Source organism: Streptomyces sp. NP160 (assembly GCF_006335115.1).
Lineage (GTDB): Bacteria > Actinomycetota > Actinomycetes > Actinomycetales > Quadrisphaeraceae > Quadrisphaera.
This window is the reverse complement of record NZ_VDMJ01000016.1, coordinates 1-57,671: the sequence shown is the minus strand read 5'-3', so window position 1 is coordinate 57,671 and position 57,671 is coordinate 1. Positions and strand designations below refer to the sequence as shown.

At 75.8% G+C, this 57,671-nt stretch carries 45 protein-coding genes and 1 tRNA gene (1 of these 46 running past the window's edge); 16 read left to right on the top strand and 30 right to left on the bottom strand.

Translation table 11 applies throughout. The features are described 5' to 3' along the window. The 3 genes in view from FHN55_RS10400 to FHN55_RS10390 are tightly spaced (at most 9 nt apart) and all read left to right on the top strand, a layout consistent with a single transcriptional unit that may run on beyond the window. Positions 1-1,059: the 3' portion of an MFS transporter gene (locus FHN55_RS10400; protein ID WP_139712248.1), read on the top strand. 315 nt of this gene lie to the left of the window's left edge; 1,059 of the gene's 1,374 nt are visible here — the last part of the coding sequence; its start codon lies off the left edge, out of view; the stop codon is at positions 1,057-1,059. Next, positions 1,056-1,982 (top strand): shikimate dehydrogenase, encoded by a 927-nt coding sequence (locus tag FHN55_RS10395; RefSeq protein WP_180357752.1) that lies wholly within the window; start codon positions 1,056-1,058, stop codon positions 1,980-1,982. Before FHN55_RS10400 ends, FHN55_RS10395 begins: the two co-directional genes overlap by 4 nt. Before the next feature lie 9 nt (positions 1,983-1,991). Then, positions 1,992-3,836 (top strand): sugar phosphate isomerase/epimerase and 4-hydroxyphenylpyruvate domain-containing protein, encoded by a 1,845-nt coding sequence (locus FHN55_RS10390; RefSeq protein WP_139712247.1) that lies wholly within the window; start codon positions 1,992-1,994, stop codon positions 3,834-3,836. 18 nt (positions 3,837-3,854) lie between these two features. On the opposite strand, the gene FHN55_RS10385 is transcribed toward FHN55_RS10390, so the two are convergent. From FHN55_RS10385 to FHN55_RS10365, 5 genes are all read right to left on the bottom strand, one after another. Continuing rightward, positions 3,855-3,931 (bottom strand) — tRNA-Leu (locus tag FHN55_RS10385). Positions 3,932-4,012: 81 nt separating this feature from the next. Next, positions 4,013-5,416, bottom strand: coding sequence for an NAD(P)/FAD-dependent oxidoreductase (locus tag FHN55_RS10380; RefSeq protein ID WP_139712246.1), 1,404 nt, complete (start codon positions 5,414-5,416; stop codon positions 4,013-4,015). 145 nt (positions 5,417-5,561) lie between these two features. Then, positions 5,562-6,314 (bottom strand): uracil-DNA glycosylase, encoded by a 753-nt coding sequence (locus FHN55_RS10375; protein ID WP_373995720.1) that lies wholly within the window; start codon positions 6,312-6,314, stop codon positions 5,562-5,564. Between the two features lie 155 nt (positions 6,315-6,469). Continuing rightward, positions 6,470-7,858 carry a hypothetical protein gene (locus tag FHN55_RS10370; protein WP_139712245.1) on the bottom strand — a complete coding sequence of 463 codons (1,389 nt, stop codon included), beginning with the start codon at positions 7,856-7,858 and terminating at the stop codon, positions 6,470-6,472. A 98-nt stretch (positions 7,859-7,956) separates the two neighbouring features. Beyond that, positions 7,957-8,277 (bottom strand): hypothetical protein, encoded by a 321-nt coding sequence (locus FHN55_RS10365; RefSeq protein ID WP_139712244.1) that lies wholly within the window; start codon positions 8,275-8,277, stop codon positions 7,957-7,959. Between the two features lie 236 nt (positions 8,278-8,513). Between FHN55_RS10365 and FHN55_RS10360 the strand changes: the two genes are divergently transcribed. Next, positions 8,514-8,993 carry a helix-turn-helix transcriptional regulator gene (locus FHN55_RS10360; RefSeq protein ID WP_257570857.1) on the top strand — a complete coding sequence of 160 codons (480 nt, stop codon included), beginning with the start codon at positions 8,514-8,516 and terminating at the stop codon, positions 8,991-8,993. On the opposite strand, the gene FHN55_RS10355 is transcribed toward FHN55_RS10360, so the two are convergent. The 6 genes from FHN55_RS10355 to FHN55_RS10330 form a co-directional block, all read right to left on the bottom strand. Then, positions 8,971-10,161, bottom strand: coding sequence for a LysM domain-containing protein (locus tag FHN55_RS10355; protein ID WP_139712243.1), 1,191 nt, complete (start codon positions 10,159-10,161; stop codon positions 8,971-8,973). The two genes, FHN55_RS10360 and FHN55_RS10355, sit on opposite strands and share 23 nt — an antisense overlap. 106 nt (positions 10,162-10,267) lie before the next feature. Continuing rightward, positions 10,268-11,953 carry a hypothetical protein gene (locus FHN55_RS22630; protein ID WP_180357751.1) on the bottom strand — a complete coding sequence of 562 codons (1,686 nt, stop codon included), beginning with the start codon at positions 11,951-11,953 and terminating at the stop codon, positions 10,268-10,270. Positions 11,954-12,103: 150 nt separating this feature from the next. Next, the gene (locus tag FHN55_RS10345) at positions 12,104-13,261 is read right to left on the bottom strand and encodes an HAAS signaling domain-containing protein (RefSeq protein WP_139712242.1); all 1,158 of its coding nucleotides are present in this window, start codon (positions 13,259-13,261) and stop codon (positions 12,104-12,106) included. Then, positions 13,258-13,590, bottom strand: a complete 333-nt coding sequence (locus FHN55_RS10340; RefSeq protein ID WP_139712241.1) for a PadR family transcriptional regulator — start codon at positions 13,588-13,590, stop codon at positions 13,258-13,260. Before FHN55_RS10340 ends, FHN55_RS10345 begins: the two co-directional genes overlap by 4 nt. A 163-nt stretch (positions 13,591-13,753) precedes the next feature. Further along, positions 13,754-14,614: a CPBP family intramembrane glutamic endopeptidase gene (locus tag FHN55_RS10335; RefSeq protein ID WP_218974541.1), complete on the bottom strand. Its 861-nt coding sequence runs from the start codon at positions 14,612-14,614 to the stop codon at positions 13,754-13,756. Then, positions 14,611-15,612 (bottom strand): exopolyphosphatase, encoded by a 1,002-nt coding sequence (locus FHN55_RS10330; RefSeq protein WP_139712240.1) that lies wholly within the window; start codon positions 15,610-15,612, stop codon positions 14,611-14,613. Before FHN55_RS10330 ends, FHN55_RS10335 begins: the two co-directional genes overlap by 4 nt. A 36-nt stretch (positions 15,613-15,648) precedes the next feature. On the opposite strand from FHN55_RS10330, the gene FHN55_RS10325 reads away from it, so the two are divergent. Further along, positions 15,649-17,196, top strand: coding sequence for an NAD(P)/FAD-dependent oxidoreductase (locus FHN55_RS10325; protein ID WP_139712239.1), 1,548 nt, complete (start codon positions 15,649-15,651; stop codon positions 17,194-17,196). Between the two features lie 57 nt (positions 17,197-17,253). Here FHN55_RS10325 and FHN55_RS10320 read toward each other — a convergent pair whose 3' ends face one another. Genes FHN55_RS10320 through FHN55_RS10305 form a run of 4 tightly spaced genes read right to left on the bottom strand, consistent with a single transcriptional unit; the run spans position 17,254 to position 22,476 of the window. Beyond that, positions 17,254-19,293, bottom strand: coding sequence for an ATP-binding protein (locus FHN55_RS10320; protein WP_139712238.1), 2,040 nt, complete (start codon positions 19,291-19,293; stop codon positions 17,254-17,256). Next, complete coding sequence (locus tag FHN55_RS10315) at positions 19,290-20,888, bottom strand: glycosyltransferase family 2 protein (protein ID WP_218974540.1); 1,599 nt, start codon at positions 20,886-20,888, stop codon at positions 19,290-19,292. Before FHN55_RS10315 ends, FHN55_RS10320 begins: the two co-directional genes overlap by 4 nt. Further along, a complete protein-coding gene (locus FHN55_RS10310; protein ID WP_139712237.1) occupies positions 20,885-22,105 on the bottom strand; it encodes a HEAT repeat domain-containing protein in 1,221 nt (406 codons plus the stop codon). The genes FHN55_RS10315 and FHN55_RS10310 overlap by 4 nt, the downstream gene beginning before the upstream one ends. Next, positions 22,102-22,476 (bottom strand): response regulator transcription factor, encoded by a 375-nt coding sequence (locus FHN55_RS10305; RefSeq protein WP_139712236.1) that lies wholly within the window; start codon positions 22,474-22,476, stop codon positions 22,102-22,104. Before FHN55_RS10305 ends, FHN55_RS10310 begins: the two co-directional genes overlap by 4 nt. A 254-nt stretch (positions 22,477-22,730) precedes the next feature. On the opposite strand from FHN55_RS10305, the gene FHN55_RS10300 reads away from it, so the two are divergent. Further along, on the top strand, positions 22,731-24,368 hold the full coding sequence (locus FHN55_RS10300; protein ID WP_139712235.1) for an ATP-binding protein: 1,638 nt from the start codon (positions 22,731-22,733) through the stop codon (positions 24,366-24,368). Between the two features lie 9 nt (positions 24,369-24,377). Here the strand turns inward: FHN55_RS10300 and FHN55_RS10295 are convergent, their stop codons facing one another. The 3 genes from FHN55_RS10295 to eno form a co-directional block, all read right to left on the bottom strand. Continuing rightward, on the bottom strand, positions 24,378-24,902 hold the full coding sequence (locus tag FHN55_RS10295; RefSeq protein ID WP_139712234.1) for a DUF501 domain-containing protein: 525 nt from the start codon (positions 24,900-24,902) through the stop codon (positions 24,378-24,380). After that, complete coding sequence (locus FHN55_RS10290) at positions 24,899-25,501, bottom strand: septum formation initiator family protein (RefSeq protein ID WP_180357750.1); 603 nt, start codon at positions 25,499-25,501, stop codon at positions 24,899-24,901. The genes FHN55_RS10295 and FHN55_RS10290 overlap by 4 nt, the downstream gene beginning before the upstream one ends. A 137-nt stretch (positions 25,502-25,638) precedes the next feature. Then, a complete protein-coding gene (eno, locus tag FHN55_RS10285; RefSeq protein ID WP_139712233.1) occupies positions 25,639-26,916 on the bottom strand; it encodes a phosphopyruvate hydratase in 1,278 nt (425 codons plus the stop codon). 175 nt (positions 26,917-27,091) lie between these two features. On the opposite strand from eno, the gene FHN55_RS10280 reads away from it, so the two are divergent. Then, entirely contained in the window at positions 27,092-27,490 is a 399-nt protein-coding gene (locus FHN55_RS10280; RefSeq protein ID WP_139712232.1) for a phosphomannose isomerase type II C-terminal cupin domain, read from the top strand. Between the two features lie 91 nt (positions 27,491-27,581). On the opposite strand, the gene FHN55_RS10275 is transcribed toward FHN55_RS10280, so the two are convergent. From FHN55_RS10275 to FHN55_RS10265, 3 genes are all read right to left on the bottom strand, one after another. Next, positions 27,582-28,982, bottom strand: coding sequence for a sugar transferase (locus FHN55_RS10275; protein WP_139712231.1), 1,401 nt, complete (start codon positions 28,980-28,982; stop codon positions 27,582-27,584). Between the two features lie 225 nt (positions 28,983-29,207). Further along, complete coding sequence (locus FHN55_RS10270) at positions 29,208-30,875, bottom strand: hypothetical protein (protein ID WP_180357749.1); 1,668 nt, start codon at positions 30,873-30,875, stop codon at positions 29,208-29,210. 247 nt (positions 30,876-31,122) lie between these two features. Then, the gene (locus FHN55_RS10265) at positions 31,123-32,376 is read right to left on the bottom strand and encodes a glycosyltransferase (RefSeq protein ID WP_180357748.1); all 1,254 of its coding nucleotides are present in this window, start codon (positions 32,374-32,376) and stop codon (positions 31,123-31,125) included. Positions 32,377-32,629: 253 nt separating this feature from the next. Between FHN55_RS10265 and FHN55_RS10260 the strand changes: the two genes are divergently transcribed. Together FHN55_RS10260 and FHN55_RS10255 are read left to right on the top strand one after the other, a co-directional pair. Further along, positions 32,630-35,095: a cell wall-binding repeat-containing protein gene (locus FHN55_RS10260; RefSeq protein WP_139712228.1), complete on the top strand. Its 2,466-nt coding sequence runs from the start codon at positions 32,630-32,632 to the stop codon at positions 35,093-35,095. A 140-nt stretch (positions 35,096-35,235) separates the two neighbouring features. Then, positions 35,236-36,549 (top strand): hypothetical protein, encoded by a 1,314-nt coding sequence (locus tag FHN55_RS10255; RefSeq protein ID WP_139712227.1) that lies wholly within the window; start codon positions 35,236-35,238, stop codon positions 36,547-36,549. A 343-nt stretch (positions 36,550-36,892) separates the two neighbouring features. Here FHN55_RS10255 and FHN55_RS10250 read toward each other — a convergent pair whose 3' ends face one another. Both FHN55_RS10250 and FHN55_RS10245 read right to left on the bottom strand, forming a co-directional pair. Further along, positions 36,893-38,248: a hypothetical protein gene (locus FHN55_RS10250; protein WP_139712226.1), complete on the bottom strand. Its 1,356-nt coding sequence runs from the start codon at positions 38,246-38,248 to the stop codon at positions 36,893-36,895. Then, positions 38,245-39,321 (bottom strand): glycosyltransferase family 2 protein, encoded by a 1,077-nt coding sequence (locus FHN55_RS10245; RefSeq protein WP_180357747.1) that lies wholly within the window; start codon positions 39,319-39,321, stop codon positions 38,245-38,247. Before FHN55_RS10245 ends, FHN55_RS10250 begins: the two co-directional genes overlap by 4 nt. Before the next feature lie 224 nt (positions 39,322-39,545). Here FHN55_RS10245 and FHN55_RS10240 point away from each other — a divergent pair, with 224 nt between their 5' ends. Then, positions 39,546-40,466 (top strand): hypothetical protein, encoded by a 921-nt coding sequence (locus FHN55_RS10240; RefSeq protein ID WP_139712224.1) that lies wholly within the window; start codon positions 39,546-39,548, stop codon positions 40,464-40,466. Positions 40,467-40,547: 81 nt separating this feature from the next. Here FHN55_RS10240 and FHN55_RS10235 read toward each other — a convergent pair whose 3' ends face one another. Then, entirely contained in the window at positions 40,548-41,684 is a 1,137-nt protein-coding gene (locus FHN55_RS10235) for a glycosyl hydrolase (protein WP_139712223.1), read from the bottom strand. 396 nt (positions 41,685-42,080) lie between these two features. Here FHN55_RS10235 and FHN55_RS10230 point away from each other — a divergent pair, with 396 nt between their 5' ends. The 6 genes from FHN55_RS10230 to FHN55_RS10205 all read left to right on the top strand — a co-directional run bounded on the left by FHN55_RS10230 (position 42,081) and on the right by FHN55_RS10205 (position 48,464). Then, the gene (locus FHN55_RS10230) at positions 42,081-43,025 is read left to right on the top strand and encodes a glycosyltransferase (protein WP_139712222.1); all 945 of its coding nucleotides are present in this window, start codon (positions 42,081-42,083) and stop codon (positions 43,023-43,025) included. A gap of 165 nt (positions 43,026-43,190) precedes the next feature. Beyond that, positions 43,191-44,216 carry an NAD(P)-dependent oxidoreductase gene (locus FHN55_RS10225; protein WP_139712221.1) on the top strand — a complete coding sequence of 342 codons (1,026 nt, stop codon included), beginning with the start codon at positions 43,191-43,193 and terminating at the stop codon, positions 44,214-44,216. Beyond that, positions 44,213-44,764, top strand: coding sequence for a dTDP-4-dehydrorhamnose 3,5-epimerase (gene rfbC / locus FHN55_RS10220; RefSeq protein WP_139712220.1), 552 nt, complete (start codon positions 44,213-44,215; stop codon positions 44,762-44,764). The genes FHN55_RS10225 and rfbC overlap by 4 nt, the downstream gene beginning before the upstream one ends. Next, a complete protein-coding gene (locus tag FHN55_RS10215) occupies positions 44,761-46,053 on the top strand; it encodes an NAD(P)H-dependent oxidoreductase (RefSeq protein WP_139712219.1) in 1,293 nt (430 codons plus the stop codon). The genes rfbC and FHN55_RS10215 overlap by 4 nt, the downstream gene beginning before the upstream one ends. Positions 46,054-46,129: 76 nt before the next feature. Continuing rightward, positions 46,130-47,368 (top strand): glycosyltransferase, encoded by a 1,239-nt coding sequence (locus FHN55_RS10210; protein WP_139712218.1) that lies wholly within the window; start codon positions 46,130-46,132, stop codon positions 47,366-47,368. A gap of 7 nt (positions 47,369-47,375) precedes the next feature. Beyond that, positions 47,376-48,464, top strand: coding sequence for a hypothetical protein (locus FHN55_RS10205; RefSeq protein ID WP_139712217.1), 1,089 nt, complete (start codon positions 47,376-47,378; stop codon positions 48,462-48,464). 111 nt (positions 48,465-48,575) lie between these two features. Here the strand turns inward: FHN55_RS10205 and FHN55_RS10200 are convergent, their stop codons facing one another. The 6 genes from FHN55_RS10200 to mfd form a co-directional block, all read right to left on the bottom strand. After that, a complete protein-coding gene (locus tag FHN55_RS10200; protein ID WP_139712216.1) occupies positions 48,576-49,529 on the bottom strand; it encodes a hypothetical protein in 954 nt (317 codons plus the stop codon). Continuing rightward, a complete protein-coding gene (locus tag FHN55_RS10195; protein WP_139712215.1) occupies positions 49,526-50,788 on the bottom strand; it encodes a DegT/DnrJ/EryC1/StrS aminotransferase family protein in 1,263 nt (420 codons plus the stop codon). The genes FHN55_RS10200 and FHN55_RS10195 overlap by 4 nt, the downstream gene beginning before the upstream one ends. Continuing rightward, positions 50,785-51,747 (bottom strand): hypothetical protein, encoded by a 963-nt coding sequence (locus FHN55_RS10190; protein ID WP_139712214.1) that lies wholly within the window; start codon positions 51,745-51,747, stop codon positions 50,785-50,787. Before FHN55_RS10190 ends, FHN55_RS10195 begins: the two co-directional genes overlap by 4 nt. A gap of 199 nt (positions 51,748-51,946) precedes the next feature. After that, entirely contained in the window at positions 51,947-52,813 is an 867-nt protein-coding gene (locus FHN55_RS10185) for a hypothetical protein (RefSeq protein ID WP_139712213.1), read from the bottom strand. Positions 52,814-53,032: 219 nt separating this feature from the next. Then, positions 53,033-53,881, bottom strand: a complete 849-nt coding sequence (locus tag FHN55_RS10180) for a hypothetical protein (protein ID WP_139712212.1) — start codon at positions 53,879-53,881, stop codon at positions 53,033-53,035. 109 nt (positions 53,882-53,990) lie between these two features. Beyond that, positions 53,991-57,593 carry a transcription-repair coupling factor gene (gene mfd, locus FHN55_RS10175; protein WP_139712211.1) on the bottom strand — a complete coding sequence of 1,201 codons (3,603 nt, stop codon included), beginning with the start codon at positions 57,591-57,593 and terminating at the stop codon, positions 53,991-53,993. Positions 57,594-57,671 lie beyond the last annotated feature (78 nt).

The window sequence follows — 57,671 nt, the reverse complement described above, 5'->3', positions numbered from 1 at the left end:
CTCATCGGGTGCCTGCCCACGTACTCCCAGGTGGGCCTCCTGGCGCCGGCCCTGCTGGTGCTGCTGCGCCTGCTCCAGGGCCTGTCGGCGGCCGGCGAGCAGGCCGGCGCCAACGCCATGAGCTTCGAGCACGCCCCCGACCGCCGGCGCGGCTTCTTCACCAGCTTCACCCTCAGCGGCACCCAGGCGGGCCAGGTGCTGGCCCCGGCCGTCTTCCTGCCGGTGGCGGCCCTGATGCCCGAGGAGCAGCTGCTCAGCTGGGGCTGGCGGGTGCCGTTCTGGCTCAGCGCCGTCCTGCTGGTGGTCGGCTTCCTCATCCGCCGCTCCCTGCACGAGACGCCGGAGTTCACCGCCCGGGCCGCCGCGCCCCGCCCGGCGCGCACCCCCCTCGCCGAGCTCTTCCGCGACCACCGCGCGGGCGTGCTCCGCGTCTTCTTCGCCGCCTTCATCGCCATGGTCAACACGACGTTCCAGGTGTTCGCCCTGAACTTCGCCACCTCGGAGGACTACGGCATCGGCATCGACCGCAACACCATGCTGTGGCTGGCGATCGTCTCCAACCTCGTGGCCATCGCGACGATCCCGCTCTGGGCGGCGCTGTCGGACCGCGTCGGGCGCAAGCAGGTCTTCGTCACGGGAGCCCTCGGCAGCGGCGTCCTCACGGCGGCGTTCCTGTGGGCGATCTCCCAGGGCTCCGTGCCGCTCGTCTTCGTGCTCGGCATCGCCCTGGCGGGCGTCGTCTACTCGATGCCCAACGCGGTGTGGCCCGCCACCTACGCCGAGTACTTCCCCACCTCGGTGCGCCTGTCGGGCACCGCCGTGGGGACCCAGTTCGGGTTCGCGCTGGCCGGCTTCACCCCGAGCATCGCCGGGGCGCTCGTCGGCGGCGACGCCAGCGGCTGGTGGCGGGTGGCGCTGTTCGCCCTCGCGGCCTGCCTCGTCTCCAGCATCGCGGTGCTCACCGGCCCCCGGGCCACGCACCTGGTGCCCACCCCCCAGGTCGGCCTGGCCCGCACCCCGGCGCCCACCACCGCCCGCACCACCGCGAGCGCCGCGTGAGCGGGCCGCAGCCGCCCTCTCCGGGACGGCCGGTGGTCCAGCTGGGCCTGGTCGGCCAGGGCATCGGCGCCTCCCTCACCCCTGCGATGCAGGAGCGGGAGGGCCGCTGGAACGGCCTCGACCTGCACTACCGGCTCCTGGACGCCGAGCAGCTCGGCGTCACCGCGGCCGACCTGCCCCAGCTGCTGCTGTGGGCGCGGCGCCTCGGCTACGCCGGCCTCAACGTCACCCACCCCTTCAAGCAGGCCGTGGTGCCGCTGCTCGACGAGGTCTCCCCCGACGCCGCGGACCTGGGTGCGGTCAACACCGTCGTCTTCCGCGACGGTCGCGCGCTGGGCCACAACACCGACTGGTCCGGCTACGGCCGGGCCTTCTCCGCGGCCCTGCCGGACGCGGTGCACGACCGCGCGGTGCTCGTCGGCGCCGGAGGGGCCGGCTCGGCGGTGGGGTACGCGCTGCTGCACGGCGGCTCCGAGCACGTCGCCGTCGTCGACAGCGACCGCGAGCGCGCCGCCGCCTGCGCGGCGCGCCTCGCGGACCGCTTCGGGTCCGGCCGCGTCAGCGCCACCACCGACCTGCGCGGTGCGCTCGCGGGGGCGTCGGGGGTGGTCAACGCCACCCCGCTCGGGATGCACGGCCACCCCGGCGCCTCCGTGCCGGTGGACCTGCTGCGCGAGGACCTGTGGGTCTGCGACGTCGTCTACTTCCCCCTCGAGACCGAGCTGGTGGCCGCGGCCCGCGCCCGCGGCTGCCGGGTGCTGCCCGGCGGCGGCATGGCCGTGCACCAGGCCGTGGGCGCGTTCGAGCTGTTCACCGGGCTCGCTGCCGACGCGGGCCGGGTGGAGCAGCACTTCCTGGAGCTGACGGGCGCCCGCCGTCCCACCTCGACCGCCACGCCGACCGCGGCCCCCGCCGCGTCCTGAGGGAGCCCCGTGCACCAGGGCATCGCCACCGTCTCGCTCAGCGGGCGCCTCGTCGACAAGCTGCCCGCCATCGCCGCGGCGGGCTTCGACGGGCTGGAGCTGTTCGACAACGACCTCGTGGCCTCCGCGCTGACGCCGCGGGAGGTGGCCGCCCGGTGCGCGGACCTGGGGCTGAGCATCGACCTGTTCCAGCCGGTGCGCGACGTCGAGGGCGTCGCCCCGGGGCGCTTCGCGGCGGTGGAGCACCGCTTCCGGGCCAAGCTGGCGGTGATGGCCGAGCTGGGCGCCACCACGGTGCTGTGCTGCTCCAACGCCCTGCCCGACGCCGTCGACGACGTCGACCTGTCCGCCGAGCAGCTCCACCGCCTGGGGGACCTGGCCGCCGAGGCCGGGGTGACCATCGCCTACGAGGCGCTGGCGTGGGGCCGCCACGTGCACCGGGTGGGGCGGGCCTGGGACGTCGTCCGGCGGGCCGACCACCCGGCGGTGACGCTCGCCGTCGACACCTTCCACCTGCTCTCCCGCGGTGACGGGCCCGCAGCGCTCGCCGGGGTGCCGGGTGACCGGATCGGCTTCCTGCAGGTGGCCGACGCCCCGGTGCTCCAGATGGGGCTGCTGGAGTGGAGCCGCCACCACCGGTGCTTCCCGGGGCAGGGCGCGCTCGACGTCGCCGGGGTGGTCGCGGCGGTGCTGGAGGCCGGCTACCGCGGACCGCTGTCGCTGGAGGTCTTCAGCGACCTCGTGCGCGAGGCCGCGCCGTCCGTCACCGCGCGCGACGCGAAGCGCTCCCTGGTCTTCCTCGAGGACCAGCTCGCCGCCCGCCTGCCGGCGTCCTCCCCCGCCCGCGAGGTGGTGGCGGCCTCTCCCCCGGCGGCCGCGAGGGTCGACCCGGCCTTCGTGGAGCTGGCGGCCAGCCCCGGCTCGGACGTCGAGCGCCTGCTGGAGGCGCTCGGCTTCGTCGCGGCCGGCCGCCACCGCAGCAAGCCCGTGGCGCTGTGGCGCAACGGCGGCGCCCACGTGGTGGTCTCGCAGGCCCCCGCCGAGGCGATGGCCACCGGAGGAGCCACCGCTCTGGGCCTGGTCGCTCCCCCGGTGACCGACGTCGCAGCGCGCGCCGCCGCCCTGCTGTGGCCCGCCGTCGACGTCGTGAGGTCCGGGGGCGAGGCGGTCCTGCCGGGCCTGGCCACCCCCTCGGGCCTGCAGGTGCTCCTGTCCGCCGAGCCCGGGCAGGCCGACCACTGGCGCGGCGACTTCGAGGCGCTCCCGGCCGGCTCGACCGGCGGGCTCGAGGCCGGCGGCGCGGCGGGAGCGGGCTGGACCTGCCTGGACCACGTGACCGTGGCCGTGCCGCCGGACCTGCTGCTGCAGGAGGTCTCCTTCCACCGCACGCTCCTCGGGCTCGAGCCGGGGCCGGTGGAGGAGTTCGTGGAGCCGCACGGCCGCATGCGCTCGCGCGCGCTGCGCCCGGCCCGGGGTGACCTGCGCCTGGTCCTCAACGCCCCCGAGACCGCGGCGGGGGCCCCGCGACGGCGCGGAGTGACGCAGCTGGCGTGCGCGGTGCCCGACGTGCGCGCCGAGGCGGTGCGGCTGCGGGAGGCCGGCGTGCCGCTCATGCCGGTGCCCGACAACTACTACGCCGACCTCGGCGCCCGCTTCGCGCTGCCGGACGAGCAGCTGGACGACCTGCGCTCCCACGGCCTGCTCTACGACCGCGACGCCGACGGCGGCGAGCTGCTGCACCTCTACACGGCGGTGCTCTCCACGGGCTTCCACGTCGAGCTGCTCGAGCGGCGCGGCGGGTACGCGGGGTACGGCGGCGCCTCCACGCACGTGCGCCTGGCCGCCCAGGCGTGAGAGCGGGCGGACGGGTGCTGGTGCCCCCGGCGGGGTTCGAACCCGCACTGAGGCGCTTTTAAGGCGCCTGCCTCTGCCGGTTGGGCTACGGGGGCGGGCCGGGCCCGCGCGGTCGGCCGTCACGACGACGGCGGGGCCGGCGCACGTGCACCGGCCCCGCCGTCGTCGTCAGGTCCTCAGCTCTTGGAGGGAGCCGGGTCGCCCACGGGGCGCGGCGCCGGCGGCTTGGCGCCGGCGGCCACGAAGTCCTCGCGGGGACGCGCCTGGCGGCCGATGGCCACCATGTCGCGGGTGACGCCCATGCCGGAGGCCGCCCAGCCGAGGGCGATGCGGACCTTCCGGTCGAGGGTGGGCATCGCGTAGAGGTGGTACGCGCGGTGCATGACCCACGCCGGGAAGCCCTTGACCTTCACGCCGAAGGTGTTGGCGACGCCCTTGCCGATGCCGAACGAGGCGACCGTGCCGATGTACTTGTGGCGGTACTCGGTCAGGCCCTCGCCGCGCAGCGTGGCCACGAGGTTGGCGGCCAGCACCTTGGACTCGCGCACGGCGTGCTGGGCGTTGGGAGCGCAGAACTGGCCCGGCTCCTTGGTGAGGTCCGGCACGGCGCAGGCGTCGCCGGCGCCCCAGGCGCCCTCGACCACGCCGTCCTCGCCGGCCACCCGCAGGTCGGCGCGGACCGTGAGGCGGCCGAGCTTGTCCAGCGGGAGGCCGGTGTTGGCCAGCACCGGGTTGGACTTGATGCCGGCGGTCCACACGACGGTGTCGGTGTCGAACTCGGTGCCGTCCGAGAGCACGGCGTGACCGCCCTCGATGGACTTCAGCTGGGTGTCGAGGCGGATGTCGATGCCGCGCTCGCGGAGCTGGTGCAGCGACCACAGGCTCATCTCGGGGCCGACCTCGGGCAGGATCCGCCCGAGCGCCTCCACGACGATGAACTTGACCTCGTCCTGGCTGATGCCGGAGTGGTCCTTCACGGAGGCGCGGACGAGGTCCTCGAGCTCGGCCATGGCCTCGATGCCGGCGTATCCGCCGCCGACGAAGACGAAGGTCAGCGCGCGCGCCTTGGCGGCGGGGTCGGTCATGACCGCGGCGGCGTCGAGGCGGTCGAGGATGTGGTCGCGGCAGGCCGTGGCCTCCTCGACGGACTTGAAGCCGATCGCCTGCTCCATGAGCCCGGGGATCGGGAAGGTGCGGGAGACCGCGCCGAGGCCGACGACGACCTGGTCGTAGGAGATCTCGACCTGCTCGCCCTCCTGCGGCTGCACGAAGGCGACCTTGCGGGCCGGGTCCATGCCGGTCACGGTGCCCGTGACGACGTCGGCGCCCTTGAGCGCCTGGCGCAGGGAGACCACCACGTGGCGGGACTCGATCGAGCCGCCGGCCACCTCGGGCAGGAACGGCGCGTACGTCATGTAGGGGCGCGGGTCGACGACGACGACCTGCGCCTCGCCGGGCTTGAGCTGCTTGAGCAGGTGGCGCGCCGTGAGCAGGCCCACGAAGCCCCCGCCGAGCAGCAGGATCCGGGGGCGTCCCGCCGCGGCGGGCACAGGGGACTCCAGGGAGGAGGGGGCGGTCATGCCCCAAATCTAGGGTTCGCCCGGGCACGCGTGCTAACGGGGCCGCCAGACTCCGCCGTCAGGAGGCACCCGCGGGGGTGAGCCCGTGATCGTCTCCTCCAGTCGCGTCGCGCGCGACCCGAAGCACACCGCAGGGGGCGCCCGATCACCCGCGCGGCCCAGGGGCCCCCGCACCGGGCAGCCCGGCGAGCGCCGCGGCCAGGGCGACGGCGTCGTCGAGCATCGCCTCCGTGAGCCGGCCGGTGGAGGTGTTCTGCTGGCTGACGTGGTAGCTGCCCACCAGGTGCACGGCTCCGCCGCCGTCCTGCCCCGGGAGGGCCAGGACGGCGCGGGCGCCGTGCCCGAAGCGCGGCGCCGGTCGCGGCACCGCCCACCCGAGGCGGCGGGCGCAGGCCAGCGAGGCGTCCCAGGCGATGCCGCCCAGGGCCAGGAGCACCCGCGGCCGGACCAGCTGCACCTCGCGGTCGAGCCAGGGCGCGCAGGCCGCGCGCTCGTCGGGGGTGGGCAGGTTGTCCGGCGGGGCGCAGCGCACGGCCGCGGCGATGCGGACGCCGGTGAGGTGCTGCCCGTCACCGGCGTGGTCGCTGCGCTCCTGCGCGGCGAGGCCGGCGCGGTGCAGCGCGGCGAAGATCCAGTCACCGGACCTGTCACCGGTGAAGACGCGTCCCGTGCGGTTGCCGCCGTGGGCGGCGGGGGCCAGCCCCACCACCAGCAGCGGGGCGTGCGCGTCCCCCCAGCCGGAGATCGGGCGGCCCCAGTAGGGCTGGTCGCGGTAGGCCCGCCGGCCGGTGGCGGCCACCTCCTCCCGCCAGGCGACGAGGCGGGGACAGGCGCGGCAGACCGAGACCCGCGCGTCGAGCTGCTCGGTGGTCCGCGAGGCCGCCGCGGACCGCACCACCCCCGCCGGCGTCCGCGCGACGCGGGTGCCCGGCTCGGCGGGGTCCTCCGGCCACCCCGACCCGGGCTCGACCGGCGAGCGGTGGAGGTCGCCCGGCAGCGGGTGGCGCAGGAGCTCCGGGCGCGGGGGCGGCACCCCGCCAGTGTGGGCGCTCCTCAGACGACGAGCTGCCCGGAGGCCAGCCACCCGGTGAGCAGCGCGGCGGTGAGCGCCACCGCGGCGGCGACCAGGCAGGTGCGGCGGCGGCGGTGCCCCGCGGACCAGCGCCGCGCCGCCCGGGATGCCGCCCGCAGGACGCGCCCGAGCACGCAGAGGACACCCCCGACCACGAGCAGCAGGAGGCCCGCGTTCAGGGCGGCGGCGGTGCCGGCGGCCGCCTGGCCGGCCTCGAAGGCGCGCGCAGCCGCTCCCGCCTCCGCCAGCCCCGCTCCCCCGAGGGCTGCGACCAGCCGGGGCAGGTGCCACAGCAGCAGCGAGAGGGCCACCACGAGGAAGGGGACGACGACGGCGACCCACCCGGTCACCACCACCCGGACCCAGCGCTTGAGGCCCACCACGCGGGGGTCGCGGCCCGACCCCCGCCCGGCCGCGTGGCGCAGCACAGGGCCGATGCGGGCGAAGAGGTCGGGCACGCCGACGAGGTCGGCCAGCACGTGGTAGCCGTCGTAGCGCACCAGCGGCAGCAGCTGCTCCAGCATGCCCAGCTGGATGACCAGCACCGCGAGCAGCAACCACTCGGCGCCGGTGACCGCGTGGGCCCCGCCGAGGGCCAGCACAGCGAGGGTGTGGAAGTACAGCCCGCCGAGGTCGGTGCGCAGCCGCCCGGCCCGCCCGAGGCGGTAGGCGTCGTTGACGTCGGTGTAGAAGGCCGGGTAGACGAGGTAGAGCCCCAGGCCGACCGCACCGGGCCGCGCGCCGCTGAACCGGCAGCCGGCCGCGTGCCCGCACTCGTGGAAGAGCGCCGCGGCCACCGCCGTGCCGACCACCGCCAGCGCGAGCGCTGGGTCGCGCACCACGGCCCCGAGCGCCCCGCCGAGCCCGTGCACCGCCAGCAGCCACACGTCGAGCAGCGCCAGGGCCGCCACGGCGGCGAGCACCACCGGCAGGCGGAACAGCGGCTGCAGGACCCGCGCCACCGCCCCCACGGCTCGCGGGCCCAGCAGCGGCGTGCGGGCCCGCAGCGCCAGCAGGGGGTCGGCGCGCGGCGGCGGGGTCGACCGCTCGTCGTCGAGCAGGCCGAGCGGCGCCAGCTTCCTCGCCACGAGGAAGCGGACGCCCGCTGCGTCGACCTCGTCGCCGCCGCCCTGCGAGACCTCCGCGGCGACGTCGGCGGACGTGCGGACGCCGTCCAGCGCCGCGAGCACCCGGTAGGCCAGCGGCGTCAGCTGCAGCACCTGCCCGTCGTCGCGGCGCACCAGGCCCGGCGGCCGCTGCGAGCCGGAGCCGCGGAGCTCGCCGAGCAGCTCCAGCCCGGCGGCCCGGGCCGGCGGCCGGCGGGTCGCGGACGGCCCGGCGAGGTCGGGGTGCTCCAGCTGCGCGGTCATGCCGCCTCCTGCTCACTCGTCGTCGTCGACCCCCGACGTGCGGAAGGGCCGCCCCCGGGCACCGGGGGCGGCCCTTCCGACCGCTCAGGCGCGACGGGTCACCACGTGCAGTCGTCGTGCCAGTCGCCGTGGCCGCCGCCCCAGCCGCCGTGGCCGTAGTCGTTGTACGAGTCGTTGGTGGAGCTGTCGGAGTTGTCGACGGAGTTGTCGGAGTTGTCCGTGTACTCGTTGCCGCTGAAGTTGCCGTTGAGGTTGCCGCTGAAGTTGCCGTCGTTGTCGCTCAGCACGTCGTTGCCGCTGAGGACGTCGCCGACGGAGATCAGCGACCCGTGGCCCCCGCTGTACGCGTTGAGCGTCTCGCGGGTCGGGAGCATCTCGACGGACTCGAGAGCCAGGTCGGCTGCAGTGAGAACAGTCATCGCACGTCTCCTTGTGCCTCTGTGGTGCTCCAGGCTCCGGCCGGTCCTTCGAGACACCCCCCCTTGCTGAGCGTCCGACTCGACCGATCGACCGAAACCCTTGAACGAACTGTCCAAGTAACTTGTACAGTAGGCGGCGTTCCTCGGGAGCACAACCCCCGGCACCGCCCCGGGTTGTGGTGGACTTCCGGGATCGGGGGGCGGGCAGCGAGCGGGAGGACGGCGGACCAGTGGTGGTGAGCACGCATCCGGAGCCCCCGACGCAGCCGGCGGCTCGACCCGCCGCCGAGCAGGACGCCGCGTCCCGGGCCGACGGGCCGACGGGCCCCCTCGAGGGACCACCGGGCGCGGTGCAGCGCCTCCTGCAGGAGCGGATGCGCGAGCGCGGCTGGTCCTACGGGGACGTCGCCCGCCGCAGCGGCCTGCCCCGCTCGACGGTCCACCACCTGGCCACCACGCCGATCCAGCGCGCACCACGCCCCAGCCGGCTGGAGGCGCTCGCCGCAGCGCTGGAGCTGCCGCTGTCCGTGCTGCAGGCAGCCGTGGCCGAGGCCACGGGGCTGTCGCGGGGCACGGTCGGCGTCGAGCCGGACACCGCGGTGATCGTCGCCGGCCTGGCTGACCTCAGCCCGGACGACCGCCGTCACGTGGCGGCCCTGGTGGAGTCGCTGCGCGCCGCGAGCGCCCGCCGCGTCACCCCGCCCACCGAGCGCTGACCGGTCCGGGCGCCGGGCGGCGCAGCGGCGTGGGGAGGCGGCGCTCCACGGCTCGGTAGGCGCGCTCGGGCAGCGCGACGCGCGCCACCTGCAGCACGTCGTCCACGCGGTGCTCCTCCGGGAGCAGGAGGAGCACCAGGTCGTCGGCGGGGCTGTAGCTGACCAGGAGGGTCGGGTGCCGCTCCACGTGGACGCACGGGCCGGTCGCCTCCCCCTCCTCGGGCCGGCCGACGTCGTCGACCCGCTGCAGCAGGCTGAGACCGGGCCGCTGGACGGCGCTCGCCGCTGCCGTCGCACCTGCGGGCGCGGCGGCCGCCGTGCGGGCGCTGCGGGCAGCGGTGCGGCGGCGGACCAGCGCCAGGAGCGGGTCGCCGACGAGCACGAGCGCGGCCAGGGCCGCGACCAGACCCATCGGCCACGTCACCCAGGCGGGCACGGCGCTCGACACGGCGCCGTCCGCACCCGCACCGCTGGAGGCCGGAGGTGCCGCTCCGGGTGCGGACCGGGGGGTCTCGGGCGCAGCACCGAGGCGGGTGCCCGCTCCGGCACCGGGAGCGGCCGACGTCCCGGGCGCGGGCCCTGCGGGCGCAGACGCCACCGCGGCGGGCACGACGAGCCGCGCGCCGACGGCGAGGCGGTCGGGGTCGGGCCCGACCGCTGACCGGTTGGCCGCGTAGAGGGCGGGCCACCCGCCGTCGACGCCGAGGCGGGACGCCACTGAGCGCAGCGAGTCGCCCGGGGCGACCTCGTAGGTGGTGACCGCGGCGGGCTGCGCTGACGGCTGCGCGGCCGGCGCGCCCGCGGGGGAGGTCCCGGGCAGGACGAGCACCGTGCCGACGCGGAGGAGGTCCGGTGAGGGGCCGAGCACGTCGCGGTTGGCGGCGAAGAGCTCGGGCCACCCTCCGGGTGTGCCCGTGGCGCGGGCGATGCCGGTGAGCGTGTCGCCGGAGCGCACGACGTAGGGGGCCGCGCCGCTGGGCGGAGCTGCCGGAAGGCCGACCGGGGCGGTCGACGGCGCGGTGGTGGTGGCGGTGGTGCTGGTGGAGGTCGCTGCGGGTGGTGCGGCTGCGGCGGGGACCGGGTGCGCGGTCGCGGGTGGTCCTGGGACCAGGACCACCGTCGACACGAGCAGGGCGGCCAGCGCGCGCAGGCAGGTGCGCACGAGCATGGCGGGGCTTCTCTCTTCCGAGGTTCGACCGGGGCGCGGAGCGGCGAGGTCCGCAGCGGACGCGCTGCTGGGCAGCGGCGGCCGCAGCCGTCGGGAGGGAGAGGGGTCAGGCGGGTCGGACGAGGGGCAGCGACGCGCGCTGCGAGGGCCGCGCGGAGCGGGCCAGGCCGCGGACGGTGAGACCGGCCGCGGCGAGGACGAGGAAGGCCGGCAGGACCGCGCTCGGGCCGTCGTGACCAGCGCTGGAGGCGGTCAGGGACGCGCTGGCGCTGGCGGCGACCGCCGCGCGCGGACCCACCGGTGACGCGGGTGCGCCGTCACCCGGGACGGTGCCGCCCGTGGCCCCGCCGCGGTCGGCGCTGGTGGCCGCGGCGGCGTGGGATGCGGGTGAGGTCCGGGGCGCGGCGGCGTCGCTGGAGGCGGCGGAGGTCAGGGCCAGCGGCGCCGGGGTGGCGGCCGCGGACGGCGCGGGCACCGGGGGGCCGAGGGGCTCGACCACCGCAGGCGCGGAGGACGCCGCTGCCGGCGCAGGGACGGGCGCGTCAGCGGGCGGCCCCACCACGAGCGCTCGGGCCGGCAGCGCGGGGCGCACGAGCGACGGCACCTCCGCCGAGGGGGTGCGGACGACGTCGGCGGTCGCCGGCACCCCGGCCGCAGCCGGGGCCGCTGGGACCGCGGCGAGGACGGGGGCCACCGCGCGGGCGACCACCGGCTCCACCGCGGCAGCGGCGACCGACCTCACGACGGGAGCGGCTGCAGCGCCGACGGCTGGCACCGCGGTGCTGGCGGTCCCGTCGACGGCAGCGCCCGCGGACCGGGCCACGGGTTCGACCACGGGCACCACCACACCGCTCACCACGGGAGCGGCGACCTGGGCGGCGGGCTGGACCACGGGCGCCACCGCGCCGTCCGAGGCAGCGCTGACGACCGCTGCGACCGGGGCTGCGGCAGGGGCTGCGACGTCCTCGACGACCGGGCGGGCGGCGGTCGACGCGGCCTGGACGACGGGCGCGGCGACCTGCTCGGTGAGCGGGGCGGCGACCTCCGCCGCCGGGGCGACGACGGCGGCGGCGACGTCCTCGACCACTGGGCTGACGGCCTCTGCGACAGGAGCGACCGCAGGCACGTCGACGGCCTGCACGACCGGCTCGACGACCGCCTCGACGACCTGCGCGGCGGGCTCCACGGCGCGCGAGACGGGAGCCGCGACCGGCTCGACCACCTCGGAGAGCGCCGGCTCCAGCGCCGGCTCGGCGGCCTCGACGACGGGCTCGGTGACCGGGGCTGCAGACGCGGCGACGGGCTCCGCAGCGGACACGACCGGCTGCGCCGCCTCGGTCACGGGCTCCACCGCCGGCACCGCTTCGTCGACGGCGTCGAGGACGCGCACCACCGGGTCCTCCTGGACGGGCTCCGCGGAGCCGCGGTCGGCTCCGCCGCCCGCAGGACGAGCCTCGTCAGCAGGCTCCGCCTGCTCAGCGGGCTCCGCCTGGTCAGCGGGCTCCGCCTGCTCGGCGGGCTCCACCTGGTCAGCGGGCTCCGCCGGCTGCTCGGCCGCGGGCGCCGGCTCCTCGACCGCTGGGTCGGCGCCGGCCGCGCCGGAGCCGCCACCCGAGAGGCCGCCGACGACGTCGTCCAGGTCCTCCACGGCGCCCGCGACCAGGGACGGAGCAGCGTCGTCACGTCCGGACGCCGAGGCGGTGGGCGCCGCGAGGAGCAGCCACAGGGCGGCGATCGCGCAGGAGAGAAGGGCGGTGGTGACCACCGTGCGCACGACCCTGGTCGCCGTCACCCTCCGCCCCCCGACGCGAGTGCTGGCAGCGGCACCTGTGCCGCTGACGTCCGAGGGCAACGGTACCCCGCCCGAGATCCACCCAAACCGCCACGAGCCGGGCGCCGCCACCCCCAGGACTGGGGACGGGAGCGTTCCCGGCGCCCGGGCTCAGCTGGTCGGCGCAGCCGTCGCGACGACGACGGGCTCCACCGCGGTCTCCCCGTCGGCCGGTGCGGTCCCGGCCGGTGCGGTCCCGGTGGCCGGCAGCGGGGCGGGCGCCCCGCTGGCCGGTGCGGTCGCCGTCGCAGTGGCCGACGGGACGGGGGCGGCGGCGCTCCCCCCGTCGGCGGTGTACCCGACCAGCGGCGGCAGCGTCGGCTCGGGCAGCGGCGGCGTGGTCGGAGCCGCTCCGGCCGCACCCGCCTGGGCGCGCAGCGGGTAGGCGTTCCAGCGCAGGGCGCCGTCGGTCGAGACGGTGGGCACCAGCGGAGACGCCCCACCGCCGGACCAGTCGGCCTTGTCGCCCGTCGACGTGACGAGGGGGCGGCCGTAGTCGTCGAGCAGCTGGACACCGGTCAGGGGCCGGCCCTGCGCGTCGTAGGGGTAGATGTTCGTCACCACCTGCCCGTCGGACCAGACGCCCTGCGACATCTCCAGCGACCCGTCGGGAGTGGTGGAGCTCGGGTACACGTAGACCTCCCTCGGCCCTGCCACCACCGCGGCGAGCGCGAACGGCAGGACGACGACGGCGAGCACGTTCCCCGCCACGAGCAGGTTGCGCTGCCACTCCTCGGTCCACGTCCGGCGTCCCGCTTCCACGCTGGCCGCCACCGCGGCGACCACCACCAGCAGCCCCAGCACGCCGCGCCCGTCCAGGACCGAGGCCAGGAGCCACCCGCCGACGGCTCCGCGCAGCACCCACCACGCGGGGCGCAGCTGCACTCCGCGCTCGACCGCCCCCGGCCACCAGGGCCTGGCGCGCAGGGCCCCGAGCAGCCGCTCGCGGTCCTCGCGCACCGCGTCGGCGGTCCGCTCCCACAGGCCGCGCCGCTCGGGCGCCGGCGCCGCACCGCTGCGGTCCGCCAGCCCTGCGCTGGAGCGCAGCTCGGCGGCGTAGGCGCGGGGGCTGCCGAGCCGGTCCAGCAGCGGCGTGGAGGACTCCGCGGCCAGCTCGGCGAGGTCGGCCTCGAGGCCCCCGGTGAGCTCCTCGACCACCTCGGCGGGCAGGTCGGCCAGCTCCGCGCGCACCGCGGCGGCGTACCCGCGCGCCTCGGCGGCGGGGTCGAGGGAGGGGCCGGGGGCGGGCACGGGCAGCGTGGTGCTCATCGGGGTTCTCCCTCGGGCGCGAGCAGGTGGTCGACGGTCTCGCTGAAGGCGCGCCAGCTCTTGCGCTGGGCCTCGAGCAGCTCCCGTCCGCGGGGGTTGATGCCGTAGTACTTGCGGTGCGGCCCCTCCTCGGAGGGCACCACGTAGCTGCTCAGCGCGCCGGCGGCGTAGAGGCGCCGCAGCGTGCCGTAGACGGAGGCGTCGCCGACGTCCTCCAGACCGGCGCTGCGCAGGCGCCGCACGACGTCGTAGCCGTAGCCGTCGTCGTCCTCGACGACGGCGAGCACGGCCGCGTCGAGCACCCCCTTGAGGAGCTGCGTGGTGTCCACGCACCGCACACTACTGCGCGAAGCGCACTACCTTCCAGAGCGCCACACCGGTGTCCTCCACGGGGGTTCCGCCAGGAGACCGGGTCAGTCCCGGGCCTGACCGCGGTCAGCTGCGGCCGAGGCGCCGGCCGACGTGCTCGGCCGACGTGCCGGCCGGCCCCCGTCAGTAGAGGAACAGCGGGAACCACTCCCGGGTGTGGGCGTGCACCAGCACCATGAAGAGGATCGCGTCGAAGGTCAGGTGCACCGCCACCACGTAGCTCAGCGAGCGGGTCACGGCGAACGTCAGGCCCTGGATGAGGGCGAACGGGAACACCAGCAGAGGCCCCCACTCGCGGAACCCCAGCTCGTGGAGGAACGCCGTGAAGAGCACCGCCTGCAGCAGGTTGGCGAGCCACACCGGGTGGTGGCGGCGCAGCAGCGTGAAGACCGTGCAGATGAAGAAGAGCTCGTCCCAGATGCCCAGGGCGTTCGTCCCCAGGAACAGCCGCCCCAGCTCGTCCGGGGTCCTCGCCGCCGGCCAGTTCTCGTAGACCCCGCTGGTGATGAGGTAGAACGGGAGCGCGGTCCACCCCAGCACGACGACGGCGGCCAGCCACCACCACTCGAAGCGGTTCCACCGCCGGCCCGTCGCCACGGGGAAGGTGATGGCGTGGTCGCGGAAGCCCCAGCGCGACAGCGCGTACGGCAGACCCACCGCGGCCACCATGGCCGCGCCCATGGTGGTCATGTGCGCCCACGAGATGTCCGTGGTGACGGGCACGAGGCTCATGACGCACAGGCCGAGCGCCGCCAGCAGGTGGTCACGCCCGTAGGAGGACCGCTCCCGCCGTCCCACCAGGGCCGCGACGACGACGCCGGCCACGAGCACCGCCCAGCCCTCGGGGCGCGCCTCCAGCGCGAAGAGCAGCACGCCGGAGGCCGCGAGCAGCGCCGACGGCAGCAGCCGCAGCGCGCCGCCCGGCCGCGCCGGGTCGGGCGGCGCGGTCGCGGCGTCGGCTGCGGGGACCGCGGCCGCGCTCACGGGGAGGTCCTCGTGCCCGCGGCCCGGCGCGCCAGGGCGAGGGCTGTGCCGTCGAGGATGTCGTGCTCGCTGGTGCGCACCTCGCCCACGCCGGCGCACTCGGCCACCCGGCGCACCACCTCCCGCCACACGAGGGCTCCCGCGCCGATGACGTCCACGCGCCCGGGGTGCATGAACGGCAGCGCCGCGCGCTGCTCGCGCGTCATCGCCACCAGCTCGTCGCAGGCGGCGACCACGTCGGCGACCGGCAGCACCGCCCCGTGGATGCGCGCCGGGTCGTAGGCGGGCAGGCGCAGCGCGTGCGCGGTCACCGTCGTCACGGTGCCGGCCACGCCCACCAGCGTGCGCGCCTCCTCCAGCGGCACCGCGGCCGCGGCCACCCCGAGCGCCGAGTGCACGTCGCCCACCAGCGCCTCGACCTGCGCCGGCGTCGGCGGGTCGGACAGCGCGTGCCGCTCGGTCAGGCGCACGCAGCCGACGTCCACGGAGCGGGCCGCCCGCACGTCGTGCTCCCCCAGCACCAGCTCGGTGGAGCCGCCGCCCAGGTCGCAGACGAGGTGCGGGCCCGCCACGCCGGCGCCGGACAGCTCTCCGGTGGCACCGAGGAAGCTCAGCGACGCCTCCTCGGCCCCGGTGATGACCTCGGGGGCCACGCCCAGCAGGTCGCGCACCCCGTCGACGAGCAGGTGGGCGTTGCGCGCGTCGCGGCTGGCGGACGTCGCCACGAACCTCACGTGGTCGGCGTCGAGCGGGACGCCCAGCTCCAGGAGCCGGTCCCTCACCCGCAGCGTCTCCGCGAGGGTGCGCTCCAGCGCCTCCGGCGCGAGCTCGCCCGTCCTGTCGACCCCCTGGCCGAGCCGCACCACCTCCATGGTCCGCGCGAGGTCGACCAGCGACCGCGGCGCACCGTCGGCGTCGACCACCGCGTCAGCCGCGAGCAGGCGCAGGGAGTTGGTGCCGCAGTCGATCGCTGCCACGCGGACCCGGGTCTCTTCCACGCGCCCATCCTCCCGGACCTGCCTAGCCTCGAGCAGGTGAGCACCCCACCGGCCCGGCCCAGCAGGACCGACGACGACCTCGACGTCGTCGTCGTCGGAGCCGGGCCGAACGGCCTGTCAGCGGCGGTCGTCCTGGCCAGCGCGGGCCTGCGGGTGCAGGTGCACGAGCAGGCGGCGCAGTCCGGCGGCGGCACCCGGACGGTGGAGAACACGCTGCCGGGCTTCCGGCACGACCACTGCTCCATCGCGCACCCCGCCGGCGCGGTGAGCCCCTTCTTCGACGCCTTCGACCTCGGCGCCTCCGGCGTGGAGTGGCTGCAGCCCGAGGTCCCGTTCGGCCACCCGCTCGACGGGGGCCGCGCCGCGCTGGCCCACCGCGACCTGGAGCGGACGGCGGAGGGCCTGGGCCCCGACGGCCCGGCGTGGCGCTCGCTGCTCGGGCCGCTCGTGGAGCGCACGGCCGAGGTGGTCTCGCTGACCCAGTCCGACCTGCGCACCTTCCCCGGCGTGCCGCGCACGCCGGGCGGCGTCGCGCGCACCGCCACCACGGCGGTGCGGCTGGGGCTGCGGGCCCTGGAGCAGGGCACCCCGGCGTGGGACGCGCGGTTCCGCACCGAGGAGGCTCCCGCGCTGCTCACGGGCGCCTCGGCGCACAACATCGGCGACCCCCGCGACCTGTCCTCCGCGGGCGCGGGGCTCTACCTGGCGGCCATGGCGCACGCCGGCGGCTGGCCGGTGGCGCGCGGCGGCAGCCAGGCCCTGGCCGACGCGATGGTCGCCGAGCTGGAGCGCCTCGGCGGCAGCGTGGTGCTCGGCCACCGCGTGCACGACCTGTCCGAGCTCCCGCGGGCGAGAGCGCTCCTCCTGGACCTCACGCCCAGCGGGCTCCTCGACGTCGCCGGCGACCGGCTGCCCGCCGGCGTCGCGGCCCAGCTGCGGCGCTACCGCTACGGCGGCGCGGTCTGCAAGGTCGACTACGCGCTCTCGGGCCCGGTGCCCTGGACCGCGCCGGGCCTGGAGGCGGCGGGCACGCTGCACCTGGGCGGCACCCGGGCGGAGGTGCGCGCGGCGGAGCGGGAGGTGCGCGCCGGGCGCCACCCGCGCCGGCCCTTCTGCATCGTCGTCCAGCCGGGCGTGGTCGACCCCACCCGCGCGCCCGCCGGGAAGCACACCCTGTGGACCTACGCGCACGCGCCGCGCGGCTCCCGCCGCGACCTCGAGCCGGACGTCACCGCCCAGGTGGAGCGCTTCGCGCCGGGCTTCCGCGACCTGGTGCTGGCCAGCACGACGACGACGGCCGCCGAGCTGGGCGCGGAGAACCCGAGCATCCCCGGCGGCGACGTCGCGGCCGGGGCGGTCACGCCGTGGCAGCTGGTGATGCGCCCGCTCCCCCGCTGGGACCCGTACCGGGTGCCGGGGCTCGACGGCGCCTACCTGTGCGGGGCGGCGACCCCGCCGGGACCCGCCGTGCATGGCATGAACGGCGTGCACGCCGCGCGGCGGGTCCTGCGGCAGCGCTTCGGCGACCACCGCGACCCCCTCGAGCTGGTCCGGACCGCCAGGGCCACCCCCTCCCGTCCGTGATCATGGGCGGTCGGCCACCTCGCGGCGGCCGACCGCCCATGATCACGGTGGAGGAGGTCAGGCGGTGGTGGGGACCGCCTCGGCGGTGGCGGCGCAGGGCAGCAGCACCCGCGCCGTCGTCCCCGTCTCCGGGGCGGACGCGATGACCAGCTGACCCCCGTGGTGCTCCACCAGGGACCGGGCGATGGTCAGGCCCAGGCCCGCGCCGGGCACCGCGAGCGCGGTGGCGTTGCTGGCGCGGAAGAACCGCGTGAAGAGGCCGCCCTGCTCGGCCAGGGGGATGCCGATGCCGGTGTCGACCACCTCCACGAGGCAGTGCGGGCCCTCGCGGAGCGCTCGCACCAGCACGGAGCCGCCGGCCGGGGTGAACTTCACGGCGTTGGAGACCAGGCCGGCCAGGGCGCGCGCCAGCGAGGCGGGGTCCCCGGCCACGCGGAGCGCGCCCAGCAGCTCGGCGTCGAGGTCGACGTCGACGTCGAGGTGCACCCCGGAGGCGGCGGCGGGCCCGCGGTGCTCGTCGACCACCTCGCGGACCACGTCGGCCACCGCGACCGGCTCGTGGACGCCGCGGGGCGCGCCGTCCTCGATGTGGGACAGCGCGAGGAGGTCCTCGATGAGCACCCTGAGGCGCACGGTGTTGCGCTCGACCACGGCGAGCATGCGGTCGACGCCGGCGTCCAGCTCCCCGGCGCCGCCCTCGCGGAGCATCTCCACGTAGCCGGCGATGCTCGTCAGCGGGGTGCGCAGCTCGTGGGAGACGGTGGCGAGGAACGTCGACTTGCGGACGTCCAGCTCGCGCAGCTGCTCCACGAGCGCCTCCGAACCCGCCAGCAGCTGGGTGACCACCACGGCGCGGCCCAGGTCGGCGGCCACCGAGCGCAGCAGGGCCACCTCCTCGTCGGTCCACGCCCGGGGGCCGTCGTGGGTGAAGGCGGTGAGCGCACCGACCGCGGCCTCACCGGCGCCGACCGGCACCACCAGCACCGCCGTGGCGCCGGTGCGCTCGGCGAAGTCGACCGTGGCCGGCTCGGCGGAGCCGGAGGCCACCAGGGAGGGCAGGTCGGCGACGGCGAAGTGCCCGTCCTCCTCCCAGACCCGCTGGAGCCAGTCCGGGAGCCCCTCGGCGGCCTGGCCGACGTCCTCGACCACGGGCGGCGCCCCCTCGCGGGCCCAGCTCCCCTGCAGCGTCGCCACGGGGGTGACGGGCGCCGCGCGGCCGCGGCGGTCCCAGGGGTCGCCGGGGGCGGACCCGACGAGGCGCACCCAGGCCCGGTCCACGCCGAGCCCCTCGCCGAGCACGCGCAGCGCCTGGGCCAGGGAGCGCTGGGGGTCGATCGGGTCGCGAGCCAGGCGGCCCACCTCGCTGGCGAGGCGGCGCAGCTCGGCCGAGCGCTCCGCGGCGGCGCGGGCGCGCGTGCCCTCGTCGGCCAGGGCGTTGACCCAGCGGGCCACCGCGCGCACCTCGGCCGGGCCGCGGCCGGCGTCGGCGCGCCGCGCGTGGTCGCCGGAGGTGAGGGCGCCGAGCACGGAGGCGACCTCGGCCAGCGGCGCCACCAGTCCGCGGCGGACGCGGACGGCCAGCAGCAGCGTGAGGGCGAGGGCCCCGGCGAGGACCAGGCCGACGAGCACGAGGGAGGTGTCCCTGAGGCCGGTCTGCTGCTCGCGCAGGCGGGCCTGCTCGACGGCGACGCCCTCGACCAGCGCCCGGTGCGCCTCCGGGAGGTCGCTCGCCGCCGAGGCGGCGGGCCCGGTCGGCGGCGACGGCGGACCGCGGCGGATCCACGCCTCGGCCGCCAGGACCTCCCGCTCGACGGCGCGCACCTCGGTCTCGGTGCTCGCCAGGGCGCGCAGCCGGCGGGCGAGGTCCGAGACCTCCGCCTCCTGCGCCTGCGCCCCCTGCGCGGCCCCGGCGTCGGACGCCGCCACCACCAGGGCGCTGCTGGTGTGGTTGAGCTCGTCCAGGCGCTCGGCGGCGGTGTGGCGGGCGTCGCCGAGCAGCAGCGCCGCCGCACCCGCCCCCGCGAGCGCCACCAGCAGGACGACGAGCAGCGCCAGCCAGCCGCGCAGGCCCACCGCGAGCGGCTGGGCGCCCCTCACCGGCCGGCTCCGGCGAGCGGGCGGCCGGAGGCGCTGGTGTCCGGCAGCTCGACCACGGCGCGGCCGGCGTCGGTGGGGCCACCGCCGGCGGCCAGGCCCTGGCGGTCCATGGCGCCCCAGACCTGCTGCTGGCCGCGCAGCAGCGACCACAGCCCCTGTACGCGCCACAGGGCGGTGAGCTGGCGGTGCCCCACGTTCTCGAGCACCGCGGCGGCCAGGCCCCGGACGAGGTCGCGCCACCGCTGGGAGCGGTGGAAGGACAGCTCCTCCACGAGCAGCGCCGCCACGGTGACCATGATGGCGTAGCCGTAGCAGAGCGCCATGAGCAGCAGCGCCGCCTTCCACGGCACCAGCCCGAAGGCCACCGCCAGCGGGGTGAGCACCACACCCACCAGCTCGACGACCGGGGCCACCAGCTCGAAGACCACGTAGTAGGGCAGCGCGAGCAGGCCGATGCGCCCGTAGCGGGGGTTGCCGAGCATGCCGCGGTGGCGCCACAGCGTCTCCGCGAGGCCGCGCTGCCAGCGGCGGCGCTGGCGGGCCAGCACGGCGCGGGTGGCGGGCACCTCGGTCCAGCTGGCGGGCTCGGGCACGAAGACCACCCGGTGGTCGCGGCCGGCGTCGCGCAGGTGGCGGTGAAGGCGCACCGTCAGCTCGAAGTCCTCCCCTATGCACGTGGGGTCGAGCCCGCCGACCTCCACGAGGACGTCGCGGCGGTACATGCCGAAGGCCCCGGAGATGAGCACCAGGGACTGCAGCCGGGACCACCCGGCGCGTCCCACGCAGAAGGCCCGCAGGTACTCGACCACCTGGAACCTCGCGATCCAGCCGCGCGGCATCCGCACGTCCGTGACACGGCCACCGACGAGGGTGGAGCCGTTGACAGCGCGCACCGCGCCGCCGGTGGCCACCACGCGCACCGGGTCGTCGGCGAACGGGCGCGAGACGGTGAGCAGCGCGTCGGGGTCGAGGACGGAGTCGGCGTCGGTGATGCAGACGAGCTCGTGGCGGGCGGCGTTGATGCCGGCGTTGACCGCGTCCGCACGACCGCCGTTGTCCTTGCGCACCACCACGAGCGGCGAGCGGCCGCCGCGGGGCACGTGCACGCTGCGGACCGCGCCGCGCACGGGCACGTCCTGCGCGGACCTGCGGGGCACCTCGACGAGGTCGAACGCCTCCTGCAGCAGGGCGAAGGTCGCGTCGGTGGAGCCGTCGTCGACGACGACGACCTCGTGGCGCGGGTGGCGCAGCGCCAGCATGGCGCTCACCGAGCCCACCACGGAGGCCTCCTCGTCGAAGGCCGGCATCACCACGGACACCGACTGCGTCAGCGGCGAGGCGCTGGCGTCCTCCACACCGCGGAACCGCCCGCGCCGCAGGTAGCGGCCCATGTCCGCGCCGGCCAGGCCGATCAGCACGAGGTAGCTGGAGTTGATGGCCAGCACGTAAAGGAGCACCGGCAGCGCGAGCACCTGCACGAGCACCACGACGGTGCCGCGCACCGTGCCGCCGAGCAGCTGGGCGTGGGCGTGCGTCCCCCACGCGCCGACGGCGTCCAGCAGGGCGCCGAGCGCCTCCGGCCAGGCCCCGCTCACGCGCCGGCCCCCACGAGCGCACCCCGCGCGGTGGACGCCGCTGCGGCCCGAGCGGCCTGGGCCGCCCGGACGGACTCGACCTCGGCGAGCGAGGCCTGCGGCAGCACCTCGGCCAGCACGGCGCAGGCGAGCACCTCGTGGGCGCGCGCCACCGCCTCCGGCGACCCGCCCTCGGCGTGGGACGCGACCTGCGCCAGCACCCGCGCCCCGGGCGCCCCCAGGGCGAGCAGGGCGCTGGCGGCGGCGTCGGCGAGGTGGGCGTCGCGGTCGTCGAGCAGGCCCCACAGGCAGCGCAGGGCCGCGGGGTCCCCCACCTCCCCGAGGGCCACCACCGCGGCGCGGCGCACCGCGGGCGCGCTGGAGGGGCTGGTCGCGGCGCGCAGCGCGGAGGCCGCGGTCGGGGCGCCGATGCGGCCGAGCGCCGTGGCCGCGCGGGCGCGCACCGCGTCGGTGGCGTCGCGCAGCACGAGGTCCTCCAGGTCGCGGGTGGCGGAGCTGGCGCCGAGGCGGCCGAGGACCTCGGCCGCGGTCAGGCGCACCAGCGGGGTCGGCGCCGCGAGCGCGGCGCGCAGCGCGCCGGTGGCGGGCGCACCCAGCAGCAGCAGCGAGCGGGCAGCGACGTCCGGCGGCGCGGCGGGGCGCTCGCCCGCCAGGGCCGCCAGCAGCGCCCGGGCGGCGCGTCCGGTGGCGTCGTCGTCCAGCACCCCGACGGCGCCGGGGGCGCCTGCGCGCCCCAGGGCGCGCGCCGCCACCAGGCGCACCTCGGCGTCGCGGTCGTGCAGCAGCGCTGCCAGCTCCGGCACCGCCGGGGCGTACGCGGCCGCCCCCAGCAGCTCGGCGGCGGCGGCGCGGCGCACCGCGCTGCGGGCGTGCAGGCGCGCCCGCTCCCGCGTGATGACGCCGCGCACGGCGAGCAGCTCCACGAGCAGCCGCTGACCGTCACCGCGGACCTTGCCGAGCACGGCGAGGACCGCGGGCTCGACGGTGCGCCACGCGGCGGGGTCCAGCGCGGTGAGGGCGTCCGCGGCGGCGGCGGACTCCTCCCCCTCCCCCACGGCCACCTCGAGGATCAGCGGGCGCAGCGGCTCCGCGACCGCGCGGCGGCGCGCGTCGCGGCGGGCCCTCAGGCCCCGGACGGCGGCGATCGCCAGGGCCAGCGCCAGCACCAGCGCCGAGACGAGCACCAGCCCCGCGACGACGACGGCGAGGAAGGTCACGGCCGCGACCGCCCCAGCACGGCCTGGACGCGGCTGACGAGCTCGCGGGGGCTGAACGGCTTGACCACGTAGTCGTCGGCACCGGCGGCGAAGCCGCTGGCGACGTCCTGGTCCTGCGCGCGGGCGGTCAGCATGATGACCGGCAGCTCGGCGGTGGCGGGCGTGCGGCGCAGCTCGGCGCAGACGTCCAGGCCCGACAGCCCCGGCATCATGAGGTCGAGCACCGCGATGTCCACCCCGCCGGCGCGCGCGGCGTCGAGGGCAGCGGCCCCGTCGGGCACGGAGCGCACCTCGAAGCCGGCCTGCGTGAGCTTGAAGGCGACGAGCTCGCGGATGTCGAGGTCGTCGTCTGCGACGAGGACGGTGGTCATGGTGCCTCCGGTCTGGGGCGGGCCTGCGGGTCGGTCAGCGCGGGGCGCTGCGCGTCTGCTGCGGCATCGGCAGCCCGCACCCGCTCCTTGAGCCGATCGGGTGACGGCGGCGGGCAGGGGCGCTGCGGCGCGCCGCCGGCACGGGGGGACGACCGCGGGAGACGCTCGGTGCCCCGATCGGCTCAAGGACGGCGGACCGCGCGCCGACGCCAGAGGGAGACGGCCGCGCCCGCGGCCCGTGCAGGGAGGTCCGCGTGCCCAGCAGCCCGGTCGAGCCGGAGGTCGCCTCGTCGACCCTCCCGCCCGCACCGCGCGCGGCTGCCGGTGGTCACGACGCCCCCGCCCGCCCCCAGCCCCACGCGGCGCTGCTGCGCCGCGTGCGCGCCGCGACGGGATGGCCGTGGGCATCCCTGGAGCTGGCCGAGCACCTCCTGCCGACGTCGCTCGGCGCGGTCGCCGCCGAGCGCGGCGCCGCCGTGCACCTGGCCGACGCCGCGCAGGCCGGCGCCCTGGCCGGCAACCCCTGGGTGGACGGTCGCATCGCGCGCACGCGGGCCTTCGCCGCGGTGCCCGTGACGGCCGAGGGTGGCGGTCTGCTCGCCGTGCTCGTGGCCCGGGACGAGGTGCCGCACCCCGCCAGCCCGGAGCGGGAGGCGGCCCTGGCGGACCTCGCCGAGCTGGCGGCCGGCTCGGTGCTGGCCGACCGGCGCTCGCGGGCGCTGGGCGGGCTGGCGGCGGCGGTCGCCGCGGCCGACCAGCGCGTGGCGCTCGCGCAGGCGGGTCTCGCCGACCGCCACGACCTGCTCGAGGCAGTGCTGGAGACCGCCGACGTGGGCGTGGTGGCCCTCGACGCCAGCGGCCGGGTCAGCGTGCTGAGCCCCGTCGTGCGCGCCTGGGCGGGGCTGCCCGACCACCTGGACGCCGCCGCCGCGACCAGCGCCGCCACCACCGCCCTGTGCGCGGACGCCGCCGGCACGGTGCTGTCCGCCGTCCGCGGCCCCCTGCTGACCACCCTCGCCGCCGGCGGGGAGGCGGAGTCGGAGGTCGTCTTCGCCAGCGCCACCGGCCGGGTGGTCACGTGCGTGTGCCGGACGCGGGCGCTGGCCACCGCGTCCGGGGCGCTGACGGGCGTGGTCGCCTCCCTCACCGACGTCACGGCGGGGCGGGCTGCCCGCGCCGAGCTCGAGCGCTCCAACGCCGAGCTGGAGGCGTTCGCCGGGATCGCCGCACACGACCTGCGGTCGCCGCTCACCGTGGTGGACGGCTACCTCGAGGTCCTGCAGGACGACGCCGCCGACCGCGGCGACGACCGCGCCGCCGGCTGGGCCTCCACCGCGCGGCGCAGCGCGGGCCGCATGGCGTCCCTGCTGCAGGCGCTGCTGGCCTACGCGACCGCCGGGGCCCCCGACCAGGCACGGCGGCAGCAGGTGCCCCTGCGGCCGCTGCTCGAGGCCGTGCTCGCCGACCTGGCGGTGCCCGCGGACGCCGTCGTCACGCTGCCGCAGGGCTCGACGGCGCTCGTGGGCGACCCCGTGCAGCTGCACCAGCTGCTGACCAACCTCGTGGGCAACGCGCTGAAGTTCACCCGCCCCGGCGCGCCCGCGGACGTCGCGTGCGCGCTGCACGAGCTGCCCGGTGCCTGGGAGCTGGTGGTGGCCGACCACGGGCCGGGGGTGCCTCCCGAGCAGCGCACCGCCGTGTTCAGGGCCTTCGAGCGCGGATCGCACCGCGGCCCGGGCGGTCCCGGCGCCGCGGCGGACGGTCTCGTGGCCGGGCACGGACTGGGGCTGGCGACCGCGCAGCGGATCGTCGACCGCCACGGAGGCCGGATCGCGCTGGACGAGACCCCCGGCGGCGGCCTCACCGTGAGGGTGCGCCTCCCCCGTCCGTGACGACCGCCCTCAGGCGCAGGGCCCCTCGGCCCACCACGGCCCGAGCGCCTCGCGCACCTCGTCGCCGAGGGGGTTGGTGCCCGGCCCGGCCGCCAGGGCGTGGCCCAGCAGGGCGTGCAGGCACTTCACGCGCGCGGGCATCCCGCCGGCGGAGACGCCCGCGATCTCGGGGACCTCTCCCAGCTCGGACTCGAGCTGCGCGCGCCGCGCGAGGTAGTCGTCGTGGGCGGCGCGGTAGGACGCCGCGAGCTCGTCGTCGTCCTCCAGTCGCGCCGCCATCTCCCGCATCAGGCCGGAGGCCTCGAGGGTGCCCACCAGCGACGCCGCCCGCGGGCAGGTCAGGTAGAAGGTGGTGGGGAAGGGCGTGCCGTCCTCCAGCCGGGGCGCGGTGGCGACCACGTCGGGACGCCCGCAGGGGCAGCGGTGGGCGGTGCTCGCGGCGCCGCGCGGAGGCCTGCCGAGCTGGCGCCGCACCGCCTCCCGGTCCTCCTGCGACAGCCCGGGGGGCAGGGCCGTCTCTCGGTCCTCGCTCACGGCGCCACCGAGGTGGCGATGTCGGCGGGCGTGACGGACGGCGTCGGGGCGGCACCGCCGCCGCCCAGCCCCACCCCCGAGCGCACCCTGTCGAGCAGCGACGTGGGCCCCGGGGTGGCGGTGGCGGTCGGGGCCGCGGCCCCCGCGCTCGGTGCGGCCGACGCTGGCGCCGGGGCGCCCAGGACGGTGTAGCCGGTCTCCCCCGGCAGCACGTAGCCGAGGCGGGCGCGGGCCTGCGCGGCGGCGTAGGCCGGGTCGTCCCAGCGGGCGGACTCGGCCTGCAGCGCAGCCACCCGCTCCTGGCGGGCGCTGATGTCGTCCTGCAGGGCGCTCAGCTCCGAGCGCTGCTCGGCGTAGGCGCGCACCGGGCCCAGCAGCGACGCGGCGGCCACCAGGCCCACCGCGAGCAGTGCGGCGCCGCGCGCCGTCAGGCCGCGCGCGCGCCCGGCGGTCTCGGGGTCCGTCGTGCGGGGCCGGGCCGCCGGCGCAGGGCGGCTGCTGACCGGTTCGCCGGGGGCACGACCAGGACGACGGCGCAGCCGGACACCGGGACGCGCGCCGGCGGCCGCGCTCCGTGAGGAGGGTCTCGCAGGGGCCACGCGCCCCAGTCTCTCAGCCGCGCGGGCGTGCCCGCGGCAGGTCGGGGCGTCGGCGCGCGCCGGCCGTGGCCCGCACGGCCAGGGCCCCCGGGCGCGCGGTGCGCTCCCGGGGGCCCTGGCCGTGGTGCTGCTGGGCGTCAGGCGCTGAAGCGCGGGAAGGCGCTGCGCCCGGCGTAGCGCGCGGCGTCGTCCAGCTCCTCCTCGATGCGGAGCAGCTGGTTGTACTTGGCGACGCGCTCCGAACGCGCCGGGGCACCGGTCTTGATCTGGCCGCAGTCGGTGGCGACGGCCAGGTCGGCGATGGTGGTGTCCTCGGTCTCGCCGGAGCGGTGGCTCATCATGCAGCGGTAGCCGTTGCGGTGGGCCAGGGCGACGGCGTCGAGGGTCTCGGTGAGGGTCCCGATCTGGTTGACCTTCACCAGCAGCGCGTTGGCGGCGCCGCTCTCGATGCCGCGCTGCAGGCGGGCCGGGTTGGTGACGAACAGGTCGTCGCCGACCAGCTGCACGCGCGAGCCGAGGGCGGAGGTGATGGCGGTCCACCCCTCCCAGTCGGACTCGTCGAGCGGGTCCTCGATGCTCACCAGCGGGTAGTCCTGGACGAGCTTCGAGTAGAAGTCGATCATCTGCTCGCTGGTGCGGCCCTGCTTCTCGAAGGTGTAGGTGCCGCCCTCGTGGAACTCGGTGGCCGCGACGTCCAGCGCCAGGGCCACGTCGGTGCCCAGGGACAGGCCCGTGGCCTCGACGGCCTGGGCGATGAGGTCGAGCGCGGCCGCGGTGCCCGGCAGGTCGGGGGCGAAGCCGCCCTCGTCACCCAGGCCGGTGGGCAGGCCCTGCTTCTTCAGCACGGACTTCAGGGAGGCGTAGACCTCCGCGCCCTGGCGCAGCGCCTCGCGGAACGTCGGCGCCCCGATCGGGGCGATCATGAACTCCTGCACGTCGACGCCGGTGGTGGCGTGCGCACCGCCGTTGATGATGTTCATCATCGGCACGGGCAGGGTGTGGGCGTTGGGGCCGCCGACGTAGCGGAACAGCGGCAGGGACGCCGACTCGGCAGCGGCGCGGGCGACGGCCAGGGAGACGCCGAGGATGGCGTTCGCGCCGAGCGCGCCCTTGTTGTCGGTGCCGTCCAGGTCGATCATCGCCTGGTCGAGCAGGCGCTGCTCGGAGGCCTCGAACCCGACGACCTCCGGGCCGATGGTGTCGAGGACGGCGGAGACCGCGCCCTCGACGCCCTTGCCGCCGTAGCGGCTGCCGCCGTCGCGCTTCTCGACGGCCTCGAACGCGCCGGTCGAGGCGCCCGAGGGCACCGCGGCGCGGCCGATGGTGCCGTCGTCGAGGGCGACCTCGACCTCGACGGTGGGGTTGCCGCGCGAGTCGAGGATCTCGCGGGCGCCGACGGCCTCGATGCTGGCCACGGGCGTGCCTCCTGAAAGGGGTGGGACGTGCTGCGCTCAGCGCACCGGTCGGCCTGACCCTAGCCGGAACGGGCGACCCCCGATCGGGGCGGATCCTCCGCACGGGGTTCATCCGCCCGGCGCGAGCCTGCACACTTCTGTCCAGGCTCGTCCCCGACCACCAGCAGGAGGCCACATGAGCACGCCCACCGCCGAGTCCCTCGAGGCGGAGCGCCGCGGCGCCGTCTTCACCGCTGAGCGCCCCTGGGGCCAGTTCCAGCAGTTCGTGCTCAACCAGACCTGCACCGTCAAGGTCATCACCGTCGAGCCCGGCCACCGCCTGTCCCTGCAGAAGCACGGCGAGCGCGACGAGATGTGGCAGGTCCTCGACGTCCCCCTCGACGTGCAGGTGGGCGAGAAGTCCTGGACCGCCCAGGTCGGGGAGATCGTCTACACCCCCGCCGGGTCCCTGCACCGCCTGGGCAACTCCGGCACCCAGACCGGCCGCATCCTCGAGATCGCCTTCGGCAGCTTCGACGAGGCCGACATCGAGCGCCTCCACGACGACTACGCCCGTCCCGAGGTCGACGCCTGAGGGCACCCGCCCGCGACGCACAGCGCCCCGCCACCCTCTCGGGTGGCGGGGCGCTGTCGTGCGGCTGCGGCGCTCTGGGGTCCGGTGGGGCTCAGGAGCCCGGGTGGCGGAAGAGCGCACCGACCGTGCGGAGGAGGATCTTCGCGTCGAGCCAGAGGGACCAGTTCTCGATGTAGTGGTTGTCCAGCATGATCCGCTCGGAGATCGACGTGTCCCCGCGCAGGCCGTGCACCGCGGCCAGGCCGGTCAGGCCCGCCGGCACGCGGTGGCGGCCGGTGTAGCGCGGGATGTGCGAGGAGAACTCGTCCACGAAGTGGGGCCGCTCCGGACGCGGGCCCACGATGCTCATGTCGCCGCGCAGCACGTTCCAGATCTGCGGCAGCTCGTCCAGCGAGGTCACCCGCAGGACCTTGCCCACCGGGCCCACGCGCTTGTCGTTGCTGATGTTCCACTGCGTCTGCTGCTCGGCGTCGTTCACCGGCTTCATCGAGCGGAACTTCAGCATCGTGAAGGGGCGGCCGTCGAGGCCGACGCGCACCTGCTTGAACAGGACGCCGGGTCCGCCCTCCCAGCGGACGGCCAGGGCGATGGCGGCCATGACCGGGGCCGAGAGCAGCAGCAGGGCGCTGGAGAAGACGATGTCGAACAGGCGCTTGACCTTCCACGCCGGGGTGCGGAACGCCGCGCGGCGCACGCGGACCAGCGGCATCCCGTGGACCTGCTCCATGTCCCCGTTGACGTGCTGCAGCTCGAAGAGCCGGGGCACGAAGAAGAACTCGCACTCGAGGCGGTCGCAGGTGCGCAGGACCTCCACGAGGTCGGCCTCGCGGACGCTGCTGAACGCGACCACGACCACGTTGATGCGCTGCTCCTCGATGACCGCCGCGAGGTCGTCGACGCTGCCGAGCCAGGTCAGGCCCATGGTCTTGTCGGTGTGGATGGGGAACGGGTCGAGCACCGCGACCGGCAGCAGGCCGGCCTCGGGGTGGTTGTGCAGCCGGTCGAGCAGGGCGGCGCCGACGGTGCCGGCGCCGAGCACCAGCGTGCGGTGGGCGATGATCCGCTTGCGGCGCGCGTAGCGCACGAGCGCCAGGGCGATCGCGCGGAAGACGATGATGGCGAGGGCGAACACCACGGCGCGGCGGAAGACGTCCAGCGCGAGGACGTCGGGCCAGCGCAGCTTCACCACCACGAGGGTGAGCACGAAGGCGCTGGAGCAGGCGACGAGGATCCCGGGCAGCTGGTCGAGCACCGAGGCCGTCAGGTGCGACTGGTAGAGCCGCTGGGCGGCGAGCGAGAGGGCGACCATCAGGGTCATGCAGACCTCGAGGGTGTCGCCGTGGTAGCTGACCATCCACGACAGCGCCCAGGCGGCGACGTCAGCGACCAGGAGGATCGCCGACATCGACAGGAAGACGCCCTGCCAGCCGCGGCGGCGCTCCGGGAGGTCGCTCCGGGAGCCGACGAGGTCCGCCCGGTGGTTGCGGAACACGTCCGCGTCACCCGTCCCGACGTTCCCCGCAGCCGGCTCCCTGCGCCCGCTGATCGTCACTCGTCGCCCCCCATGGTCGATGTGTCTGTCGCGCCAGGCTCCTTCGCCGACCCGCTGTGGCCCTCGGAGAGTCTGGACGCCCGCACCGGCCCGCGTCCAGCCGATCGAGGAGGAACAGGGCCAAGAGGGTGGAACGGGCGAACGGCGCCCGTCCCACCCCGTGGCTCACGACTTGCGCGGCTCGGCGGGTGCCAGGCCGGCGGAGCCGCCAGTTCCCTGCGGCGTCGCAGCGCCCTGGGCGGCCTTCGCCGGGGCCGGCGCGGACGCCGGCCGGGGAGCCGCGGGCAACGGGCGGCCCGCCGCTGGGGCAGGCCCCTCTCCGGCGGGAGCGCCCGCCGCCGAGCTGCTGCCGCCGCCGCTGCGGGGTGCGCGCGCCTTGCGGCCCTTCTGCGTCACCACGACGCCGTCGAGCGTGCGACCGGCCACGGACAGGCGGTCCTGCAGCTCGTCCCAGGACGCGGACAGCTGCGCGGCGGGGCGGTCCGAGCGGACCACGGCCACCGAGGTGGCCGACGCGCCGAGGACGGCGAAGGCGCGGGGGCTGCGGGCCAGCGGTCCAGCCGCCACCACGACGAGGTCGTGCTGGGCGGACAGGCCCGCGAGGACCTCCTCCAGGGAGTCGCCGTGCAGCAGCGCGGCGTCGAGCACGCCCAGCGACGCCCGTCCGGGCAGGTGGGACAGCGCCGGGACCGGGGCGAGCGCGCCCGGGGGCAGCGACCCGCCGGCGGCGCGCGCCGTCAGCGGGGCCGGGGCGACGGGCAGGCCGCTGGCGTGCACCAGGCCGGCCTCGTCCTCGGCCGGAGCCAGGACGAGCACCGAGCGGCCGTCGCGGGCGGCCGCGGCGGCGAGCGCGAGCGAGACCTCCGCGGTCGCGTCCCCGGACTGCAGGCCGGTGACGAGCACCGGGCCCTTCGGGCGGCCGGCGGCTAGGTAGCGCAGGGACACGAGGGGCGCCAGCGCCTCGGCGACCGGCTGGTCGCGGCGGCCCGTGACGGGGACCACGCCCAGCAGCGGCACGCCGGACCCGCGGACCAGGCCCTCGACGTCCTCGCGGGAGCGGCCTCGGCGCCAGATGGCCACGGCGCTGGCGATGAGCGCCGCGAGCACGAAGCCGATGAAGGCGTTGCGCCAGGGCTTGGGCTCGGTCGGGGAGGTGGGGGCCACCGCGGCGTCGACCGAGGTGACGTTGTCGCCGTAGGCGGCGGCGCGGATGGCGATCTGGCCCGCCTGCAGCGCCCCCTCGGAGTTGGCGTTGCGGACGGCGGCGGCGGCGTCGGCGTCGCCCGCGGGAGCGCCGGCGCCGGCGGCCTGCGCGGCGTTGCGCGTGGCGTCCGCGTTGTTCTGGGTGGCGAGGGCGGCCGCGTCGGTCACCCGCCGGAGGACCTCGGCCTGGTAGGCCGCCACCACGGCGTTGGCGCGCGCGGCGGCCTGGGCGCCGGTGGTGCCGGTGGCGGTGACGGTGAAGGCGTCGCTGGCGGTGCTGGGGGCGACCGTGACCGCGTCGCGCAGCTGCTCCTCGGTCGCGCCCACCCCGTCCGCCGCGATGGCGGCGGTCAGCACGTCGGTGGAGGTGGCCACCGCCACCTGGTTGGCCAGGAAGCGCTCCGGGTCGCCGCCGCCCTGCTGGTCGCCCAGCGCGCTGAAGGGCTGCGTGCTCGCGAGCACCACGGTGGACTCGGCCTCGTAGCGCTCCGGGGTGAACAGGCTCACCTCGTAGGCGGCCACCCCCACCACGATCGACGCGACGGCGATCCACATCCACGACCGCCGCAGGGCGGAGAAGACCACGGAACGACCCGCCGGCTCGTCGGCCCTCGGCTCCAGCTCCGACATACCTCTCCTACCCATCGACGACGCGGACATGGCAGCAACGGTGCCGGAGGGGCTTCCGGTGCCACAGGTGCAGTTGATCCAGCAGGGTGAACGGGCCCGCCACGGCCACCCGTGTGCCCGCGGCCGCCCTCCGGCAGCGCAGGTCAGCGGACTGCCCCGACCTGCGAGCCGCCTCCACGCCAGCTGAAGGGCTCCTGCGGGTCCGCAGGGGACGCAGTGACGGGTCGGGAGCGGCTCTGACCCGACCCTACTCCCGCGCGGCGCCCCGACCCAGCGCGTCGACCGCCGCCGTGAGCGGCGCCACGGCCGCCCGCCAGCTGTGGTCGGTGCCCACGGCGCGCGCCCCGGCGGCCCCGAGCGCGGCGGCGCGCTCGGGCTCCTCGAGCAGGTCGGCCACCTCGCGGGCGAGGTCGGCCGGGGCGTCGGCCACCACGACGCCGCGCCCGACGAGGTCCTCCAGGCCCTCGGCCCCGACCGTCGTGGCGACCAGCGGCCGGGCCGCCGCGAGCGCCTCGAGGATCTTCAGCCGCGAGCCGCCGCCGGCGAGCAGCGGCGCGACGGCCACCCGCGTGGCCGCGTACCAGGGCTCCAGGCTGTCGACGGTGCCCGTGACCACCACGGACTCCCCCGCGAGCGCCTGCACCGCCGGGGTGGGGTTGCGCCCCACCAGCTGCAGGCGCGCGGCGGGCACGCGCTGCAGCACCAGCGGCCAGACCTCCCGGGCGAACCAGACCGCGGCCTCGACGTTGGGCGTCCAGCTCATGAGCGCCACGAAGCTCACCACGGGCTCGGCCGACGGCGGCAGCGGCGCGGGCTCGTCCCACGCGTTGGGGACGACGACGACGCGGTCGTGGCGGGCGACGCGGGCGAGCGCCTGCTCGTCCACCGCGCTGGTGACGGCGACGACGTCCGCGTGGCGCCCGGACTCGACGCGGCGCAGCGCCCGCGCCTCGACCGCCCAGACGACCTTCTTCAGGCCGGTCGTCGTCGCTGCGACGCGCTGGGCCAGGACCGACTCGACGTTGTGCATGTCGAGCACGCGCACAGCGCCGCGCAGGCGCTTCGCGAGCGGCAGCAGCTGGACGTGCTCGACCACGAGGAGGTCGGCGGCGGGCAGCGCCAGCGCCAGGCGCTCCAGGGCGCGGTCGTAGAAGCGCGCGGAGCTGAGCGACCCGCTGCGCAGCAGCCCCAGCGCCAGGTCCACCGGGTGGCGCCGCCAGGGAGCGGTGACCACCTCGAAGCCCTGGGCGCGCAGACCCTCGGCGTCCTCGTCGGCGCCGCTGAACGCCACCACGGTGACCGGACCGCGCTCGAGGAGCGCGCGGCAGACGCCGAGGGTGCGGCGCTTGTCACCGCTGTTGGGCGGCCACGGCAGGAACTTGGCGACGACGGTGCTGCGCAGGGTCTCTCCTCGGTCGAGGGCGTGCGGGACCCGCGGGGCCCCGTCCCAGGGTGGCGCACTCCCCCGGGGAGGCGCTCCCCTACACCACGGACGGAGCACGGACGCGGACGGCGCGCCGGGTGGTCGTGACGGATTTCGTGCGCGTTGGTCCGTTTTCACCCGCGAGCACCCTCCGTGCCTCCACGATGGCGGTGCGCCACTGGGTCGGGCTCCACCGTCCGGGTGATCGACGACGTGGTCGCACAAGTGCTGTCGCCGGTCCGCCGACGTCCAGCACGAGACCGGGCAGCTCGGACGGCGCGCCCGGAACGGCCCACGGGCCGCTCCTGCCACCGAAGCACCTGGAGACCGCATGTCCACCCACCGCGCTGATGGAGCAACCGGCCACCGCGCCCGACCCCCGCGCCGTCGCCGGCGCCTCGCGTGGGCCTCCGCGGTGTCGCTGACCGTCGCCACGGCCGTGGTCGCCACCCTGGTCACGCACGGCAGCGGCGACGTCCCCGTGGGCGGCGCCCCGGCCGGCACCGCGGCGGGCTCGGTGAACTCCGACGCCGCCAGCGGCCTGCCCGCCGTCGGGACGCTGGGTGCGACCGAGCAGGTGGCCGTCGTGACCACCGACAACGGCGTCAAGCGCGTGACCGGTGACGACCGCGTGGCCACCGCCATCGCCGTCTCCGGGGACAGGTTCCCCTCCGGCTACCCCAGCGCCGTGCTGGCCAGCGCCGACGACTTCGCCGACGCGCTCGCCGGCTCCGCCCTCGCCGACGCCGTGGGCGCCCCGCTCCTGCTCAGCGGGCGCGGCGGGCTCGACCCGCGGGTCGCCGACGAGCTGCGCGCCCACCTCACCCGGGGCGGCCAGGTCTACGTCCTGGGCGGCCCCCGCGCGCTGGCGCCCTCCACCGACGACGCCGTCACCGCCGCCGGCGGCGAGCCCGTGCGCCTGGCCGGCAAGGACCGCTACGCCACCGCCGCCGTCATCGCCTCCCAGGTGGCCGAGGCGAGCCCCAGCGGGCGGTGCGACGCGCTGCTCGTGACCGGCCAGGGCTTCGCCGACGGCGCCGCCGCCTCCGGCGTGGTCACCGCGCACCGCCCGCTGCTCTACACGGCGGGCGACTCCATGCCGTTCGCGACCCGAGCCGCGCTGGCCGCCTGCACCACCGCCGGCAGCACCGCGACCGCCGTCGGCGGCCCCGCCGCGAAGGCCGCCCAGGCCGCCGACCTGCCCGCGGGCGTGGAGCTGGAGACCGTGGTCGGCAAGGACCGCTACGAGACCTCCGCCAAGCTCATGCAGCTGGCCGTCTCCGGTGAGGAGACCGCGGCCGCGCAGGTCGAGGCGGTGCGCGACGCCGGGACCGGTGACGCCTCGGAGCTCGCCGACGACGGCGGGGCGGACAGCGCTCCGGCGCCCGCCTCCACCGCGTCGCCGTCGTCGTCCTCGTCCCCCTCCGCGTCGGCGTCGGCGTCGGCGTCGGCGTCGGACCCGGGCCAGCAGGACGCGCAGTACGCCCCCTCGGTGCGCTCCGAGGCCAGCTCCGGCCCCGTGGTGCTCGCCAGCGGCTCCGACTACGCGGACGCCCTGGTCGGCGGCACGTACCACCGCCCGGTGCTGCTCACCGAGGCCAGCACGCTGCCCGGCCCGGTGGCCGACGCCATCCACGCCGCCTCCGGCGACGTGCACGGCGTGCTCGTGGTGGGCGGTGAGCGCGCGGTGTCCGACGGCGCCGCCGACGACGCCGCGCAGATCGCCTCCGGCGTCGCGCCGGCCGACGTGAGGGCCAAGCGCCCGTCCGCCGCGCCGTCCGCGAGCGCCAGCGCCTCGGCCAGCGCTCCGGCCACCGCTCCGGCCAGCTCCTCGAGCAGCCCGTCGAAGAGCGCGTCGGCCAGCCCCTCCTCGAGCGCTGCGGCCGCCGGCACCGGTGGCGGCGGTGCGATCACCGGCGCGGGCGCGGGCAAGTGGTTCTCCGGCGCCTCCGGCACCGGCGTCAGCGACGGCAGCTTCGCCAAGTGGCGAGGCAGCGAGCTCGGCATCGTCGGCACCTGGTCGGACAACAACTCCGCGATGGTCGAGGCGTGGGCCATGCAGCCGGGCCAGGAGTTCGGCTCCTGGCAGGGCAACATCGACATCGCCGTCGGCGCCATCGGCGGCGGCGAGAGCTGGCAGGCCGCCTCCACCGGCGCCTACGACGCCCGCTGGCGCCAGTCGCTGACCAAGATGAAGACGCTGTGGGGCAACAAGCCCGGCACCGTGTACATCCGGTTCGCGCACGAGATGAACGGCAACTGGTACGACTGGAGCGTCAACAAGGGCAACAAGGACGCCTTCGTCGCCAGCTGGAAGCGCTACCGCGCGCTGCAGCAGGAGATCTTCCCCAAGTCCAAGCTGGTCTTCTCCGTGAACCGCGAGTCGGTGAACTCCGGCTTCAACTGGACCGAGTCGTTCCCGGGCAAGCAGTACGTCGACGTGATGGGCGTCGACTACTACAACCAGTACCCCACGGCGAACTCCGTGGAGGACTTCCGCGGCGCCCTCGGCGCCAAGGACGGGTACGGCGCCCCGAAGGGCCTGCAGGCGCACTCCGACTTCGCGAAGAGCGTCGGGCTGCCGCTGTCGGTCAACGAGTGGTCGGGCATCTCCGAGAACGCCGACTCCCCCGGCTTCATCCAGGGCATGCACGAGTTCTTCTCCAAGAACGCGGGCTCCGGACCGGGGCAGATCCTCTACGACGTGCAGTTCAACTGCGACATGGGCGGCGGCAAGTTCATGCTCTACAAGGGCAAGATGCCGAAGTCGGCGGACATGTACCAGAAGCTCTTCTGAGCCTCTCGGCCCTGCCGCTGGCCAGCCGCTGAGGAGCGGCTGGGCCGCCCGAGCGACGCCCCCCGACCGGACCACCCGGTCGGGGGGCGTCGCCGTGCGCGGCGCCGCGAGCACCCGGGTGCCGCAGGTACCGTCCTGCGGTGACCTCCCCCACCCCTCCGCTCGTGGTGCCCCCCACGCGCCGACAGCAGGTGGTCAAGCTGCTCGGCCGCGCCGGCTGGACCACCGGCGACCAGGTGCTGGTCAGCCTCACCAACATGGCGCTCAACGTGCTGGTGGCCAACGCGCTCTCGAAGGAGGGGTTCGGCACCTTCGCCGTCGCCTTCGCCGTGTACTCCCTGATCGTCGGCGGCAGCCGGGCGCTGATCAACCAGCCGCTGGTGGTCCGGTACACCGGCGACGGCGACGAGCGGTTCCACGAAGCGGCCCGCTCCAGCACCGGCGCGGGCATCCTGCTGGGCATCGGCGCTGGCCTGGTGACCGCTGTCGTCGGCCTCTTCACCACCGACGGCTCCGGCCCGGCGCTCATCGTCATCGGGCTGCTCATGCCCGGGCTGCTCCTGCAGGACCTGTGGCGCCTGGCGTTCATCGCGGAGGGGAAGCCGCAGCGCGCGGTCACCATCGACGCGATCTGGGCGGTCGGGCAGCTGGTCGCCGTCGCCGCCATCTGGGGCACCGGGCACGCCACCGCCAGCACCCTCCTGCTGGCCTGGGGCCTGGTGGCCCTCGCCTCCGGGCTGGTCGGGGGTCGGCTCTTCGGCGGCGGGCCCCGGCTGCGCTCGGCGTGGCCGTGGGTGCTGCAGCAGCGCGACCTGGTCAAGTACTACCTGGCGAGCTTCCTGTCGGTGCTGGGCGCCAACCAGCTCGCCATCCTCCTCATCGCCGGCATCGGCTCCGCCGTCATCGTCGGCTCCCTGCGGGCCGCCCAGGTGGTGCTGGGGCCTCTGAACCTCATCGGCTACGCCCTGGCCGCCTTCGCCACCCCGGAGATCGCCCGCCGCGGACTGCGCGGGCGCAGGGCGCTGTTGGTCGGGCTGGGCCTGTCGGCGGTGATGGTCGCCGTCCAGCTGGCCTACGGCCTGGTGGTCCTCGCGGTGCCCGACCGCTGGGGTGAGCTCGCCTTCAGCGACTCCTGGGACGGCGCGCGCTCGGTGCTCGGCGCCTCGCTCGTGGGCCTGGTGGCGATCGGCGCCGGCTTCGGCGCCAGCACCCTGCTCATCGCCCTCGGTTTCGCCAAGCAGACCTTCTGGACCAACCTCGTGCTCGGGCCGGCGCTCATCGCCTTCAGCCTGGTGGGCCTGCAGCTGGGCGGCGCCTACGGCGCGGCGCTGGGCCTGTCGCTGGCGCAGTGCGTGGTGACGCCCATCCAGTGGGTCATGGTCGTCCGCCTGATGCGCCGCCACGGCACCGGCGACGACCTCGCCGCCGCCGAGGCCTCCGACCGCACCGCCTGACCGCCGCCGACGTCGGCTGCGGCCAGGCGGCGTCCGCGCCCGGGAGGGGGGTCCGGTCGAGTGCGCGGGAGTCGCCCTCAGCGGCCCAGCGGGGCCCGGGGCGCCTGCCGCGGTCCCGCGTGCTGGACGCACGGACGGAGCCGTCCCGGAGAGCCCGAGCGGGTCCACGGCAGACCGCGGTCACTTTCCGCGCCCCCCACAGGTCGGGCGCCGACGCAGCTGACCGCGGTCACCTGCGGTGCACCGCTGCAGGGCAGACGCCGACACACCCGACCGAGGTCACCTGCGGAGGTGACCGCGGCCAGGTGCGTCTGCGGGCCGGGGCCAGGAGACCCTCAGCGGGTCAGGACGACGACGCCAGCTCGGCCGGTGGGGCGCTGCGGGCCTCCTGGCGCCTCAGCACCACCCGGCGCACCACGTCACCACCGCCGATGCTGGACAGCAGCCACACGAGGTAGGCCGTCTGGGGCTGCAGCAGCGCCCCGGAGAGCACCAGCACCATGAAGAGCATCGCGACGGGCACCACGGGCAGCGGGGCCCTGTCGAGGACCGCGAGCACGAGGAAGAGCAGCACGAGACCACCCGCGACGAGCCCGTACTCGAAGAAGAGCTTGGGGATGACGCCGTAGAGGACGTCGTCACCGCCGCCGTAGCGGTTGGAGGCCAGCAGGCGCTCGGTCATGCCCGCGCCGGCGCCCACGATGTTGCGCTGGGTCTCCTCGGCCAGGCCCTTCAGCACCTCCTGGTAGGGCGAGACGAAGCGCGCGTAGCCGCTGGAGCCGGGCTCCGACAGCTCGCCGCGGCGGCTCAGCAGGGTGTCGGCCACGGGCGTCGCGAAGACCACCAGCACGCCGACCGCTCCGGCCACCAGGTGGCTGGGACGCACGAGCTTGGGGGCGCGCGCCACCACCAGCAGCCCCCCGACGGCCAGCAGCAGCACACCGGTGCCCGAGACCGCGGAGGCCACGCCCGCGAGCAGCACCGCCTGCTTCCAGGCGCGCACGCCGATGACGAGCCCCACGAGCACGGCGAGCGCGGCGTACTGCGACAGGAACGACGGCTCCAGGAGCACGAACGCGTTGGCCTTGCGGACGGGGTTGTCGTACCCGAGCGGGTTGTCGAAGTTGTAGAACGGCACGATCCAGCCGGTGGGCACCCAGTCCGACAGGTAGTCGGTGAAGCTCCAGACGCCCACGACCTGGCTGGTGAACTGCAGCACGCCGACCACGGACAGCACGAGCATCGTGCCGACGAAGGCGCGTCCCGCCGCGACCACCACGTCACGCCCCGCCCGGCCGCCGCTGCTGAGGATCCACGGCAGGTACACCACCACCAGCAGCAGGTACGACGTCATGGAGAAGTCGCGCCCGGAGATGGCGACGTACGCGGTGGTGGCCAGCGTGGCGCCCACGGCCAGCAGGTACAGCTCACCGCGCAGGCGGTCCACGCGCAGCACCCCGCGGTAGAGCATGACGGCGGAGAACGCGTAGGCCAGCGGGATGCCCACGGAGATCGCTGTCTCGCCCGCAGGCACGCCGATGCGGTTGGTCAGGACGAGCAGCACCGTGAAGACGCTGACGATGCGCAGGTCGGTGCGGCTGGGTCGCACCTCGTCGACAGGGTGCAGGTGCGGCACCTCCTCGTGCCGCGCGGCGGGGCCGCGGGCGATGCGCGCCAGGGCCGCTGCGGTGGCGCTCACGCGCCGCGCCGCGCGCCGGAACGGCGCAGCAGGGTGCTGACGCCGCGCCAGAACCCGACCCCCCAGCCGACCTGCATGGCGGCCAGCGCGAGCGGGATCGCTGCCTTGTCGGCGCCGGCCGGCGCAGACCTCCCGATGCGCGACCCGAGCACCGCCACGCCCGCGGCGTACGGGGCGACGGCGGCGAGCGCCAGGCCCGGCCGGCGCAGGCCCAGCACCGCGGCGCCGGCGAGGTAGGCCACGAGCAGCGGCGGCGCGAGGTGGCGCGGCTTCATGCTCCCGGGGTGGCGCAGTGCGACCCCCGGCTTGCCGGTCCCGTAGCGGCGGTACTGCCGGTACAGCGCGCCGACGGTCTCGCGGGAGTCCCAGTCGATGGTCAGCGCCGGGTCGAAGAGGATCTCGCCGCGGCTGCGCAGCCGCTGGTCGAACTCGAAGTCCTCGTTGTTGGCGATCTCGGTGTCCCACCCGCCCAGCTGGCGCACCAGCTCCGTCGGGTAGCAGCCGAAGGGCACGTGGTCGACCACCTGCTCCTCGGTCCCCCAGTGGTAGGTCGAGCCGCCCACCGCGAGCTTGGAGTTGAGGACGGCGGCCACGGCGCGCCCCACCGGCGTGCGGCCCACGGCCGTCTTGCGGCCGCCGACGGCAGCCCACCGGCCCTCGCGCAGGCGCTCCACGGCGTGGGCGAGGTAGCCCTCGCTGATGGTGGAGTGCGCGTCGACGCGGACCAGCCAGCGACCGCGGGCGCGGTCGAGCCCGGCGTTGAGGCTGACGGGGATGGACGGCACCGGCTGGTGCACGACGACCACCCGCGGGTCGCGCTCAGCGATGGCCTCGAGCAGCTCGGTGGTGCCGTCGGTGGAGCCGTTGTCGACGACGACGACCTCGAAGTCGACGCCCCGCTGGGACAGCACCGACCCCAGGCAGCGCTCGATGGAGCCGAGCTCGTTCCGAGCGGGCACCAGCACCGTCACCTCGACGACGGCGGGGGCGGCTGCACCGTGCTCTCGAGTGCCGGCGGCTCGCGCGTCGTGCGCCGGGCTGCCCGGGCGGGCGGCGTCGGTCAGGGCGCTCACGCGCACCTCCTCAGGGAAGACGGGTCTCCCGCGAATCTACGCGGGTGGCGGGCGCGCCGTCTGCGCCCAGCGACCCGGTCGGGTGACGCCCCCCTTCCGCAACGTCAACCTCTCGGCCGAGGGACGGTACCGTCGGCGGTGGGGCACGCAGGGGTGCTCGGACTGACCCGTGGCCGGGTCCACACGCACCGGCCTCACCGAGAAGGCCCGAGGAAGGACTGCACGTGGCACTGAGGGTGGTGTACCGCTCGTGGGGCGGTGAGAACGAGAAGGACAGGCCCGAGGGCTACAGCAAGCTGACCTGCCTGGTCTCCTTCCTGCGCGCCGCGCAGGCCGTCGAGGCCGACGTCGTCTTCCTCAACGACGGCCCGGTGGCGCCGGAGCTGCGGCGCCTGATGGACGGCGCGGGCCGCGTGGTGGAGCTGTCCGGCGCCGGCATGCGCGGCTCCTACTGGGGCGCCATCAGCCTCGCCGTCGACTCCGACTGGTCCGACGACGACGTCGTGTGGTTCAGCGAGGACGACTACCTCTACCACCCGGAGGCCTTCACGGCCCTGGTCGCCGCTGCGGACGGGCCGGAGGCCGTGCCGGCGCAGTACTTCGGGCTGTACGGGTCCACCCCGGACCGCACCGTCCACGGCCCCGACGAGCCGCCGTCGGAGCCGCCGCCGGGCTGGGTGCAGCTGGGGCCGTACCGCTCCGAGGGCCGCGACTGGGTGCGCATCCAGAGCACCACGTCGAGCCTCGGTGTGCGCCTGCGCGCGCTGCGCGAGGACAAGGGGATCTTCCGGCTCTGCATGCTCCCCCACAAGAACATGCTGCGGGACCACGACACGTGCGTGGCCGTGCAGGGCTTCAGCCCGTACCGCCCGTACGACCTGCTGCACCCGCTCTACGAGCGGGGACGCAGCCTCAAGATGAGGGTGCGCGACGCACTGATCCTGCCCTTCCTGCTGGTCACGGTGGCGCGGGCGCTGAGCCGGCGTCCCAGCCGCCGGCGCACGTTCCTGGCGGTGGAGCCGAACCTGGCCACGCACATGGAGCAGATGCGCATCGCCACCGGCACCGACTGGGAGCGCGTCTCGGCCGAGTCCCTGGCCTGGGGCGCGCAGCAGGGCCTGCTCTCCGACGGCGCGAAGGCCTGAGCAGACCGGCCGACGCGCACGAGGGCCCCCGGACCTGCTTGGTCCGGGGGCCCTCGTGTGCGCTGCGCCAGCGGCTGCCGGCTACCAGTCGAGGCTGGTGTACATCGCCTGGGACTCGGGCATCCGCGTGGCCGGGCTGACGAGCAGCCACTGGTCGGGGACCTCCTCGCCCTGCATGATGACGTTGAACTGCACCTCGTAGAGGACCTGACCCGCGCCGGTGCCGCCGTTGCGGGCGAAGAAGTCGTTCATCCGGCGCACGAAGACGGGCATGTCGCCCTCCTCGGCGTTGCCGGACCACTCCGAGACCGCCAGCGGCAGCCCGACGCTCTTCGCGAAGTCGAGGTGCCCCTGCAGGCCCTTGGGCGCGCCCCACTGGTCCACCTGCGTCATCGCGGCGTCCCAGCCCTCGTCGGTCTCCACCGAGGGGAACTGGTTGTAGTAGTCGACGCTCATGACGTCGACCTGGCCCTCGCCCGGGTACAGGGTGCGCCAGTCCAGGCCGGGGTCGCCGGCCTCGGTGTCCCGCACGGACTCGCGGTTCATGCAGAGCACGAGCTTGGCCGCGGGGAAGATCTCCTGCTGCAGCGCGCGGTACCGCCGCCAGGAGGTCTTGAAGTCCTCGACCTCGTCGGAGCGGACGCGCCAGCCGTACCAGTTGCCGTTCAGCTCGTGCGCGAAGCGGATGTACATCGTCGCGGTGCGGGCGCCCCAGGTGTCGCGCAGCAGCGTCAGGGACTCGCGCCAGCGGTCCTCGTAGGCCCCGGTGGCCGCTTCGGCCCACGACTCGCCCTCGTCGTCGTCGATGGCGCCGACGGCCACGTCGAGGGGCTTGGTCCAGTCCGCGTACTCCTCGCCGGGCTGCAGCGTGTAGAGCTTGACCATCGCCTCGTTGTTGTCGAACCACGTGGCGGAGATGTCCAGCTCGCTGCCGCGCGCGGCGGCGTAGGAGCCGTCGCGGACCCCCTCGCCGGCGGCGCCGGACATCCACTCCGCGGGCACGAACGGCGTCTCGGTGGGGGTGGGGGACTCCACGGGAGCGGGGGCCGGGGCCTCCTCGCCGGCGCCGAACACGCGCACGCCGGCCCAGGCGGCCAGGCCGGCCGAGGCCAGGGCGCCGGCGCCGATGCCGATCGCGCGGCGGCGCGAGGGGTGGTGCGGCTCGGGCGGCGTCGGGGCCGCGGGCCTCTCGGACGTGGACGGCGGCGTGGCGGCCATCGGTGCTCTCCCCCTGGTGTGCGCGTGCTGGGCGGCTGGTCTGCAGGTGCTGGGTGCTGGTGCGGCGCTGGGCCGCGGGAGCCCCCGGCCGCGGGTCGGGGCCTGCGGCGGGACGGGCGGTGCGCGAGCCCCTGCGCGCGTGTGCTGCGCTGGGTTCGTCGCGGACCGGCCCCGAGCGTGGTGCCGGACTGCTCCCATGGTCTCGCACCCGGGGGCCGAGCGGGGGACCCGTCGCGGCCGGACGAGGGTGCTGACCGCCCGACTCGCGTAACGTTCCCGCGGGGTGAGGGTTTCCCGCCGAGGCGCGGACGACACCACCGCTCACCCGTTCGGGTGGCGCCCACCACGCAGCGCCCCCGTGAGCTCGCGCAGATCACAGGCCCACCTGGAGGACCGGTGCCCCCTCAAACCCCGCAGCACGCCCTCGAGGACGTCGAGCTGGTGGTGGTCGCCTACCGCAGCCGCGCCCAGGTCGAGCAGATGCTGGCCGGGCTCCCCGGCGACCTGCCCATCGTCGTCGTCGACAACTCCGACGGCTCCGACGGCCTGCGCGGCGTGGTGGAGGCCCGGCCGAACGGGCGCTACCTGGCCGGTGGCGGCGTCGGCTTCGCCCGCGCCGCCACGCGGGGCGCCCTGAGCTCCTGCGCCGAGGTGGTGCTCTTCGTCAACCCCGACGTCCGTCCCACCCCCGCGCACCTGGCAGCCGTCGTGGCGGACGTCCGCCGGCACGAGGACGTCGCAGCCAGCGGCGCGTGCATCGTGGACGCGGACGGCCCCGAGGCGGGGCAGCCGCAGATCGGCTGCGGCGGATGGGAGCCGACGGTGCGCCGCGTCGCCGTGCACGCCGCCGGCCTGCACAAGCGCCTGCCCACCGCGGGTGTGTACGCCAAACCGCGCGCCAACCAGCCGCTGCGCGTCGACTGGGTCAGCGGTGGCTGCATGGCGGTGCGCCGCGAGGTGTTCGAGCGCCTGGGCGGGTTCGACACCGACTTCTACGTCTACAACGAGGACATGGCCTTCGGGCGCGCCGCCCGCGCCGCCGGGCTGCACGAGGTGCTGCGCACCGACGTGCTCGTCCCCGGCTCCAGCGGCGGCTCCGGCGCCCCCAGCCTGGAGATGATGCGCCTGCGCGGGGCGTCCATGGCCCGCTACGTCCGCAAGCACCACGCCCTCCTGCCGGCGCTGGTGATGCGCGCGCTCACGGCGGCCGGCTACGCCGTGCGCGCCGCGGAGCAGGTGGCCAGGGGTGACCGCAGGCGCGCCCGCGAGCACTGGGCCTACGCGGTCGGTGCGGCGACGACGACGGCGACGGTCGGCGGGCGCGTCGTCACCCGCGGCTGACCCGCAGGTCACGGACGCCGGGCGCTCCGGCAGACGTGTGACGGGCCGCGGGCGCCTCACCCGTCCGCCGGACGCGAGAGGCGGAGCTCCCGTCACGGCCCGTTAGCGTGGGCGCCGATTCCTTGCACGGGCCGAGAAACGACGACAGGCGGGGGCCGCTCCACCATGAAGATCCTTGTGACGGGCACCGAGGGCTACCTGGGCTGCCTCCTGGCACCCCTGCTGGTCGAGGACGGCCACGACGTGACGGGCCTGGACACCGGCTACTACAAGCACGGCTGGCTCTACAACGGCGTGACGAGCACGGTCGCCACGATCGCCAAGGACATCCGCGACGTGCAGGTCGAGGACCTGCGCGGCTTCGACGCGGTGGTCCACATGGCCGAGCTGAGCAACGACCCCCTGGGCGACCTGCTGGGCGAGGTCACCTACGACGTCAACCACAAGGGCTCGGTGCGCCTGGCCACGGTGGCCAAGGAGGCCGGCGTCGGCCGCTTCGTCTACATGTCGAGCTGCTCGGTGTACGGCGTCGCCGAGGGCACCGTCGACGAGACCAGCCCGGTCAACCCGCAGACCGCCTACGCGATCTGCAAGGCCCGCGTCGAGCGCGACGTCGCCCCGCTGGCCGACGAGACCTTCGCGCCGACGTTCCTGCGCAACGCCACCGCCTTCGGGGCCAGCCCGCGCATGCGCTTCGACATCGTGCTGAACAACCTGGCCGGCCTGGCGTGGACCACCGGCAAGATCGCCATGAACAGCGACGGCACCCCGTGGCGCCCGCTGGTGCACGGCCTCGACATCGCCCAGGCGATCCGCCGGGTGCTCACCGCCCCGGTCGAGGCCGTCCGCGGCGAGGTGCTCAACGTGGGCTCGGAGGAGCAGAACTACCAGGTGCGCGACATCGCCGAGAAGGTCGCCGCGGCCTTCCCGGGCTGCGAGCTGAGCTTCGGGCCGCCGAGCGCCGACAACCGCTCGTACAAGGTGAACTTCGACAAGATCAAGAAGGTCCTGCCGGACTTCGAGTGCCAGTGGGACGCCGCCCGCGGCGCCCAGCAGCTGCACGACGTCTTCGAGGCGATCCAGCTCGACGAGGCCACCTTCAACGGCCGCGGCCACACCCGCCTCAAGCAGCTCGAGCACCTGCTGAGCACCGGACAGATCGACGCAGAGCTGTTCTGGACCAGCAAGTGAGGATAGAAACGACGCCCATCGACGGCGTCGCCATCGTGCGCATCGAGCCGCACACCGACGAGCGCGGGTTCTTCGCCAGGTCCTTCGACAAGGCGGCGTTCGCCGAGGCCGGGCTCGACACGGAGCTCGTGCAGGCGAACATCTCCTACAACAGGAGGGCCGGGACGCTGCGCGGCATGCACTACCAGCTGCCCGTGGCCCCGGAGGCCAAGCTGGTCCGCTGCACCCGCGGCGCCCTGCTGGACCAGATCGTGGACGTCCGCCCGGACTCCCCCACGTACCTGCAGCACGTGTCCGTCGAGCTGACGGCGGACAACCACGTGGCGCTGTACGTGCCCCCGATGTTCGCGCACGGGTTCATCACCCTGGTCGACGACACCGAGGCCACCTACAACGTCTCCGCGCCCTACACCCCGGGCGTGGAGCGCGGCCTGCGCCACGACGACCCCGACCTCGGCCTGTCCTGGCCGGTGCCGGTGGCCGTCATCTCCGACAAGGACGCCTCCTGGCCGCTGCTGGCCGAGAACGGCGGAAAGGCCCCCTCGTGATCATCACTGACAGCGCCCTGGCGAAGCGGCAGCGCGAGGGACGGCCCATCCGGGTCGGCATGGTCGGCGCCGGCTTCCAGGGGCGCGGTCTGGCCAACCAGATCATCAACAGCACCCCCGGCATGGAGCTGGTGGCGATCGCCAACCGCACCGAGGCCAAGGGCCTGCGCGCCTACGAGGAGGCCGGCACCGCGGCGAAGGTCGTCGACTCCCGCGCCGATCTCGAGCGCAGCATCCGCGAGGGCACCCCGGCGGTCGTCGCCGACGCCCTCGAGCTGGTCGCTGCCGACGGCGTGGACTGCGTGGTGGACGTGACCGGCGCTGTCGAGCACGGCGCCCGGGTGACGATGGCCGCGCTGGAGGCCGGCACGCCCGTCGTGACGATGAACGCCGAGCTCGACGCGACCGTCGGACCCGAGATCGCCCGCCGCTTCGCCGCGGCCGGCGTCATGTTCACCGGCGCCGACGGCGACCAGCCCGGCGTGACGGTCAACCTGCTGCGCTTCGTGCGCGGCATCGGCCTGACCCCGCTGGTGGCGGGCAACATCAAGGGCCTGCAGGACCCGTACCGCACCCCCACCACGCAGCAGGGCTTCGCCGAGAAGTGGGGCCAGGACCCGTGGATGGTCACGAGCTTCGCCGACGGCACGAAGATCTCCTTCGAGCAGGCGATCGTGGCCAACGCGTGGGGCATGACCGTGCCGCAGCGCGGCATGAACGGCTGGGACCACCGCGGCCACGTCGACGAGCTCACGAGCCGCTACGACGTGGAGGAGCTCAAGGCCAAGGGCGGTGTCGTCGACTACGTCGTCGGCTCCAAGCCGGGTCCGGGCGTCTACGTGCTGGCCACCCACGACGACCCGAAGCAGCAGCACTACCTCAACCTCTACAAGCTGGGCGAGGGGCCGCTGTACTCCTTCTACACGCCGTACCACCTGTGCCACTTCGAGGTGCCCACCACGGTGGTCCGCGCCGTCGACTTCGACGACGCCGCCCTCGTGGCCGCCGGCGACCTGAAGGTCGAGGTGCTCACCACCGCCAAGACGGACCTGGCGGCGGGCACCACGATCGACGGCCTCGGCGGGTACCACGTCTACGGCCAGGCCGAGGACGCCGGCACCGCCCGCGCGCAGCGCCTGCTGCCGCTGGGCCTCGCGCCGGGCTGCACGCTCACGGTCGACGTCCCGAAGGACGCGGTCATCACCTACGACATGGTCGAGGTGCCCTCCGGGCGCCTGGTGGACGAGCTGCGCGCGGCTCAGGACGCCCGCCTCGCCCCCCTCTCCTGAAGATCGTCCTCCCTCCGGCCCCCTGACCGCACCCCGGTGCGGCCAGGGGGCCGCGGCGTGCGCCACAGTCGACCTCGTGAGCGACGCCGCCGGGGCAGCGCCCCGTCCCCCTCGCACGCTGCTCGTGGCCGACGCCCTGTTCCGCACCGGGGCCACGCGGGTGGTGCTGTCGCTGCTGGAGCGCTGGGGCCCCGGCAGCGGCCGGCTCGCCGTGCTCGGCGAGCCCCCGGGCCCCTCGCTGCTCAGCGCCCCGCCAGGAGCTCCGGTGCAGCTGCTGTCCGGCCCGGGGCAGCGGCTGCGGGCCACCGCCGTCCCCTCGCTGCTGCGGCTCGTGGCGCTCGCGCGCCGGCACGAGGTGGTGCTGGCCACCTCCGAGATCGGCCCCGGCGTGGTGCTGGCCTGGCTGGCCGCGCGCCTGGCGCGGCGGCCGTTCGTCGTCTCCGTCCACGCCGACCTCGACGACGCCCTCGCCGAGTGGGTGCCGGCACCGGCTCGCCCGCTGCTGAGGCTGGTGCACCGCCGTGCCGACGCCGCGGTCTGCGTCGACGCCGGGGTCGCGGGCCCGGTGCTCGCCAACGGCCTGCCGCCGCACCGGCTGCACGTGGTCCGCAACGGGGTGGACCTGGCCGCGGTGCGCGCCGCGGCCGCGGCACCGCCCCGGACCGGCACCCACCAGGACGGCGACGGCGAGGAACCGCTCCCCGTCGTCGTGGCCACCGGCCGCCTGGCGCCGCAGAAGGGCTACGACCTGCTCCTGCGCGCCCACGCGGCAGTGGTCCGCCGGGTCCCCCACCGCCTGCGCGTGCTCAACGACGGCCCGGAGCTGGCGGCCCTGCAGGCGCTGGCGGCCGAGCTCGGGGTGACCGCCAGCGTCGACGTCGCCGGAGCGGTGGAGGCGCCGCTGCCCGAGGTCGCCCGCGCCGACCTCTTCTGCCTCCCCTCGCGGCACGAGGGGCTGCCGCTGGCGCTGATCGAGGCCGTGGCCCTGGGCGTGCCGTGCCTGATCTCGGAGAGCAGCGAGGGGGTGCGCGAGGTGCTCGACGGGGGCCGCACCGGGCAGCTGGTGCCCGTCGGGGACGTCGCAGCGCTGGCCGCCGCGCTCGAGGCGCACCTGGTCGACCCCCACCCGCTGCGCGCGAAGGCCGCCGCCGGGCTGCGGCACGTGGAGCAGTTCGACGTCTCGGCCATGGCCGCCGGCTGGGCGGCAGCCCTGCACGCGGCGGTGGACGGCCGCGGACGGCGCCGCGGCACCCACCGGCGGGCGGAGGGCGCCTCGGGCATCCCGTCTGCCCCTTTCGTCCCACCTGGGGCATGATCTCAGGGTGGTCGGCCAGCAGCTCTCCCCCGTCTCCCGCCGCCCCGGCCCGGGAGCCGGTCCCGCCAGCGCGGGCCCGCTCGCGGGTCGCCGGACGGTGATCGCGGGAGCCGCGGCGGCGGTGGGCGGGGCGCTCGTGGGCGCTCGGGTGGTCGCGGCCCCCGCGGCCGCCGCGGCTCCCCCGGTGCTGCAGACCGCGTCGAGCGGGCTGCCCTTCATGCTCGGGGCGGCGGGGGACGGCGTCGCCTCGGGCGAGTACGAGCGCCAGCTGGGCCGCCGGCTCGACCTCACCGCCACCTGGGCCGACAGCACCTGGGCCAGCACGCACCTGCCGGTGCTGCAGCCCGGGGGCGAGCTCGCGGGCTGGGACCGCGCCCTCGACGTCTCCGTGGGCGCCTTCGAGGCGGGCACGACGTGGGCGCAGGCCGCAGCCGGTGCGTGTGACGAGGCGTGGACGGCCTCGCTGACCGCGCTGGCCGGTCTGCGGGCCGGCAGGCCCGGCACGACCTACATCCGCTTCGCGCACGAGATGAACGGCAACTGGTACCCGTGGAGCGTGCGCGCCAGCGAGGTCGCGGACTTCCAGCGCGGCTGGCAGCGCTACCGCGCGCTGCAGCAGCGCGTCTTCCCCTCGGCGCGTCTGGTCTTCTCGCTCAACCACAACACCGTGGGCCTGGACGCCGACAGCTCCGTGCTGCACCCGGGCGCCGGGCAGGCCGACGTCCTGGGCGTCGGCTACTACAACCGCTACCCCTACCTGGCCACCGCCGCCGACTTCGCCGGCTGGCTGCCGGCCCGCGACCGCTGGGGCGGCCCCGCCGGGCTCGACGCCTTCCGGGCGCTGGCCGCCGCGTGGGGGCTGCCGCTGGCGGTGCCGGAGTGGTCTCTCTGCGCTGACGGGTCCGGTGGTGACGCCCCGGACTTCGTCACGGCCCTGCACTCCTGGCTGCTCGCCCACGCCGGGGCGGGAGCGGGACAGGTGCTCTACGCCTGCCAGTTCAACGTGAGCTCCGGCTTCGGGGGCGCCTTCACGCTCCTGCCGTCGGACCGGCTGCCGCACGCCTCGGAGGCGTACCGCCGCTGCTTCGGCGCCTGAGCCGGCCGTCCAGCGCCACCGCCCGACACACCCGGCAGCACCGACGACGACGCCCGGCCGCCCCTCGCGGGGTGGCCGGGCGTCGTCGTGAGAGTCGTGGACCCGGTGCCGTCAGTGCGCGACGAGGTGGCGCTGCTCGGCCCACCCGAGCACCGACGCGGCCTCGGCGGCCCAGTCGTGGTTGGGCGGCAGCAGCTCCACCTCCATGTGCGCGACGAGGTTGAGGTCCACCGCCATGAGCGTCCGGCGGTTCTCCGGGCGCCGGTGGGAGCGCAGGTTGCTCGCCGCGAGGAACGGCGCCAGGTACACGCGCCGCAGCTTGCGGAACAGGCCGCCCTCCCCGCGGAGCAGCAGGGTGCGGCCCAGGTCGCTCCACAGGTGCGTCTCGTAGCCCTGCACGTTGTGGAACATGTCGTGGTCGCGGTACATGCTCCGGTGCGGGACCATCGCCAGCCGGAAGATGCCGACGTCCTGCGCCAGGGCGTCCGCCCGCACCGCGAAGGTGCTCGCGGTCGAGTCGATGCGCTGCCAGCGGCGGCCTCCGACGAACTCCTCCCGGTCGGTCCACCCCTTCGGACGGGGCTGGTCCAGGCCCGGCGGCAGGTACCAGGAGTTCTCGGTGACGCCGTAGAGGGCGAAGTAGTCGACGTCCGGGAGCGCCCTGCCGGCCTCCACGAGGGCCGCGAGGGACTCCTCGGTGTAGAGGTAGTCGTCCTCGGCGAGCCAGACCAGGTCGTCTCCCCAGGTGGCGGCCAGCTGGAGCATGGTCATCCACGAGCCCTGCATGTTCGTGGGGCCGATGCTCACGACCTCGCCGCGGCCGCGCATGAGCGCCAGGCGCTCCTCGGGGATCGGGCCGTTGTTCATGAACACGACGTCGGCGTCGACCTGGTCGAGCGCGCGCAGGAAGGACAGCAGCGACGTCGTCTTGGAGTAGTAGGCGGGGCGGTTCTTGAGGTTGTCGCCGCCGTAGGAGCGGTACACCACCCGCAGGCGGCCCGTGCTGCCGCCGCTGACCTGCGCCAGGGTCGCGGTGTGCTCCCAGCCGCCCTCCGCCACGCTCATGCGAAGAACGACCGCACGCCGTCGACCACGCGGTCGATGGTGGCCGGGTCCATGTAGGGGTGCAGCGGCAGGGTGAGCACCTGGCTCGTGGCCAGGTCCGTCACCGGCAGCGGGCCCCGGCGGGAGTCGGCGTAGAACGAGAACTCGTGGGCGCCCAGGAAGTGGATGCCCGAGCCGATGCCGCGCGCCTTCAGGTGGGCGATGAGCTCGGCGCGGCGCGAGCCGTCGCGCAGGCGGATGACGTAGATGTAGGGCGCCACGCCCTCCCAGTCCGTGTCGAACAGCTGCAGGTGACCGGCCTCGGCGAGGTCGGCGAACGCGGCGTCGAAGGCCTGGCAGTAGCTGCGGCGGTTGGCGATGAACTCGTCCACCAGCGCCAGCTGGGCCAGCCCGATGGAGGCGGGCACCGAGCCGAGGTGGCAGCGGAAGCCCTGCCGCACCACGTCGAACTCCCAGTTGCGCTGGTTCTTGTACCGCGCGTCGGTGTCGGCGTCGATGCCCAGGTGGCGAAGCTCGTGCAGGGCCTGCACGTCGGCCGGGTCGCGGGTGATGATCGCGCCGCCCTCGAGCGTGGTGATGGTCTTCACCGGGCCGAAGCTGAAGCAGGTGATGTCGCCGAAGGAGCCGACGGGACGACCGTCCGACACCGACCCGAAGGCGTGCGCGGCGTCCTCGATGACCCGCAGGCCGTGCTCGTCGGCGATCTCGAGCAGCTCGTCGAGCTGCGCCGGCAGGCCGAGGTAGTCGACGGCGAGGATCGCCTTGGTGTTCTCGGTGATCGCCTCGCGGACCCGCTGCGGGTCCAGGCAGAGCCGGCGGTCCTCGACGTCGGCGAAGACCACGGACGCCCCGGTGCGGCTCATGGCCTGGTGGCCCGCCACGTACGTGAAGGACGGCGCGATGACCTCGTCACCCGGGCCCAGGCCGATGAGCTGACCGGCCAGGTGCAGCGCCTCGGTGCAGGAGTTGGTGGAGACGGCGCGGCGCCCGCTCTCGCCCAGGTGCAGGAAGGACTCCAGGCCCAGCTCGAAGTCCTGGCTGAGCTTGCCCATGCCGAGCCAGCCGACCTCGAGCGCGGACCGCGCGGCCTCCTGCACCTCGGCGCCGAGGTAGGGGCGGTAGACCGGCACCGGCTCGTCGGAGCCGAGCGCTGGGTAGCGCAGGTCGTTGAGGGTGGCGACGCCGAGGCCCGACGCAGCGTCCTGGTCGGCGCCCAGGGTCTGGTCCAGGCTGCTGTCGAGGCTGGTGTCGGTGCTCATCGGTCTCCTTCTCCCCCGCGCAGGCTCCCCTGCTGCTGATCGCTGACGGTAGTCACGGCACCTGGGTGGTGGGAGGCGGCGGCCGTCCGTCCGAGGGACGCACGGTGCTCACCACCCCCCGTCTGGCGCACGCTCGCGCCCCCCGCAGCCTCCAGGACCGCGTCCGGGGCCCCCACGACGGCGACACCTCCGGTGACCACGCGCAGCCGGAGCTCCGCGAGCACCGCCGCGAGCGCCAGCAGCGCGCCGGCCATCTCCGAGCCCTCCTCCACGGCGTTGAGGAGGATGTAGGAGACCGGCTGGGGGGCGGTCAGCTCGGCGCTGCCGGGCAGGTCCACCAGGAAGAAGCTCGTGACGTACTCCATGAGGACCGCGCCGAAGAGGTAGACGACTCCGGCGAGGACGAGCCGGCGGCGCAGCCGCGGGGGCAGCGCCCGCGCCAGCCGCAGGGCGACCACGCCACCGGCCACGGCGAGCAGCACCCCGGGCACCAGCCACGCGAAGTTGTGCAGCCCCAGCGTCGCGTGGAGGCGGTCTGCGAAGAGCGCGAGGGACTCGTGCAGCTCGGACGCCTCGTCGAGGCCCAGGTAGCCGGCGCCGGCCGCGAGGACCACCACGGGCCAGGCCCTCTCGCCGCGCGAGCGCCGCACGCCGGCCAGGAAGACGAACCCGAGGCCGACGAGGGCCAGCAGGGCGGCGCTGAAGGTGGCGGGCAGGTTCGCCTCGCCGTCCAGGTCCGTCTGGCGCTTGGCCTCGTCGAGCCAGGCCAGCGGCAGGGCCGCGTCGCCCTGCACCGCCTCGACGGCGATCCGCACCGACGGGCCGACGAGCACGAGCACGAGCGCGACCACGGCCAGCACCCCCACCAGCGGGGTCAGGCGCAGCAGGTCGCCCTCGGACCACCTCCGCGAGCCCTTCCGCACCGCTCCCGCACGTCCGCCGCTCCTCGTGAGGACCACGGCCACCACCCCCCGGCGGGCACGCGTCCCGCACCGCTGCTCCCTCGCGCCCCGGCCTCTGCGCCGCACCGCACCGCCCCGCCGGACGGGTCCGGTGGGGCGATCGGAGGATCATGCCCCTCGGCAACGGATCCGCACAGTCCCCCGACGCGGCGCAGGTCCACCCGAGCAGCGAGATCGCCCGTGCGGCGCATCCTGGTCAGGCGGCGGCGCGGGCCCGCTGGGACAGCACCGGACGGTCGGGGTCGAGGTCGACGACGACGCCGCCCGGGGTCGCGGCCACGCGCAGCGCCAGCAGGACCGCCCGGAGGGCGAGCAGCGCCCCGACCATCTCCAGCCCCTCCTCGACGGCGTTGAGCAGCACGTAGGCGGTGCTCTGCACCGGCTCGAGCCCGCCGGGCGGCGCAGGGCGGAACATGCCGCCGGTCACGGTCTCCACCACCAGGGCGCCCAGCAGGTACACCGCGCCGGCCACCACGAGGCGCCACCGCAGCCGCGGAGCCATCCCGCGCGCCACCAGCAGCAGCCCGGTGCCCACCACCGCGGCGACGACGACGCCCGGCACCACCCAGGAGAAGCGCAGGCCCGCGTCGACGCCGAGGAGGTCGGCCAGCAGCGCCATCTGCTCGTGCAGGGAGGCCAGCTCGTCCACCGACAGCAGCGCCGCGACGGCAGCCGGGGCCGCCAGCGGCCAGGCGCGCCAGCCGCGCGCCCTCGCGAGCACCGCGGCCGCCGCCAGGCCCGCGGCGGTGGCGGCCAGCAGCGCCGACGAGAAGTACGTGGGCAGGTTGCCCTCCGCGTCGAGGTCGACCAGGCGGGCCGCCTCGGTGAGCCAGGCCTGCGGCAGGGACGGGTCACCGGTCACGGCGTCCACGGCCAGCCGGACCACCGGCCCCACGACCAGGAGGACGGCGAGGACCACAGCCAGCGGCCTCACCAGCCGCGCGGGCTCCCGCCACCTGGGCGGGTGCGTCTGCACGACGCTCCCCGCGCCCTCGCGCCCCGCCTCCCGGGCCGCGGTGTCCACCGCCTCCGGCGTGCTCGACGTCCTGGACCGTGCGGCCACGTGAACCGCCCCCCTCGCCTCGGCGGAGGGCGCCCCTCTGGACCCCCCGCACCGGCCATGGTGTCCGGTGGACGGCCCGCAGGTGAACAGCAGGCTGTCGGGGGCGGCCCCTTGCGGGTGGCTGGCACCCGGGTGAGCGGCACCCGCGCACGTTGAGCGACCCTCCGCTCACCCGGGGTCAGGCGCCGCTGGACGACGGTGGCGTCAGCGGCGGCAGCCTCAGCGGCGCACGCCCACGCGCCGCAGGAGCCGCTTGGCGGCGTCCTTCGCGGCGCGCTCGGCCGTCACGCGCGGACGCTGAGCCCACAGGCGGTCGAAGAGCTCCCCCGCGGGCACCCCGTCGGCGGACCTCGCCCCGGCGAGCGCCGCGCTGAAGGGGGCGCGCATCTCGGTCGGCCAGTAGTGGACCACCGCGTCGCGCGCCTCGGCCACCGAGGTCCGCGCGGCCAGGCCCACCGCGAAGGCCAGCTGCTCCGACGTGTGCGAGTGGTCGCCGAAGCCGTGCTCGAGCAGCTGGTCGGTCAGGAGCGCGACATCAGCGCAGACCGCCGCGTCGGCGGGGTCGAGCCCGATGACGCCCGCGTTCCAGGAGTCGCGGTCGGCCGGGAAGACCCACGGCCGGCCCGAGGTGTCGACGGGCTGGTACCGCTGGAGCACGTGGTCCAGGGCGGCGACCTCCGGAGCCGGGGGACGCCCCTCGCGCAGGTGCATGACGCTGCGACCGGGCCCGATGCGGTCGAAGACCACCGTCGGAGAGCGGCGCCACCACGTGTCGCCGTCGACGTACAGGCAGCGCCCACCCCCGGACCGCTCGAGCGCCGCGCGCAGCACCTCGATCTTGGAGCGCCACACGTAGCGGTGCGGTCCCATCCAGGTGTCCACCTGCTCCGGGGCCACCTCGACCACCTCCACCGGGAGGTCCTTCCACGCCTGGGGGCTGTCGGTCCACACGTCGATCCGCCAGTCACCCCGGGGAGCGCCCAGGTGGCGGGCGGCCGTCTGCACCGAGAAGCGCACTTCGTCGACGTGGCGCCCCTCTCCGAAGCTGATGTACACGAGGTGATCCACACGACCATCCTGGGGGCCCGGCGCGCAGATCCGGCAAACGTCCAGGCCAGCGGACCGGCGAACGGGTGGCGATCACGCACCCGCCCGCCGGACCGTGATCAGCCCGTGATCAGCTCGCGGCGCTCGCCATCGCCGGCTGCTCCACCGGCAGCACCGCGTCGAGCAGGGCCGTGGCCCACTCGAGCACGGCGCGGTCGCGCAGCGGCTGCCCGCCCACGCGCGCGGTCATCGGCTGCGGCACGAGGACCGTGCGCAGGGCCGGCTTCACGAGGGTGCCCGGGTACAGGCGCCGCACCCGCAGCTCCTGGCTCTCGCGCAGCTCCACGGGCGCGAACCTGATGTTCCGCCCCTGCAGCGACACCTCGCTGACCCCCGAGGCGCGCGCCCGGACGCGGAAGCGGGCCACCGCGAGGAGGTTCTCGACCTGCTCGGTCGGCTCGCCGTAGCGGTCCACCAGCTCGGCGCGCACGGCCGCGACGTCGTCGTCCGAGGTCGCCGCCGCCAGCTTGCGGTAGGCCTCCAGGCGCAGCCGCTCGTGCGGCACGTAGTCGTGCGGCAGCAGGCCGTCGACCGGGAGCTCGATCTTCGCCCCCGGCAGGCCCTCCTCCTTCGGTCCGTCGCGGTACTCCGCCACCGCCTCCCCCACGAGGCGCACGTACAGGTCGAAGCCCACGCCGGCGATGTGCCCCGACTGCTCTCCGCCCAGCAGGTTGCCGGCGCCGCGGATCTCGAGGTCCTTCATGGCCACCTGCATGCCGGCGCCGAGGTCGGTGTGGGAGGCGATGGTGGCCAGCCTGTCGTGCGCGGTCTCCGTCAGCGGCTTCTCCCCCGGGTACATGAAGTACGCGTAGGCGCGCTCGCGACCGCGGCCCACGCGGCCGCGCAGCTGGTGCAGCTGGGACAGGCCCAGCAGGTCGGCCCGCTCGAGGATCAGCGTGTTGGCGTTGGAGATGTCCAGCCCGGTCTCGACGATGGTCGTGCACACCAGCACGTCGAAGCGCTTCTCCCAGAAGTCGACGATGACCTCTTCCAGGCGGTGCTCGGGCATCTTGCCGTGCGCGGTGGCGATGCGGGCCTCGGGCACCAGCTCGGCCAGGCGCGCGGCGGCCCTGTCGATCGACTCGACCTTGTTGTGCACGTAGAAGACCTGGCCCTCGCGCAGCAGCTCGCGCCTGATGGCCGCGGCCACCTGCTTCTCCTCGTAGGGCCCCACGTACGTGAGCACCGGGTGGCGCTCCTCCGGCGGGGTGGCCAGCGTGGACATCTCGCGGATGCCGGTGACGGCCATCTCCAGCGTGCGCGGGATGGGCGTGGCGCTCATCGCCAGCACGTCGACGTTGGTGCGCAGCGTCTTGAGGAGCTCCTTGTGCTCCACCCCGAAGCGCTGCTCCTCGTCGATGATCACCAGGCCCAGGTCCTTGGCGCGGTACTCCCCGCCGAGGAGGCGGTGGGTGCCGATCACCACGTCGACCGTGCCGTCGGCCAGGCCGGCCTTGACCGCCTCGGACTCCTTGGCCGTCACGAAGCGGCTCAGGGCCCGCACGGTGACGGGGAACGGGGCGAAGCGCTCGGAGAAGGTCTCCAGGTGCTGCTGCACCAGCAGCGTGGTCGGCACGAGCACCATGACCTGCTTGCCGTCCTGCACGGCCTTGAAGGCCGCGCGCACGGCGATCTCGGTCTTGCCGTAGCCGACGTCGCCGCAGATCAGGCGGTCCATGGGCACGACGCGCTCCATGTCCGCCTTGACCTCGTCGATGGTGACCAGCTGGTCGGGCGTCTCCACGAAGGGGAAGGCGTCCTCCAGCTCGCGCTGCCACGGGGTGTCGGCGGCGAAGGAGTGGCCCTTCGTGGCCATGCGGGCGCTGTAGAGCTTGATGAGGTCCCCGGCGATCTCCTTGACCGCCTTGCGCGCCCGGCCCTTGGTCTTGGCCCAGTCGGCGCCGCCCATCTTGTTGAGGGTCGGCGCCTCCCCGCCCACGTACCGGGTGACCTGGTCGAGGGTGTCGGTGGGGACGAACAGCCGGTCCCCCGGCTGGCCGCGCTTGGAAGGCGCGTACTCGATGACGAGGTACTCGCGGGTGGCGCCCTGCAGCGTGCGCTGCACCATCTCCACGTACCGGCCCACGCCGTGCTGCTCGTGCACCACGAAGTCTCCGGTCTTGAGCTGCAGCGGGTCGACGGCGTTGCGGCGCTGCCGGCTCGGCATCCGCTTGGCGTCCTTCGCCGACATCGGGCCGGAGGTGCCCAGCACGTCGGCCTCGGTGAGCAGCGCGAGCTTCAGGGCGGGCGCGACGAACCCGTGGCCGAGGCTCGCGGTGGTCACCCGGACCACGCTCGGCTCGGGCACCTCGTCCACGCCGTCGGCGCGGGCGGCGGGGACGTCGGCGTCCCGCAGCACCTCGGCGAGGCGGTCGGCCGAGCCGTGGCCCGCGGCGGTGGCCACCAGGCGCCAGCCGTCGCTGACCAGGGCGCGCAGGTCGGCCAGGGCCCGCGGCACGTCACCGGCGTAGCCCTCGACCTCGCGCGCGCCGACCGTGACGACCACGGCGCCGTCCTCGCCGTCGAAGCTGGCGGTCTCCTCGTCGGCGGTGAAGGAGCTCAGCGACCACCACGGCCGCCGCGTGGTGAGCGCGTGCGCGCGGGTGGCCGCGAACGTCGTGTAGCTGGCCCTGTCGAGCCCGAGGTCGACCGGCACCTGCCCGCCGGAGGCGGCGTTGGCCCACGCGGCGGCGAGGAACTCCTCGGAGGTGGCCACGAGGTCGTGCGCGCGGCTGCGGACGCGCTCGGGGTCCAGGACGACGACGTGCGTGCCCGCGGGGAGCACGTCGAGCAGCGGCTGCATGCCGTCGACGAGCGCGGGCGCGAGGGACTCCATGCCCTCCACCGCGATGCCACCCGCGATCTTGTCGAGCATCTCGGCGGCGCCCGGCAGCTGCTCCTTGAGCGCGGCGGCGCGCTGCCTCACCTGCTCGGTGAGCAGCAGCTCGCGGCAGGGCGGCGCCCACAGCCCCTCGGGGACCACCTCGAGGGAGCGCTGGTCGGCCACGGAGAAGGCGCGGACCTCCTCCACCTCGTCACCGAAGAACTCCACCCGCAGCGGGTGGTCGGAGGTGGGCGGGAAGACGTCGAGGATGCCGCCGCGCACGGCGACGTCGCCGCGGCGCTCGACCATCTCGGTGCGCGTGTAGGCGGCGGCGGCGAGGTCGGCCACCACCTGCTCGAGGTCGACCACGTCCCCGGCGCGCAGCTGCACCGGTCGCAGGTCTCCCAGACCGGCCACGAGCGGCTGCAGCACCGCCCGGACGGGCGCCACGACCACCTTCACGGGCCCGTCCTCGGCCCCCAGCTCACCGGGGTGCGCCAGGCGGCGCAGGACGGCGAGGCGGCGGCCCACCGTGTCCGAGCGCGGGGAGAGGCGCTCGTGCGGCAGCGTCTCCCAGCTCGGGAACTCCACCACCGAGGCCGGGTCGAGGTAGCAGCGCAGCGCGGCCGCGAGGTCCTCGCACTGGCGGCCCGTCGCGGTCACCGCGAGCACGGTGCGGTCCGCGCCGCCGTCCTCCTGCGGCGACGCGAGCGCGGCGAGCAGCGCGGGACGGGCACCCGGCGGGACGGCCGCCTCGAGCAGCGGGACGTCGCCGGCGCGCGCGTTCGCCACGGCGAGCGAGAACCCGCGGTCGGGCAGCAGGGCGGAGACGATCCCAGTCAGCGGCACGAGCACCCAGGGTAGGTCGCCCCGCCGACACCCGCCGCCGCGCGCCGCGGTGTCCACCGTCGGCCGTCCACCGCGACC

Coding starts and splice junctions, on each gene's coding strand:
- FHN55_RS10365 (WP_139712244.1), bottom strand. CDS start 8,277: ATGACTGTTCTCACTGCAGCCGACCTGGCTCTCGAGTCCGTCGAGATG.
- FHN55_RS10280 (WP_139712232.1), top strand. CDS start 27,092: ATGAGCACGCCCACCGCCGAGTCCCTCGAGGCGGAGCGCCGCGGCGCC.
- FHN55_RS10235 (WP_139712223.1), bottom strand. CDS start 41,684: ATGGCCGCCACGCCGCCGTCCACGTCCGAGAGGCCCGCGGCCCCGACG.
- FHN55_RS10345 (WP_139712242.1), bottom strand. CDS start 13,261: ATGAGCACCACGCTGCCCGTGCCCGCCCCCGGCCCCTCCCTCGACCCC.
- FHN55_RS10195 (WP_139712215.1), bottom strand. CDS start 50,788: ATGAGCACCGACACCAGCCTCGACAGCAGCCTGGACCAGACCCTGGGC.
- FHN55_RS10355 (WP_139712243.1), bottom strand. CDS start 10,161: ATGCTCGTGCGCACCTGCCTGCGCGCGCTGGCCGCCCTGCTCGTGTCG.
- FHN55_RS10260 (WP_139712228.1), top strand. CDS start 32,630: ATGTCCACCCACCGCGCTGATGGAGCAACCGGCCACCGCGCCCGACCC.
- FHN55_RS10305 (WP_139712236.1), bottom strand. CDS start 22,476: ATGACCACCGTCCTCGTCGCAGACGACGACCTCGACATCCGCGAGCTC.
- FHN55_RS10370 (WP_139712245.1), bottom strand. CDS start 7,858: ATGACCGCGCAGCTGGAGCACCCCGACCTCGCCGGGCCGTCCGCGACC.
- FHN55_RS10380 (WP_139712246.1), bottom strand. CDS start 5,416: ATGACCGCCCCCTCCTCCCTGGAGTCCCCTGTGCCCGCCGCGGCGGGA.
- FHN55_RS10200 (WP_139712216.1), bottom strand. CDS start 49,529: ATGAGCGTGGCGGAGGGCGGCTGGGAGCACACCGCGACCCTGGCGCAG.
- FHN55_RS10270 (WP_180357749.1), bottom strand. CDS start 30,875: ATGTCGGAGCTGGAGCCGAGGGCCGACGAGCCGGCGGGTCGTTCCGTG.
- FHN55_RS10225 (WP_139712221.1), top strand. CDS start 43,191: ATGAAGATCCTTGTGACGGGCACCGAGGGCTACCTGGGCTGCCTCCTG.